This is a genomic window from Magnetospirillum fulvum, assembly GCF_900108475.1.
In the GTDB taxonomy this organism is placed as follows: Bacteria; Pseudomonadota; Alphaproteobacteria; order Rhodospirillales; family Magnetospirillaceae; genus Phaeospirillum; species Phaeospirillum fulvum_A.
This window is the reverse complement of record NZ_FNWO01000007.1, coordinates 171,536-212,295: the sequence shown is the minus strand read 5'-3', so window position 1 is coordinate 212,295 and position 40,760 is coordinate 171,536. Positions and strand designations below refer to the sequence as shown.

36 protein-coding genes and 3 tRNA genes (1 of these 39 cut by a window edge) are annotated in these 40,760 nt (G+C 63.8%); 14 read left to right on the top strand and 25 right to left on the bottom strand.

Going from position 1 to position 40,760, the window contains the following annotated elements:
* The 3 genes from BLW40_RS10490 to BLW40_RS10480 form a co-directional block, all read left to right on the top strand.
* Positions 1 to 630 (top strand): Rossmann-like domain-containing protein (locus BLW40_RS10490; RefSeq protein ID WP_244511132.1); only part of this gene is annotated, 630 nt, incomplete at its 5' end.
* A gap of 210 nt (positions 631 to 840) precedes the next feature.
* The gene (locus BLW40_RS10485) at positions 841 to 1,386 is read left to right on the top strand and encodes a hypothetical protein (RefSeq protein WP_139305561.1); all 546 of its coding nucleotides are present in this window, start codon (positions 841 to 843) and stop codon (positions 1,384 to 1,386) included.
* A gap of 14 nt (positions 1,387 to 1,400) precedes the next feature.
* Complete coding sequence (locus BLW40_RS10480; protein ID WP_074768284.1) at positions 1,401 to 1,976, top strand: hypothetical protein; 576 nt, start codon at positions 1,401 to 1,403, stop codon at positions 1,974 to 1,976.
* 73 nt (positions 1,977 to 2,049) lie between these two features.
* Here the strand turns inward: BLW40_RS10480 and BLW40_RS10475 are convergent, their stop codons facing one another.
* From BLW40_RS10475 to BLW40_RS10445, 7 genes are all read right to left on the bottom strand, one after another.
* Positions 2,050 to 3,165, bottom strand: coding sequence for a tetratricopeptide repeat protein (locus BLW40_RS10475; RefSeq protein ID WP_074768282.1), 1,116 nt, complete (start codon positions 3,163 to 3,165; stop codon positions 2,050 to 2,052).
* Positions 3,166 to 3,258: 93 nt separating this feature from the next.
* Positions 3,259 to 4,665 (bottom strand): sensor domain-containing diguanylate cyclase, encoded by a 1,407-nt coding sequence (locus tag BLW40_RS10470; RefSeq protein WP_074768280.1) that lies wholly within the window; start codon positions 4,663 to 4,665, stop codon positions 3,259 to 3,261.
* Positions 4,666 to 4,705: 40 nt separating this feature from the next.
* Positions 4,706 to 5,719 (bottom strand): sensor histidine kinase, encoded by a 1,014-nt coding sequence (locus tag BLW40_RS10465; protein WP_074768278.1) that lies wholly within the window; start codon positions 5,717 to 5,719, stop codon positions 4,706 to 4,708.
* A 3-nt stretch (positions 5,720 to 5,722) separates the two neighbouring features.
* Positions 5,723 to 6,121, bottom strand: coding sequence for a DUF1987 domain-containing protein (locus BLW40_RS10460; protein ID WP_074768276.1), 399 nt, complete (start codon positions 6,119 to 6,121; stop codon positions 5,723 to 5,725).
* Between the two features lies 1 nt (position 6,122).
* The gene (locus BLW40_RS10455; protein WP_074768274.1) at positions 6,123 to 6,674 is read right to left on the bottom strand and encodes a SiaB family protein kinase; all 552 of its coding nucleotides are present in this window, start codon (positions 6,672 to 6,674) and stop codon (positions 6,123 to 6,125) included.
* A gap of 130 nt (positions 6,675 to 6,804) precedes the next feature.
* Positions 6,805 to 7,644, bottom strand: a complete 840-nt coding sequence (murI, locus tag BLW40_RS10450) for a glutamate racemase (protein WP_074768272.1) — start codon at positions 7,642 to 7,644, stop codon at positions 6,805 to 6,807.
* 94 nt (positions 7,645 to 7,738) lie between these two features.
* Complete coding sequence (locus BLW40_RS10445) at positions 7,739 to 8,470, bottom strand: ribonuclease T2 family protein (RefSeq protein ID WP_074768270.1); 732 nt, start codon at positions 8,468 to 8,470, stop codon at positions 7,739 to 7,741.
* Positions 8,471 to 8,567: 97 nt separating this feature from the next.
* On the opposite strand from BLW40_RS10445, the gene BLW40_RS10440 reads away from it, so the two are divergent.
* The 4 genes from BLW40_RS10440 to gatB are packed head-to-tail and all read left to right on the top strand — an operon-like array spanning position 8,568 to position 12,616.
* Positions 8,568 to 9,362, top strand: a complete 795-nt coding sequence (locus BLW40_RS10440; RefSeq protein ID WP_074768268.1) for a hypothetical protein — start codon at positions 8,568 to 8,570, stop codon at positions 9,360 to 9,362.
* A 40-nt stretch (positions 9,363 to 9,402) separates the two neighbouring features.
* Positions 9,403 to 9,690, top strand: a complete 288-nt coding sequence (gene gatC, locus BLW40_RS10435; RefSeq protein WP_074768266.1) for an Asp-tRNA(Asn)/Glu-tRNA(Gln) amidotransferase subunit GatC — start codon at positions 9,403 to 9,405, stop codon at positions 9,688 to 9,690.
* Positions 9,687 to 11,159 carry an Asp-tRNA(Asn)/Glu-tRNA(Gln) amidotransferase subunit GatA gene (gene gatA, locus BLW40_RS10430; RefSeq protein ID WP_074768264.1) on the top strand — a complete coding sequence of 491 codons (1,473 nt, stop codon included), beginning with the start codon at positions 9,687 to 9,689 and terminating at the stop codon, positions 11,157 to 11,159. The genes gatC and gatA overlap by 4 nt, the downstream gene beginning before the upstream one ends.
* Positions 11,159 to 12,616, top strand: coding sequence for an Asp-tRNA(Asn)/Glu-tRNA(Gln) amidotransferase subunit GatB (gene gatB / locus BLW40_RS10425; protein ID WP_074768262.1), 1,458 nt, complete (start codon positions 11,159 to 11,161; stop codon positions 12,614 to 12,616). Before gatA ends, gatB begins: the two co-directional genes overlap by 1 nt.
* Positions 12,617 to 12,705: 89 nt before the next feature.
* On the opposite strand, the gene BLW40_RS10420 is transcribed toward gatB, so the two are convergent.
* The 7 genes from BLW40_RS10420 to BLW40_RS10390 all read right to left on the bottom strand — a co-directional run bounded on the left by BLW40_RS10420 (position 12,706) and on the right by BLW40_RS10390 (position 22,987).
* Positions 12,706 to 14,388 carry a methyl-accepting chemotaxis protein gene (locus tag BLW40_RS10420; RefSeq protein WP_074768260.1) on the bottom strand — a complete coding sequence of 561 codons (1,683 nt, stop codon included), beginning with the start codon at positions 14,386 to 14,388 and terminating at the stop codon, positions 12,706 to 12,708.
* A gap of 153 nt (positions 14,389 to 14,541) precedes the next feature.
* Entirely contained in the window at positions 14,542 to 15,786 is a 1,245-nt protein-coding gene (locus BLW40_RS10415; protein WP_074768258.1) for a nucleoside recognition domain-containing protein, read from the bottom strand.
* Positions 15,787 to 15,811: 25 nt separating this feature from the next.
* A complete protein-coding gene (gene ettA, locus BLW40_RS10410; protein ID WP_074768256.1) occupies positions 15,812 to 17,491 on the bottom strand; it encodes an energy-dependent translational throttle protein EttA in 1,680 nt (559 codons plus the stop codon).
* 160 nt (positions 17,492 to 17,651) lie between these two features.
* The gene (gene ftsY / locus BLW40_RS18160; protein WP_425283708.1) at positions 17,652 to 19,322 is read right to left on the bottom strand and encodes a signal recognition particle-docking protein FtsY; all 1,671 of its coding nucleotides are present in this window, start codon (positions 19,320 to 19,322) and stop codon (positions 17,652 to 17,654) included.
* Complete coding sequence (gene mtaB, locus BLW40_RS10400; protein ID WP_074768254.1) at positions 19,322 to 20,578, bottom strand: tRNA (N(6)-L-threonylcarbamoyladenosine(37)-C(2))-methylthiotransferase MtaB; 1,257 nt, start codon at positions 20,576 to 20,578, stop codon at positions 19,322 to 19,324. The genes ftsY and mtaB overlap by 1 nt, the downstream gene beginning before the upstream one ends.
* Positions 20,575 to 21,438 carry a diaminopimelate epimerase gene (gene dapF / locus BLW40_RS10395; protein WP_074768252.1) on the bottom strand — a complete coding sequence of 288 codons (864 nt, stop codon included), beginning with the start codon at positions 21,436 to 21,438 and terminating at the stop codon, positions 20,575 to 20,577. The genes mtaB and dapF overlap by 4 nt, the downstream gene beginning before the upstream one ends.
* A gap of 28 nt (positions 21,439 to 21,466) precedes the next feature.
* Positions 21,467 to 22,987, bottom strand: a complete 1,521-nt coding sequence (locus BLW40_RS10390) for a bifunctional metallophosphatase/5'-nucleotidase (RefSeq protein ID WP_074768250.1) — start codon at positions 22,985 to 22,987, stop codon at positions 21,467 to 21,469.
* Positions 22,988 to 23,131: 144 nt separating this feature from the next.
* Between BLW40_RS10390 and BLW40_RS10385 the strand changes: the two genes are divergently transcribed.
* Both BLW40_RS10385 and BLW40_RS10380 read left to right on the top strand, forming a co-directional pair.
* Positions 23,132 to 23,377, top strand: a complete 246-nt coding sequence (locus BLW40_RS10385; protein WP_074768248.1) for a hypothetical protein — start codon at positions 23,132 to 23,134, stop codon at positions 23,375 to 23,377.
* 108 nt (positions 23,378 to 23,485) lie between these two features.
* Positions 23,486 to 23,578, top strand: a tRNA-Ser gene (locus BLW40_RS10380).
* 93 nt (positions 23,579 to 23,671) lie between these two features.
* Here BLW40_RS10380 and BLW40_RS10375 read toward each other — a convergent pair.
* The 10 genes from BLW40_RS10375 to BLW40_RS10325 all read right to left on the bottom strand — a co-directional run bounded on the left by BLW40_RS10375 (position 23,672) and on the right by BLW40_RS10325 (position 32,964).
* Complete coding sequence (locus BLW40_RS10375) at positions 23,672 to 23,896, bottom strand: hypothetical protein (protein ID WP_139305560.1); 225 nt, start codon at positions 23,894 to 23,896, stop codon at positions 23,672 to 23,674.
* A gap of 271 nt (positions 23,897 to 24,167) precedes the next feature.
* Entirely contained in the window at positions 24,168 to 24,896 is a 729-nt protein-coding gene (locus BLW40_RS10370) for a hypothetical protein (RefSeq protein ID WP_139305559.1), read from the bottom strand.
* 71 nt (positions 24,897 to 24,967) lie between these two features.
* On the bottom strand, positions 24,968 to 25,198 hold the full coding sequence (locus tag BLW40_RS10365; protein WP_074768242.1) for a Rha family transcriptional regulator: 231 nt from the start codon (positions 25,196 to 25,198) through the stop codon (positions 24,968 to 24,970).
* A gap of 834 nt (positions 25,199 to 26,032) precedes the next feature.
* A tRNA-Val gene (locus tag BLW40_RS10355) sits at positions 26,033 to 26,108 on the bottom strand.
* Positions 26,109 to 26,149: 41 nt separating this feature from the next.
* Positions 26,150 to 26,437 (bottom strand): HU family DNA-binding protein, encoded by a 288-nt coding sequence (locus BLW40_RS10350; RefSeq protein WP_074768238.1) that lies wholly within the window; start codon positions 26,435 to 26,437, stop codon positions 26,150 to 26,152.
* A gap of 162 nt (positions 26,438 to 26,599) precedes the next feature.
* Positions 26,600 to 29,014 carry an endopeptidase La gene (gene lon, locus BLW40_RS10345; RefSeq protein ID WP_074768236.1) on the bottom strand — a complete coding sequence of 805 codons (2,415 nt, stop codon included), beginning with the start codon at positions 29,012 to 29,014 and terminating at the stop codon, positions 26,600 to 26,602.
* A 177-nt stretch (positions 29,015 to 29,191) separates the two neighbouring features.
* Positions 29,192 to 30,457 (bottom strand): ATP-dependent Clp protease ATP-binding subunit ClpX, encoded by a 1,266-nt coding sequence (clpX, locus tag BLW40_RS10340; RefSeq protein ID WP_074768234.1) that lies wholly within the window; start codon positions 30,455 to 30,457, stop codon positions 29,192 to 29,194.
* A gap of 145 nt (positions 30,458 to 30,602) precedes the next feature.
* On the bottom strand, positions 30,603 to 31,247 hold the full coding sequence (clpP, locus tag BLW40_RS10335) for an ATP-dependent Clp endopeptidase proteolytic subunit ClpP (protein ID WP_074768232.1): 645 nt from the start codon (positions 31,245 to 31,247) through the stop codon (positions 30,603 to 30,605).
* 102 nt (positions 31,248 to 31,349) lie between these two features.
* Positions 31,350 to 32,768, bottom strand: a complete 1,419-nt coding sequence (gene tig, locus BLW40_RS10330; RefSeq protein WP_074768229.1) for a trigger factor — start codon at positions 32,766 to 32,768, stop codon at positions 31,350 to 31,352.
* A gap of 111 nt (positions 32,769 to 32,879) precedes the next feature.
* Positions 32,880 to 32,964 (bottom strand) — tRNA-Leu (locus BLW40_RS10325).
* Positions 32,965 to 33,291: 327 nt separating this feature from the next.
* Here BLW40_RS10325 and BLW40_RS10320 point away from each other — a divergent pair.
* From BLW40_RS10320 to BLW40_RS10310, 3 genes are read left to right on the top strand one after another with little or no spacing between them, the layout of a single operon-like run.
* Positions 33,292 to 35,319, top strand: coding sequence for a ribonucleoside triphosphate reductase (locus tag BLW40_RS10320; protein WP_074768227.1), 2,028 nt, complete (start codon positions 33,292 to 33,294; stop codon positions 35,317 to 35,319).
* A 17-nt stretch (positions 35,320 to 35,336) separates the two neighbouring features.
* Positions 35,337 to 35,525 carry an anaerobic ribonucleoside-triphosphate reductase gene (gene nrdD, locus BLW40_RS10315; protein WP_074768225.1) on the top strand — a complete coding sequence of 63 codons (189 nt, stop codon included), beginning with the start codon at positions 35,337 to 35,339 and terminating at the stop codon, positions 35,523 to 35,525.
* Complete coding sequence (locus tag BLW40_RS10310; RefSeq protein WP_074768223.1) at positions 35,518 to 36,111, top strand: anaerobic ribonucleoside-triphosphate reductase activating protein; 594 nt, start codon at positions 35,518 to 35,520, stop codon at positions 36,109 to 36,111. The genes nrdD and BLW40_RS10310 overlap by 8 nt, the downstream gene beginning before the upstream one ends.
* A gap of 56 nt (positions 36,112 to 36,167) precedes the next feature.
* Here BLW40_RS10310 and BLW40_RS10305 read toward each other — a convergent pair whose 3' ends face one another.
* Positions 36,168 to 38,243, bottom strand: coding sequence for a methyl-accepting chemotaxis protein (locus tag BLW40_RS10305; RefSeq protein ID WP_074768221.1), 2,076 nt, complete (start codon positions 38,241 to 38,243; stop codon positions 36,168 to 36,170).
* 423 nt (positions 38,244 to 38,666) lie between these two features.
* Between BLW40_RS10305 and BLW40_RS10300 the strand changes: the two genes are divergently transcribed.
* Both BLW40_RS10300 and BLW40_RS10295 read left to right on the top strand, forming a co-directional pair.
* On the top strand, positions 38,667 to 39,614 hold the full coding sequence (locus tag BLW40_RS10300; protein WP_074768219.1) for a DUF7354 domain-containing protein: 948 nt from the start codon (positions 38,667 to 38,669) through the stop codon (positions 39,612 to 39,614).
* A gap of 115 nt (positions 39,615 to 39,729) precedes the next feature.
* On the top strand, positions 39,730 to 40,760 hold the 5' portion of the coding sequence (locus BLW40_RS10295) for an adenylate/guanylate cyclase domain-containing protein (RefSeq protein ID WP_074768217.1). It continues 1,030 nt past the right edge of the window; only the first 1,031 of its 2,061 coding nucleotides appear in the window; its start codon is at positions 39,730 to 39,732; its stop codon lies off the right edge, out of view.

Sequence of the window (40,760 nt, the reverse complement as noted above, 5' to 3'; positions counted from 1 at the left end):
CTGGCCTATCTGCCCCGCAATGCCCGCGATCTGATCGGCCGTCTGCCCGAATTTCGCAAGATGAGCCTGAAGCAGCTGGCTGAGTTTTCTGGCTCGTGGGATCCGCTCGAAATGGCGCTGGGGGTCGCCGCGATCAACGCCCATTACAACCGCTTCGATCTGCAAGGCGAGATGGGCAACGGAGCCCAGGCGTTCGGGCGCGAAGCCGGGCGGGTGGTGGTGGTCGGGGCCTTTCCCGGCCTGTCCGAAATGCTGCCCAATCCCCAGGTGATCGAAAACGATCCCCGCCCCGGCGAATATCCCACCATCGCGATGGATACCTTGTTGCCCGGCTGCGCGGCGGCGGTGGTTGCCTCCTCTACCCTGGTCAACCGCAACCTGCCCCGCATCCTGCGGCTGGCTCAAGGCTCGCGGATCGCCTTGGTCGGGCCGGTGACGCCGCTGACCCCCCGGCTGCACGCCTATGGAGTCGAAATCCTGGGCGGTCTGGTGATCCGCGATCCCAAAGGCTTGGGCGAGGCGATCCGCGCCGGGGCTCTTCCGCGCGAATTCGGCCGCTTTGGCCAATATCTCCATCTGCGCCGCGAGGATGCGGCCCCGGCCCGGCCGTGCCGATTGAACGGTCGCTGACGTTTGCCGATCTTTTTCTCGCCATGTCCGGCCTCGCTGACCGATTTGCCGTTGAATCCCGTCGGAGACGCTCTAGATATCTGTCCCGACAGGAGATGAACGGTGAAAGCTTTTCCGCAGACACATTCTGTTACGAAGCCGCGATGGATCGGTTGTCCTGCTGATACCTGCCGGTGCGATACTCGAGAGATAAGCCCGAGGATTCCGGCCATGACACGATCTCTGATGAAACTCCTGCTGTGCGGCGTCTGCGTTGCGGTGGTAACGATCGCGCCGGTTCGCCCCGCTTCGGCGCAAGAGCATTGGCGCCCGCCCTTCCGCGACCATGACGTTCGACGCTTCGACCATCGCCACCACGAGATGTGGCGTGGCGGCGAGTGGCGGCATGGGGCGCATTTCGGCCGTCGCGGTTGGTGGTGGGTCACCGGCGGTGCCTGGTATTATTACGACGCGCCGGTCTATCCCTATCCGATGATCGTTTCGGAATATGCGGTCCCGGCCGCGCCGCCCGGCTATGTTCCGCAGCCGCCGCCGGTCGTTATCCAACAGCCGCCGCCGGTGGTGGTCCAGCAACCGCCCGTGGTGGTCCAGCCGCCGCCCACCGTATTGGTTCAGCCGGCTCCGGTTCCCGCGCCGCCGCCGCCGCCGCAACAGCAGCAGCAGGTCTGGTATTATTGCGATAATCCGGCTGGCTATTACCCCTATGTGCCGAGTTGCGCCTCGCAATTCCGGCCCGTTCCCGCCCAGCAGAAGTGACCAGGAGGCCAAGAATGCGTCCAACGAAGTCGGTGGTTCTTACGATGTCCGCCCTGATTGCCCTGTCGGGATGTTCGTCCACTCCGCTCGGTCCCAAGGTGCAAGTCCTGCCCGCCGCCAACAAGCCGTTCGAGGTGTTCCGGATGGAACAGGCGGAATGCAAGCAATACGCTGCCGATCAAGTCGGCGGTCAGGCTGAAAACGCCAATACCCGCGCGATCGGCGCGGCGCTGATCGGTGGCGCGCTGGGGGCCGGTCTGGGGGCTGCGGTCGGTGGCGGGCAGGGAGCGGCGATCGGCGCGGCCGGTGGCGGCGTCGTCGGTACCGCTGTTGGTGCCAGCAACTCCCAGCGTGGCCAGGGCAGCATTCAGCAGCAATACGACAACGCCTATACCCAGTGCATGTACGCCAAGGGCAATCAGATCGCCCAGCCGGTCCAGACCGTGGTCCAGCCGGTGGTGGTCTATCCGCAGCAGCCCCCGGTGGTCTATGCGCCGCCGCCGACGGTGTATTACGCGGTGCCGCCGACCTACGCGCCGCAGCCGCAGGCCGCGCCGCCGACTTACGCGCCGCCGCCGTCGCAGCCGTAGCGGCAAGGAAAGAAAAAGGACCGGGAGGCTTTGTGGGCCTCCCGGTCCTTTTGTTCCGGCGTCCGGGCTAAATCTAGCGGTATTCGCGCAGGTCTTGAGCCAGTTGACGGGCGCGGGCCAACTGACGTCCGCCCATGCCGCGGCCCAGGCTGTCGCGGGCGACGGCGGCACCGGGCTGGCCGAGTGCTGCGGCAAGGTCGTACAGCGCATAGGCGCGGATCGGATCCTTGGCGGAGAACCCCTGTCCCTTCGCGGTCAGGTCCGCGATCAGCATCGTCGCGGCGGGGTGATTCTGGGCCGAGGCCGCCCGCAGCCAGCCGATCGCGGCGGCCAGATCCATCTTTAACTCGAAGCCCTCGGCCAGGGATTTGCCCAGCAGGTATTGCGCCTCGGCGTGGCCTTCGTTGGCGGCAAGAGTCAGCCAGTAGGCCCCGTCCTCGATGCCGGGACGCAGCAGCACCGCCTTATCCGCATCCTCGGTCGGCTTTGCGCTCATCCACACCGCGCCAAACGGCTTGTTGCCGCGATCCTTGTCCTTGGGCGACCATTCCTCGGTCTCGGGGATGCGCCAAGCGGCGGGTCGGGACAGCAGCATCCGTCCCAGGCGGAAGCGAGCCTCGACATCGGAATGAATCAGCGCGGCGAGGCGATACCATTTCTCCGCCTCGGAGAGCGAGGGGGCGACGCCATGGCCGCGTTCATAGGCTTCGGCCAAGGCGATCGCGGCTTTCTTGTTGCCATGCGATGCCTGTTCGGCAATCCAGCCCGCGCCGTCGATGCCGCCAGCCGAGGCGATCTGGCCCGAGATGAACAGCTCGGTCCAGCGCTTGCGCGCCGCCGCGTCACCCAATTGAGCGGCGCGATACCACCATTGCCCGGCCTGTTCCAGATTCTTGGGGAGGCCCGCACCGGTTTCGAGCGCCTTGGCCGCCTCGATCGCGGCGGGGGCGCTGCCATTGGCGGCGGCGAGGCTGAACCAGGAAAAAGCGGTTTTCTTGGCGTCGGCGGAGCGGCCCTTGCGGGCGGCGAGACCCAACTGATATTGCGCGTCGGCATCACCGCGCGAGGCGGCAACGGCGAGCCCGCCGCGTCCGCTGTCGGCGGCGGCGGGAGTCTTGCCGGTTTCGGCCGACGCCACCGTGGGAAGCGTGAAGGCGATCAACGCGGCGGCGAAGGCGGCGATCCTCATGAAGGGCGACTTTCCATTGTCTTGGAACGGGGGCGCATGATTCCACTTCCCGGGGTGGATGGCAATCGGAGCTTGGCCGCGAAAATCGTATGGCTAGGAGACAACCCGATTGCGTCCTTCGTCCTTGGCCCGGTAAAGCGCGGCGTCGGCGCGCAACAAGATCCGATCCGGCCCGGATTCGTTGCCCTGACGGTCGGCGACGCCCAGGCTGGCGGTTAGTCCGATCGTCGTTGGGGCGGGATCGACCGGGATCGCGATCTGGGCGATCGCCGCGCGCAGCCGCTCGGCCACGTCGAGCGCACCGGCAAGTGGCGTCTGCGGCAGCAGAATGGCGAATTCCTCCCCGCCCAACCGGCCCAACACGTCGATATCGCGCAATCCGGTCCGCATCGCCTGGGCCGCCAGCTTCAGCGCCCGGTCACCGGCGGCATGGCCGAAACGGTCGTTGACCTGCTTGAAATGGTCGAGGTCGATCATCACCAGCGACATCTGGCCGCCATAGCGCCCGGCGCGTTCGGCTTCCTGGGTGATCGCGGCGAAAAAGGCGCGGCGGTTCAGGGCACCGGTCAGGTCGTCGGTCGTCGCCAGCTCGCGCAGGCGGCGTTCCATCTCCTTGCGTTCGGTAATGTCGGTGATGGTGCCGACCCGGCCGCCCTCGGAACTGGGGTGGTCGAGCCGAGAGCGGCCGATGATGACGTCGCGCCGCTGCTCGCCGGTATCGAGCGCGGTTTCGAACGGGATGGAATCCGGCGTTTCCGGCAACAGGTCGGCGGCGTGAAGCCCGCTGCCCGCCGAGGCTCCGATCCCAAACAGGTCGCGGAAGGCCCGGTTGTGATGGGTCAACCGACCCGAGCGATCCTCGACCCAGACCGGGATCGGCAATTGCTCGACTAGGCTTTCCGAAAAGCGCAACGCGGCATTCAGGGCGCTGGTGCGTTCGATCACCCGCTGTTCGAGGGTCTGGTTGAGGGTCTCGATGGTGGAAATGCTGATCCATGAGCGCAGCCCGCCGACCAGGGCGGTGAACAGGCGCTGCGCCGTCAGGTCGGTCTTGTTGCGGTAATCGTTGATGTCATAGGCCAGCATCACGTCGTGCTCGGGGGCCTCGCCCGGCTGGCCGGTCCTCAGCACGATCGCCATGCGGTGGTTGGACAAATCCTCGCGGACATGGCGGACCAGATCGAGACCGGCGTTCGGGGTCTCCATCACCACGTCGAGCAGCATCACCGGGATGTCGGTACGGTCGGCCAGTATTCCCCGCGCCTCGGCGGCGGAAAAAGCGCTGATCACCTCGAAGGCGCGGTCCTGGAAGGTGAAATCGCGCAGCAGCACCCGCGTCATCGTGTGGATGTCGGCTTCGTCATCGACCACCAGCACCGGCCAGGGCGGCAAGGCGCGTTCGGTCTCGGCGGAACGGGCGGGGGTGCGGCGCAGCAGCAGACGCTTTCCCTCGGATTTGCCCTTGCCGTCCCGGTCGTCGGAAGATGGCGGCAGTGTCATCGGCAGGGCGGCTCCAGGTGAATCGGCGGCAGCGGGAGTCTCATGGAACCGATACCGGCAGGGTGAGGACGAAGGCGGTGCCGAGGGTGGAGGATTCGAGGACGATCGTTCCGGCCAACGGCCCGGTCACCAGATTGTAGACGATGTGCAGACCAAGCCCGGTTCCGCCGCTGCCCCGCCTTGTGGTGAAAAACGGATCGAAGATGCGGCCTCGATTCTGCGCCGGGATGCCCTTGCCGGAATCGGCATAGACAATCCGGACCTGATCGGGCTGGGGCTGATCGACCCGAATGGTGATCCGGCCGGGCTGATCCGGTTCGAAGGCGTGAACCAGACTGTTCATCACGAAATTGCCCAGCACCTGCGACAGCGCACCGGGATGGCTGTCCATCACGAGGCCGGAGGGACACTCGATCGTCACCTCGTGTCCGGCCTGCCGCAGATTCGGTCCCAGGCTGGCCATTGTCTCGTTCAAGGTCGCGCCAAGATCGAAGCGCCGCCGCTCGGCCGATGTGCGGTCAACCGCGACCTGCTTGAAGCTGCCGATCAGCGCGGCGGCCCGGCGGCAATTCGACAGAATCAAGTCCGATCCGTCGGTAACCGTCGCCATATAGCGGTCGAACTCGTCGGCCCCGATATCGTCGGCCTCGTACAGACGGCGCATCTGGGCGGTGGAATCGGCCAGATGCGAGGCGCAACTGAGCGCGATTCCGACCGGGGTGTTGATCTCGTGGGCGACACCGCCGACCAGGGCACCGAGCGAGGCCAGCTTTTCCGCCTGGACCAGCGATTCCTGTGCCGCCTTGAGGTCGGACAGCGCCTGTTCCGCCTCGGCGCGGCGGCGGGCCAGTTCGTGATTGAGACTGGATAATTGGGCCTGGAGCCGGTCGCTGACCTTCACCAGCCGCCGTTGCTCGCGCACGCTGCGGCCGAACGCCTCGATCAGGAGATCGACGCCCTTGCGGACCTCTTCCGGGGCGTCGGTCAGCCGTCCGCGCAGGGAATCCGATTGTTCGAGAACTTTTTCTTCAGCGTCGAACAGATCGAACGACATCGGTCAGTCCGTCGGCTCGGCGGCGACCAGGGTGAAGACGACGTGTTCAAGGTCTTCCTGAAAATCCTCGCCGAACTCCCGCATCGTGTCGTCGTCGGGGGCGTGCAGCCAGCGGACCGAAACCGGGGTTCCGGCCGCGGCGGCCCCGTCCAGCCGCTGGAAAATGTTCATCAGCGCCTTGGCGCTCGAGCTGTTGAAATACGCCAGATCGAACTCGGCCAGGACGTTCCGGCCGCCCGCTTCAGCCAGAAAGCGGTCGAGCGCGACGAACACCGGCCCGAACACCGCCGAGGCATCCTCGGGGTAAGATTCGCCGCGGAACCGGAGCGTCCCTTGCCCGAAATCGAACTCGATCTCGGGCGAACGCTCGGTCGCGGCGATCTTGAGGGAGTCAGAAACCATCTCAGATCGATACCTTCATGCAAAAAAAGAACGAGTTCGGATCGATACGGTCGAAATCGAACTCGATCGGATCGGAGGCGCGACGAGCGATCTCGATCAGGCCGATGGTGGCACCCCGGCTGCGCTCGTCCGGAGCCTCGCGCAGTTGCTCCTTGTAATAGGCCTTGATCTGATCCTTATCCATCCCCTGCAACCGCTCCAGCCGCTCGCGCAGCCGGGGTTCGTCGTCGGCCAGGACGATGTTGCCGCAGACGATGAAGAAACGGTTGGCCTCGCTACCGATCGTCACCATCCCCGAGGACAGTTCGATCGGTTGTCCGCTGTCGCTGGCAAGTTTTTCGGCGGAATAGCGGATGATGTTCTGGGATTGCTCGACGAACACCGAAAAGACTTTCTTGACCGTCCCGATGTCGGTCTCCTCCAGAGTCATTTTCTGGCGGAGAGCTTCGCCTAAAGAGTAAAGTATTCCTTCCGACAGGTAGCCCGAGAACGAAAATATGATGCCGCGTTGGTCGAGATCCTCTTTGAATGCGCGGTAATATTTCGCAAGCATGATGATTCTCGCTCGAAGGCTGCGCTGGGCCGGGGTGACGATATTTCCGCCCGGTCTGATATTGGTAGCATTCGCGACCGAACCGCTCAAGGCGTTCGTCAATTTTGTCGGTGGACCGAACCGTGTCCCGTCAGAACAAATCGGCCAATTTAACCGGAGGAATCCCCCCCATCGCCGGAAACAGCACCGCGGCGATCCGGGCGAAGCGGTCGGGGGCGTCGGTGGCGATCAGGCTCAGCCCGCCCTCTGCCCCCGACGGGGCGGCAAGTCCGGACGACAGCGCCTCTTCCAGCAATCCGGCGGTGGCCTCGGCGCAATCGACCAGCCGCACACCCGGCCCGGCCAGCCGTCCCAACGCCCGGCCCAGCAGCGGGAAATGGGTGCAGCCCAGCACCAGACAATCGGTTTGCGCGGCGGGATCGAGCAGAGGGCCGAGATAGTGACGGGCGACCGACTCGACGATCGGACCGTCGGTCAGACCTTCCTCGGCCAGGGCGACGAACAGGGGGCAGGGGGTACAGATCACATGCGCGCCCTTGCGTCGGCGCGCGATCGCCCGTTCATAGGCGCCGGAGCGGCAGGTTCCCTCGGTGGCGGCGACGACGATCCGGCCATGAGCCGACGCCAGCGCGGCCCCGGCGGCTCCGGCCTCGACGACGCCGATCACCGGCAGGCCGGGAAAGCGCGCCGCGATCGGTTCCAGCGCCACCGCCGAGGCGGTGTTGCAGGCGACGACCAGCGCCTTGATCCCGCGACCGACCAGGAACTCAGCCGCCTTCAGGGCATAGCGCACCACCGTCTGCGGCGATTTGGTGCCATAGGGCTGGCGGGCGAGATCGCCGATATAGAGCAGCCGCTCGCCCGGCATCCGCTGGCGGATCGCCGCCGCGACGGTCAGCCCGCCGACGCCGGAATCGAAAATACCAACGGGAAGGGATGCCGGGTCGGCGACCGGGGGCGGGGACATCATCGGCGGGGGGAGTCCTGATTTCTGCGACGGCGTAAGCGGTGCCCACAGCGTTTACTCCGCCGCAGGGCCGCCGCGCTACTGCTTCCTTGGGGCGTCAGGGTTGCGCCTCCGGCCCGACCGGCAGAATGACGGTGCCGGGACAATTGTCCGAGCGGCGGGCCGAATCGGGGCAGGGGATCGGTGCCAGCGAACGGTCGAGGCAGACCCGCACCTCGCTTAAGGTTTTGCCCTTGCAGGTCGGAAAGATCGCTTGGGACGGCACCGGGAAATGCTGCTTGAGCTCGCCGACCCGGATTTTGCTGGGCGCGGTCGGGCGCAGATCGCTCGCGGTGCCGACTGTCCCGACCGCCGCGACGATCTTGGCGAAATACTCGCCGCTGCGAGGCGTGGCGCACGTCCCGTGCTTGCTCCATTCGTGGCGGCGCAGATCGGTTCCGATCATCACCCCATCCAATTGCGGCGGTACCGCGTCGGGGCGGAACGGCTCGGCCCCGCCGCAGCATTGCGGCCACAACGCGCCGCCGCCCTGCGCCGTCGCCGCCGCCGAACCGGGGAGGTATTGCGGCCACAATCCGTGGACGACGAAGCCCCGGGCGGGTGCGGCGGTGCCGCACTGGTCGGGGTGCTTCGCTCCGGCCGGGGTGGCGCAGAAGGCGGGAGACCAGGACAGGCTGAGCAGATAATAATCGAACTGTCCGGTGCTGCCCCGGGCCGGGCGGCAGGATTGACCCTCGGCCCCGGCTCCAGACGGCAGTGCCAGCAGCGCCGCCAGCAGCACCACGGACAGCCCCCGGCGGGATAAGACGAAGTGGATAATCCGATTCATTGCTGTTCCTCCGGCTGCCCTTCATGAAAAGCTTGGCGAGTGGAAATCGATGGGGCGGGATTTTATACTGCATCCGTCAGGTGAGGAGAAAACCCCAATGGGGGACCAAGGCCCGGCCTATCTGCGCAAGATCACCAACGACGTGCTCGATGCCCTGGTCCAGGCGGCGGAGCGCGCCGCTGCCGGTCGCCCCCTGTCGGTCGGTTTGCTGGAGGAAATCGTCGCCGGGCTGAAGGAATCGGCGGCGTTCGACGATTTCTACCGTCGCTCCTTTGCCGAGATCGCCGGGATCGTCGGCGCCGAGGACATCGATCAGCGCCGCACCAACGCCTTTGGCCGTCTGATGATCCATCCGCTCGATCCGCTGTTCGATTCAGGGGCGTTGGACCGCGCCGTGATCGGGAACCTGTTTTCGTTCCTGCTGATGGTGTTGGGGGAGGAGGCCGAGGCCAATGCCGTCCGCTGCCGCGACGTCCTGGCGACGTTGCGCGAGGAATTGGGGACGTCGTTTAACTGGGAGGCGTTCTTCGACGATCCCGAGGTGCGGCTGGTCGAATGGCGGGTGCTGTTGCAGGTGGCCGAATTGTTCAAGCGGTTCGACGTCCGCAAGGATTGGTTCATCAAGCTGATGCTGCACCGTCAGAACACCGTCAGCGTCGCCTCGAACGCCTTTTACACGATTGATCACGACTCGACTGCCGAGCCGATTACCTTTGGCGAGCAGGAATTCGCGTTGATCTTTCACGCCTGGTTCGATCCGCTGGAAACCCTGTCGCCGCGCGACGACCTTGCCTTTCGTCGCGCTTTTGGGGCGCCCCCTCACGCCCGGATCGGCGCTTTCCTGACCCATTTGGCCGGTTGCCCGGTTGCGCCAGTCGGGTGCGGGTGCTAACGTCCCGGCTCCGCCCGCCCTTCCGGAGTCGTCAAGGCCCATGTCCCTGGACATATCCGCCGTTCGTGCCATCGCCACCCTGGCTCGTATCGAGCTTGGCGAGGAGGAGCTTGCTCCTCTCGCCGGTGAGCTTTCCAATATCTTGAATTTCGTCGAGCATCTGTCGGAAGTGAATACCGACGGGATCGAGCCAATGAGTTCGGTTGCCGATCTCAGCCTGCCGATGCGTGCCGATCTGGTCACCGATGGCGATATCGCCGAACAGATTCTGGCCAACGCCCCCGAAGCCGCCGAGGGCTTTTTCACCGTTCCGAAGGTGGTGGAATGAGCGAGCTGACCCATCTGACCCTGGCCCAGGCCCGCGACCGTCTGGTCAAGGGCGAGACCAGCGCCGTCGAACTGACCCGTGCCCATATTGCCCAGGTCGAGGCCAAGCGTCACCTGAACGCCTTCATCACCGAAACGCCCGAGCGGGCGCTGGCCGAGGCCGAGGCGTCCGACGCCCGCCGCCGCCAGGGTACCGCCGGGGCGATGGAGGGGTTGCCGATCGGAATCAAGGATCTGTTCTGCACCGAGGGTGTCCGCACCACCGCCGCCAGCAAGATTCTCGACGGCTTCGTCCCGCCTTATGAATCGACCGTTTCCGGCAATCTGAAGACGGCCGGGGCGATTTCGCTCGGCAAGCTCAATCTCGACGAATTCGCGATGGGCTCGTCGAACAAGACCAGCGCGTTCGGCCCGGCGATCAATCCGTGGACCCGTCGCTCCGATCCTGCCGCCAAGCTGGTTCCCGGCGGTTCGTCGGGCGGCTCGGCTGCCGCCGTCGCGGCGCGGATGGTGCTGGGCGCGACCGGCACCGATACCGGTGGCTCGATCCGTCAGCCCGCCGCCTTCTGCGGCATCACCGGGATCAAGCCGACCTATGGCCGCTGTTCCCGATACGGCATCGTCGCCTTCGCCAGTTCGCTCGATCAGGCTGGGCCGATGGCCCGCACCGTGCGTGATTGCGCGATTATGCTGGGCGCGATGGCCGGGTTCGATCCCAAGGATTCGACTTCGGTCAATCTGAAGGTGCCGGATTTCGAAGCGGCGCTGACCGGCGACATTCGCGGGCTGAAGGTCGGCATTCCGCGCGAATACCGTCCCGACGGTCTGTCCGCCGAGATTTCCGAGGTGTGGGAGAAGGGTATCGCCTGGCTGAAAGAGGCCGGGGCCGAGCCGGTCGAGATCAATCTGCCCCACACCAAATACGCGCTGCCGACCTATTACATCGTCGCTCCGGCCGAGGCCTCGTCGAATCTGGCCCGTTATGACGGTCTGCGCTTTGGCCAGCGGGTGCCGGGCAAGAGCCTGGACGAGATGTATGCGAAGTCGCGTGCCGCCGGGTTCGGTCCCGAGGTGCGCCGCCGCATCCTGATCGGAACCTATGTGCTGTCGGCCGGGTATTACGACGCCTATTACGCCAAGGCGCAGAAGGTCCGTCGTCTGATCGCCGAGGATTTCCGCAAGGCGTTCGAGACCGTCGATGTGATCCTGACTCCGACCGCGCCCAGCCCGGCCTTTGGCCTGGACGAGAATACCGACGATCCGGTGACGATGTGGCTGAACGACGTGTTCACCATCCCGACCTCGCTGGCCGGTCTGCCGGGCCTGTCGCTGCCAGCCGGTCTGTCGTCCGACGGGCTGCCGCTGGGGCTGCAACTGATCGGTCGTCCGTTCGACGAGGAAACCGTGTTCAAGGTCGCCGGGGTGATGGAATCCGCCGCCGGATTCGACGTGTCGCCGGAGGGCGTGTGATGGCTTACCTGATTGAGGGCGAAACCGGCACGTGGGAGATCGTCATCGGGCTGGAAGTCCATGCCCAGGTGATTTCGAACGCCAAACTGTTTTCCGGTGCCGCCACCACCTTTGGCGCCGAACCGAATTCGCAGGTCAGCTTCGTCGATGCCGGCTTTCCCGGCATGTTGCCGGTGATCAATGCAGTCTGTGTCAGCCAAGCGGTCCGCACCGGACTGGGGCTGAAGGCGAAGATCAACCTGACCAGCGTGTTCGCCCGCAAGAACTACTTCTATGCCGATCTGCCTCAGGGCTATCAGATCAGCCAGTACGACAAGCCGATTGTCGGCGAGGGCGAACTGATCCTCGATCTGGCTGACGGCTCGACCCGCACCGTTGGGATCGAACGGCTGCATCTGGAGCAGGACGCGGGCAAGTCGATCCACGACATGCACCCGACCAAGTCGTTCATCGACCTCAACCGCTCCGGCGTCGCGCTGATGGAGATCGTGTCGAAGCCCGATCTGCGCTCGCCGGAAGAGGCGGGTCTGTATCTGACCAAGCTGCGCTCGATCCTGCGCTATCTCGGCACCTGCGACGGCAACATGCAGGAAGGCAGCATGCGCTGCGACGCCAATGTCAGCGTCCGTCCGGTCGGTTCGACCGAATTGCGCACCCGCTGCGAGATCAAAAACGTCAACTCGATCCGCTTCGTCCAGCAGGCGATCGAGTACGAGGCGCGCCGTCACGTCGAGGTCTATGAATCCGGTGGCGAGATTCGTCAGGAAACCCGCCTGTTCGATTCCGGCCGGGTCGAGACCCGCTCGATGCGGTCGAAGGAACATGCCCACGATTACCGCTATTTCCCCGATCCCGACCTGCTGCCGCTGGTGATCGAGCAGGCGTTCGTCGATGAGATCAAGGCGGGGCTGCCCGAACTGCCCGACGAGAAGAAGGCGCGCTTCATGGCCGAATACGGCCTCAACGCCTATGATGCCGGGGTTCTCGTCGCGGAAAAGATTTCGGCCGAGTTCTTCGAGACGGTGGCCAAGGGCCGCGACCCCAAGCTCGCCTGCAACTGGGTGATGGGCGACTTCTTCGCCGCCCTCAATGCCAGTGGCAAGACGATCGAGGAGCCGCCGGTCACCGCCGCCAATCTGGGGGCGATGATCGACCTGATCACCGACGGCACCCTGTCCGGCCGTCTGGCCAAGGACGTCTTCGCCCTGATGGTCGAAACCGGCAAGGCTCCGGGCGTGCTGGTCGAAGAGCGTGGTCTGAAACAGGTCACCGATACCGGCGCGATCGAAGCCGCCATTGATGCCGTGATCGCCGCCAATCCGGACAAGGTGCAGCAGGTCAGAGACGGCAAGACCACGCTGCTCGGCTGGTTCGTCGGTCAGGTGATGAAGGCGACCCAGGGCAAGGCCAACCCGGCCCTGGTCAACGAATTGCTGGCCAAGAAGGTGCAGGGCTAAGGCGTGAAGCCTTTAAGAAGGGGGCGGATAGCCCCGGTCGGGGTGTGGGGCGATGCCCCACACCGCTACGGCCACGTTCGCAGGCCTGCTCAGGCGCGGACGCTGGCGAGGAAGGCTTCGGCTTCGCTGGTCAGGTGCTCGACCGCTTCGGTCAGGCTGTCGGCGCTCCAGATCACCCGGACGGTTCCGGCACAGGCGAGGGCCGAGGATTTCGACAAAGCGCCGACGCTTTTCGAGACGGTTGCGGCCTGACGGGCGACTTCGTCGATATTGCCCGAGATTTCGCGGGTCGAGGCTTCCTGCTGCTGCACCGCGCTGGCAATCGCCGCCGACACTTCGTCCAGGGTGCGGATGACACCCACCACCCCTTCGATACTGTGGCCCATATCGAGGGTCGAAGCCTGGATTTCGGCGACCTGACGCGAGATGTCCTCGGTCGCCTTGGCGGTCTGGTTGGCGAGATGCTTGACCTCGCCCGCGACAACGGCAAAGCCCTTTCCCGCCTCTCCGGCGCGGGCCGCCTCGATGGTGGCGTTCAAGGCGAGCAGATTGGTTTGCGCCGCGATATCGCTGATCAGCTTGACCACCTCGCCAATCGACTGAACCGATTGAGCCAATCCGGTCATCCGTTGCGCGGTGGAATCGACGCTGGCAACCGCCTGGGCCGAGATTTCGCTGGAATGGGCGACCTGGGTGGCGATCTCGTTGACGGCCAGCGCGAGTTGGCGGGTCGCCTCGGCGGCCAGGGCGGCACGTTGGTTGGTGACTCTGGCCGCTTCGCCCACCGCCAGCGAGTTGCTGCCGCTATGTTCCGAGCGGTTGACCATCTTTTCGGCGATGGCGCAAATGGCATCCGAGGCGCCGCTGACCTCGGCGACCTTGGCGTTGACGGTGGCCTCGAACGAAGCGGCCGTCGCGTGCATGTCGGCACTGCGGCGGGCGCTCTGAAGCCGGGCGGTTTCCTTGGCCTCGGCCTCCATCCGGGCGTTGGCGATGATATTGTCCTTGAAGACGACCAGGGCGCGGGCGATGGCGCCGAACTCGTCGGTGCGGTTGGCTCCCGGCACCTCGATGCCGGTATCGCCGTCGGACAGCCGCCTCATCGTCGCGACGGTGCTGGCGATCTGCCCGCTGATCGAGCGCGCCACCAGGGCAATCAGGACCAGCGCCAGCCCGGCCAGAATGACAGTTACGGCGATCACCGCCAGTTTGACCGAGGATTCGGTGGCGGCGGCTTTTTCCTCGGTGGCCTTGCCCATCGCGTTGGCGGCGACGACGACATCGTCGATCGCGGCGCGATGCTCGCGATACAGCGCGGTCAGGTCGGCGAAACTGGCCAGCGCGGCGGCGCGGTCGCCCTGTTCCAGCGCGGGGAAGAACACGGATTCTGCCGTTACGAAGAAGCGTTGGGCGGGGAGATAAGACCGCTTCAGCAGATCGTCGGCGATCTTGCCCTCCAGACCGGCCGCGGCCCAGACGGCGTGGCGGTCGTCGTAATCGCGGCGCAGGCGGGCAAAGCTGTCACGCGCGGCGGCGATGCCGGACGGTGTCTCGTCCAGCGCGGTGGCGGTGGTCAGGTAGGATTCGATGATGTATTCCGGCGGCGGCAGGATGTCGGCGACGAGATCCTTGGCCTGGACGACCTGGGCATAGATCGGCCCGTTGACCTTGAGGGTGTTGAAGGCGAGCCACCATCCGCCGGAGATTCCGGCCAGGGCCACGCTCACCGCCGCACCGAGAACGAACAGCTTGCCTCTGATGGTCAACGACATGTCGGCTCCCCAGGCTGTTGTTTCGTAGGCTCCGCTAAAGATGCATATTTAGCCTGCCGGACCGAAACGGCGAAGAAAAAAACAGGATGGAGTGGGATTTAGTCTGTATTCGTCAATTAATATCAATCATGTTTGATTGAATAGCGGGGGTGGTTATTGCGCTATTGGCGTGGACAACCAACTGCACACTAGAAGGGCAGCAATCAAAGCGGACAAATCGGCCAGGAGGCCGACAACCAGGGCGTGACGAATGCGCCGAATGCCGACCGCGCCGAAATAGACTGCCAACACATAAAATGTGGTTTCAGTCGAGCCATACAAGGTGCCGAGCAGGATCCCGAGATAACCGTCGGGCCCGATCGCCGGGTCTTTCATCTGGGCGGCGAGCAGGCCATAGGAGCCCGATCCCGACAAGGTCCGCATTGCCGCCATCATCAACGCCTCGGCGGGCAGGCCGAGCGGCGCGGTGAGGCGACCCAGCGGCTCCAGGATCGCGGCCAGCACGCCCGAGGCGCGGATCATCCCGACCGCCATCAGGATCGCGACCAGATAGGGGATGATCTTGACCGCGACGCCGAATCCGGCGCGGGCTCCGGCGACGAAGGTTTCATAGACCGCGACCCGCTTCGCCGCGCCATAGAGCAGGATCCCGGCGACCAAACCGGGCAGCAGCCACGGTCCGATCAACGTGCCATAGGCCAGCAACAGCGGCACCAGCGCCAGCAGGACCACGACGGCGACCACGCTCGGCCACGACAGGGGCGGGGCGGGATCGCGCCGGGGCAGCGACGGCAGCGGAACGGGGGCGGGCGAGACGCGTTGCAGCCCGCGCGCGGCCAGCACGGCGACGACGAGGGCGACCAGGGTGGCGGCCAGGGTCGGCCCGACCACTGCCGCCGGATCGGCCGCGCCGGTCGAGGCGCGCAACGCGATCACCTTGGTCGGTAACAAGGTGAGTCCGGCGGTGTTGATGGCGAGGAACAGCACCTGGGCGTTGCTGGCGGTGCCGGGGTGGGGGTTCAGCCGCTCCAGATGCTCCATCGCCCGGATGCCGAACGGCGTCGCGGCATTGCCAAGCCCCAGCAGGTTGGCGGCGATGTTCATCACCATCGCCCCCATCGCTGGGTGATCGGCCGGGATTTCGGGAAACAACCGGGTCAGCAGGGGGCGGAGCAGGCGGGCGACCGAATCGAGCAGGCCAGCGGCCTCGGCCACCTTCATCAGGCCGAGGAACAGCGCCATGATCCCGATCAGCCCGAAGGCGAGCGGGACCGAGGCTGCGGCCTGTTCGACGATCGCGGCCGACAGCGCTTCCATCGCGCCGCCGGGTCCGCTCACTTCGGTCCAGGCGGCGGCAGCGAACGAAGCGGCGACGAGGACGAGGAAGACGGCGTTCATGGCGGTCCGTCTTCCTCGGTTCGGGCTAGCGGGTCAGCGGCTTGTACTTCAGCCGGTGCGGCTGATCGGCCTCGGTGCCAAGGCGGCGATGACGGTCGGCCTCGTAATCCTGGTAATTGCCTTCGAAGAAGACGACCTGGGAATCGCCTTCGAAGGCCAGGATGTGGGTGGCGATGCGGTCGAGGAACCAGCGATCGTGGCTGATCACCACCGCGCAGCCGGGGAATTCGGCCAAGGCGTCTTCGAGGGCCGACAACGTCTCGACGTCGAGATCGTTGGTCGGTTCGTCGAGCAGGATGACGTTGGCCGGACGCGACAGCATCTTGGCGAGGTGAACGCGGTTGCGCTCACCGCCCGACAGCACGCCGACTTTCTTCTGCTGGTCGGGACCACGGAAGTTGAACAGACCGGCATAGGCGCGGGCGTTGATCTTGCGCCGACCGACGTCGATTTCTTCCTGGCCGTCGGAGATTTCCTCGAACACCGTCTTTTCCGGGTCGAGCGAATCGCGGCTCTGATCGACATAGCCCAGCACGACGGTGTCGCCGACGGTGAAGGTGCCGACATCGGGCTGTTCCTGGCCGGTGATCATCCGAAACAGGGTGGTCTTACCGGCACCGTTGGGGCCGATGACGCCGACAATGCCGCCCGGCGGCAGACGGAAGGACAGGTTTTCATAGAGCAGCCGGTCGCCGAAGCCCTTCGAGACGCCCTCGACCTCGATCACCTTGCCGCCCAGACGCGGGCCGGGGGGAATCGAGATCTGCGCTGCGCCGGTGGCCTTTTCCTGCGACTTGGCGACGAGATCCTCGAAGGCGGTGATGCGGGCCTTGCTCTTGGTCTGGCGGGCCTTCGGGCTGGCGCGGACCCATTCCAATTCGTCGCGGATCGAGCGCTGGCGGGCGCTTTCCTCGCGCTCTTCCTGCTGGAGCCGCTTTTCCTTCTGCTCGAGCCAGCCGGTGTAATTGCCCTCGTAGGGAATGCCGTGGCCGCGTTCGAGTTCGAGAATCCAGCCGGTGACGTTGTCGAGGAAGTAACGATCGTGGGTGACGATCACCACGGTTCCGGAATAATCCTCGAGGTAGCGTTCCAGCCACGCCACCGATTCGGCGTCCAAATGGTTGGTCGGTTCGTCGAGCAGCAGCATGTCGGGATGCGACATCAGCAGGCGGCACAACGCGACGCGGCGACGCTCGCCGCCCGACAGGGTGGTGACGTCGGCATCGCCGGGCGGGCAGCGCAGCGCGTCCATCGCAATTTCGATCGTGCGCTGAAGATCCCAGGCGTTGAGATGGTCGATTTTTTCCTGAAGCTCGCCCTGTTCGGCGATCAGGGCGTTCATCTCGTCGTCGGTCAGTTCCTCGGCGAAGCGGGCCGACACCTCGTCGAAGCGGTCGAGCAGCGCCTTGGTTTCCGCGACGGCTTCCATCACGTTGCCCATCACGTCCTTGGCAGGGTCGAGCTGCGGCTCCTGGGCCAGATAGCCGATCTTGACACCGTCGGCGGCCCAGGCTTCGCCGCCATATTCCTTGTCGATCCCGGCCATGATCTTCAGCAGGGTCGACTTACCCGCGCCGTTCGCACCCAGCACGCCGATCTTGGCGCCGGGCAGGAAGCTCAGGTAAAGCCCCTTCATGATCTCCTTGCCGCCCGGATAGGCCTTGGTCAGGTTCTTCATTACATAGACGTACTGATAGGCGGCCATCGGCGCTCTCCGGTCGAGGACAGGGACATCGGGTTTGGGAAACAGTCAGTAGACAAGCCGGACCGCCCCGTCAAGCAGGGCAATCGCCTGTGGCGATTGCCCTGCTTGATTTTAGACGGCCCTCAATCGCCGGTCACGGGCCAGTAGAGATCGGTCGGGATCAGTCCAGTCCGACCAGCGAGTTGGCGAAGGCACGCGCCTCGAACGGCCGCAGATCGGCGGCCTGTTCGCCGACGCCGATGGCGTGGACCGGCAGACCGAACTTCTCGGCCAGGGCGACCAGGACGCCGCCACGGGCGGTGCCATCCAGCTTGGTCAGAACCAGACCGGTGACGTTGACCATCTCGCCGAAGGTCTCGACCTGGGAATGGGCGTTCTGGCCGACGGTCGAATCCAGCACCAGCAGCACCGAATGCGGCGCGGTCTCATCGACTTTCTTGATCGAACGCACCACCTTGCCCAATTCGGCCATCAGGTCGGTTTTGTTCTGAAGGCGTCCGGCGGTGTCGATGAACAGCAGATCGTCGCCCTGCTGGCGCGACTGGGTCACCGCGTCGAAGGCCAGTGCGGCCGGATCGGCCCCGGTGTCGCGGGCGATCACCGGGCAGCCGGTCCGCTCGCCCCACACCTTCAATTGCTCGACGGCGGCGGCGCGGAAGGTGTCGCCAGCGGCCAGCGTCACGGTGCGGCCCGCCTGCTTGTGCTGCATCGCCAGCTTGCCGATCGTGGTGGTCTTGCCCGCGCCGTTGACGCCGACCACCAGCACCACATGCGGCTTGCGCGCCGGGTCGATCTCCAGCGGCTTGGCCACCGGTTCGAGGATGCGGGTGATCTCGTCGGCGAGGATGGTCTTGATCTCGTCGGCGGTGATGTCCTGGCCCAGACGGGTTTTCGACAGCAGGCCGGTGACCTTGGCGGCGGTGTTGACGCCCAGATCGGCGGTGATCAGCAGGTCTTCGAGGTCTTCCAGCGCCTCGTCGTCAAGCTTGCGCTTGGTGAACAGGTCGCCCAAGCCCTGGGTCAGGCGGGACGAGGATTTGGCCAGACCGGCCTTCATCCGGCCGAACCAGCCATCGGCTTCGGCCGGGACGGGCTGAGCGGGAACCGCCAACAACTCGTCGAGCAGTTCGGGACGAAGCACGTCCACCGCCGCTGTTGCCGATGCGGTCGGCGCGGTCTCGGCGGTCAGGTCCGGAGTCAGATCGTTTAGCAGCAGCAGAGCGACCGGCACGCGGGCTTCGCTCCGGCTGGGGCACAGACCGGCAACCCGGATGCGACGCCCGCCGTCGCGCAGGGACAGTTCCATCTCGAACGGCTGACCTTCGCCGCGCAACCGGCGCACCGCGAGATCGAGACGAGCGGAATCCTGCGGCGTCAACCGGGCCAGCACGGCGGCAAAGCCGGGCAGGGCGGCATCGGACAGGTCCAGCAGGGCGGTCAGGCCGCGTGAGCGGACCTCGCGCTCGCCGATCCAGGCCTGGATGCCATCGGGTTCGGCCAAAACGCCCTTTAGCAGGCGTTCGGTGCTGTCGCCGAGCCGGGTCAGTTCGGACAGGGCGCGGCCCAGCATCCGCCGGGTCGCAACCACCTGGAGCACCATCGCCAGCAGTGCCAGCACCACGCCCAAGCCCAGCGACAGCGGGTCAATCCGGCCCGGCTCGGCCAGCGAGGCGAGATCGGTCCACACCTGGGCCAGACGACCCGGCGCGGCGGCAGCCGTCGCGGCCTCCTGCGCCAGCGCGGCTCCCGGCAGCGCCAGCAGCAACAGGGCGGCCACAAATCCACGCCACCGGCCCCCCGCCGGGTGGCTGTCGGTAATCCTCTTGCTCATCACACTTCCTCGGCGTCGAGGACGCCGCCTTCCACTCCGATGATTCGTGTCCGCAGGACGGCTCCCGGTGCGGCGGTCGTCCCCCCCACGCGAACCGGCAGATAATACTCGCAATGACCTTTGCCGTCGCGTTCGATCACGATTGTGGCTTCGGCCCCGACCCGCGAGCGCAACAGTGCCTCCATCGCCGCCTCGCCCTTTTGACGCAAGGCGGCGGCGCGGGCCTTGACCACCGGCCCGGCCACCCGCTTCATCGTTGCCGCCGGGGTGCCGGGGCGGGGCGAGAACGGGAAGACGTGAAGATGGGTCAGCCCGATATCGTCGATCAGCGCCAGCGAGGCCGCCGCCATCGTCTCGTCTTCACCGGGGAAACCGGCGATCAGGTCGGCACCCAGCACGATGCCGGGGCGAACCGCGCGCAGCCGCGCCGCCAGGGCGACAATATCGGCGCGGCGATGACGCCGGGCCATCCGCTTCAACACAATGTCGTCGCCCGCCTGGACCGACAGATGGGCATGAGGCAGCAGCCGGGGCTCGCTCGCGAACGCCTCGATCAGATCGTCATCGACCTCGACCGGGTCGAGCGAGGACAGCCGCAGCCGGGGCAGATCGGGCACCGCCGCCAGCAAGTGCCGCACCAGCGTACCCAGCGGCGGACGTCCGGGCAGATCGGCACCATAGGCGGTGACATCGACCCCGGTCAGCACCAGTTCAGGGGTTCCGGCGGCGACCAGTTCGCGCGCCTGGGCGATCACCCGCTCGACCGGAACCGAGCGGTTGGGGCCGCGTCCGAACGGAATGATGCAGAAGGTGCAGCGATGGTCGCAGCCCTGTTGGACCTCGACAAAGGCCCGCGCCCGTCCCTCGAACCCCGACACCAGATGCGAGGCGACCTCGCGCAGTTTCATGATGTCGCCGACGACGATCCGCTCGGACGGCGGCTCGGCGAAGATTTCCGGCTTCAGCTTCTCGGCATTGCCCAGAATCTGGTCGATCTCGGCCATCTCGCCATAAAGCTCGGGATGAGCCTGGGCGGCGCAACCGGTCACCACGATCCGCGCTTGCGGGTTCTCGCGCCGGGCCTTGCGGATCGCCTGCCGGGCTTGGCGCTCGGCCTCGGCGGTGACGGCGCAGGTGTTGATGATGATCGTCTCGACCCCGCTGTCGATGGCGCGGGCGTGCTCTCGCATCACTTCGGATTCATAGGCGTTCAGCCGACAGCCGAAGGTGAGAATGGTGGGGGGCTTGGCGCTCATGAAAGCAGGGAGACGTCCAGAAGGCCGGTGAAGCTGCTGGCTACCGGGCCGGTCATCAGAACATGGTCGTCGGGTAGCCACTCGATTTCGAGCGAGCCGCCATCCAGGATCAGCTCGGCCCGACGCGGGGTCAGGCCGCGCCGCGCTGCCGCGACCAGGGTGGCGCAAGCGCCGGTGCCGCAGGCGGGGGTGATTCCGGCACCGCGTTCCCACACCCGCATCCGAATCCGGCCGCGACCGGGTTCGGTGGCGGGCAGGATCGTCGCCACCTCGATATTGGACCGCTCGGGGAAGATCGGGTGATGTTCCAGCCCCGGACCGAGCGCTTCCAGATCGACCGAATCGGCATCCTCGACAAAGAACACGGCGTGGGGGTTGCCCATGCTGACCGCGACCGGATCGGCCAGCGGACCGGCGCTGATGCCGAGGTGAAGAGTGTCTTCCGCCTGGGCAAGCGGGATTTCGCGCCAGTCGAGCCGGGCCGGTCCCATATCGACCGCGACCAGGGACGGGCCACGCGATTCGGCGTCGAGCAAACCGGCGCGGGTCTCGATCACCACGCTGTTCTGGCCGCTTTCGGCCATCGCCAGCCAGGCGACGCAGCGGGTGGCGTTGCCGCAGGCGGCGACCTCGGACCCGTCGGCGTTGAAGATCAACATCCGGACGTCGGCGGAGCGGTCGGTGGGCGGCGCGACGACGATCAATTGGTCGCAGCCGATTCCGGCGCGGCGGTCGGCGATGGCCCGAATCCGCGACGGATCGAGGGCAAGGGCGCGAGAATCGGCCCGGCCGTCAAGAACGACGAAATCGTTCCCGAGGCCGTGCATCTTGCGGAAGGGCAGGGCGGCGATGTCTGACATGATGCCCGGTTATATGTGGCCGAAGTGGTTAAAGTCCATCCCCTCGGCGCACCGCGGTCAGGCGTCCCTCGATCCGGGGTGCAACGTGGGGATTGGCGGCGAGATAATCGCCGACGACGTTGGTCAGCAGTGGCCCGCCGCTCGAATCGACGATCACCCGGGCCTGCTTCAATCCGGCATAGCCGTCGCCGCCATGGCCGAGATAGTCCGAGGTGGCAAGGCGGTACGTCTTGTCGTCTTGAAGCGGTGCGCCGCCGATTGTGACCGTGACAATCCGCTGCCCGGCCGGGCTGGTCGGGTCATAGCGGAGCGCCAGCCCCGACACCTGGGGGAACCGCCCGGCCTTGCTGTCGAGTCCGGTCAGACCGTACTCCAGAGCCGCGCGAAGCTGTGCGCCGCTGACCGCCAGCAGCATCACCGCATTGCCGAACGGCATCTCGGTCAGAACGTCACGTTTGCTGAAACGAATCCCGGCCGGATAGAGCCGGTTGCCGCGCAGCCCGCCGCCATTGATCAGGGCGGCATCGGCACCGAAATGAGCCCGCAGCGCGTCGGCGAACAGATTGCCGATCGCCGCCTCGCCGCCACGGACGATTCCGGTTCGGCTGTCGAGCGGTTGCTCCAGCACCGCCAGAGGCTGGTCGAGTGCCTCGCTCAACAACGCGTCGGTCGCGGCGATCACCGGAGACAGCGCCGGATCGGGCGGAACGTCGCGCACCGACTCAAAGCGCCAGCCCAGCGGGGTAACCGTGGTCTTTCCGCTCTGGCCGGAATCGGGGCGATCGACCATCATCTCGACCTCACCCAGCCATTGGGCGTCCTGACCGGCCTTCAGCACCAGCGCGCCGCTTTCCTTGATCGCGATCGGATCGTGATCGTGTCCGCCGAGGATCAGGTCGATCTCGGGTACCGCCAGGGCCAAGGCGCGATCCTGCTCGATATCGAGGTGGGTTAACGCCACCACGATCTCGGCGCCCTTGGCGCGCAAGTGACGGGCGGTGGCCCGCGCCGTTTCGGTCTCGTTGGTAAAGACAACGCCATCGGTCAGCGACAAGTCGCCGGTACGGGCAGTCAGGATGCCAAGAAAGCCGATCTTGACTCCCCCCTTCTCGACGATCGTGCTGGCCACCATGCCGCCAAAGGGCGCCCCGTCGGCCCCCAGCACGTTCGAGCCGATCCAGGGAAAGCGGGATTCGCCGATCCGCTCGGCAAAGACGGCGGGGCCGAAATCGAATTCGTGGTTACCCGGCACCGCCGCGACGGGGGCGAGGATATTGAACAGGGCGATCAGATGCGCGCCCTTGGTCATATTCGAGGCGAGCGAGGGCGAGATCAGATCGCCGCCGAAGGTGAATAGCGGGTTGGGAGTCTCGGTGCTGCGCCGCTTAAGCAGGGTCGATAATTCGGCCAACCCGCCGATGCCGTTGGAGGGATGGTATTCATAGATGTCGTTGACGTGGAGAAAGGTCAGCCGCACCTGCTCGGCGGCGGCACTCCAACTCCACAGCAGACAGGCCAGCCCCAGCCCCAGCCCCACCTTCGCACGCATCGTCACGGCGCTCCATCTCGTTTGCCCAAGTTCGAACGCCAGTGTGACGCGAAGAGGCTGCCAACGGAAGAGGCCGGGTACTTCCCCCGAGACTTCGCTTTCACCACCCGCTATCCTGACCGCCGCAAGCCAAAGGGGGCGGAGATGAACAGCGACGAATGGGCCGAAGGCGGCCCCGGCCTTTACGATGCGCTGGCGGCGGCGCGCCGGATCACCAAGGTCAACGGCCTGACCCGTCTGCTCCGCGGCCTCGATCCGATGACTGCCGCGAAGAAGGGCGTTGCCCCCGGCGAACTCGACGCGATCATGAATATGCGCCTGTCCGAACTCGACCCGGCCCGCCTCGATCATCTGGCCGAGACGCTGTTGAAAGAACCGAAACGCCCTTAAGAACAACTTGTTTCACAAGCTGCGTTAAGGGGGTTGCGCCGCCCCGTCCCCTCGTGTAGCTTCCCCCCCTCGCTGCGGCCCGAGGGGCTTGCCCCCGCCGCAGCATAAGGAGGGGTGGCCGAGCGGTTGAAGGCGCACGCCTGGAAAGTGTGTATACGGTGTTGAGCCGTATCGAGGGTTCGAATCCCTCTCCCTCCGCCACCCACACATCAACCCATAATTTGTTGTTTTTCAACGGATTCAGAGAAGCCGTAAATCGGCTTCACACACACGTTACACACACGCTTTGACCGGCTAGGCGGCGACCTTGGTTCGCTCCCGGTAGCTCTCCAGGGCCTCGACCAGTTCCGCCCAGGGCTCCAACGCCTCAGCCAGGGAACGGACCTTCTGGCTGTGGCCATCGGGGTGTTCGACACCCATGCTCCCATCCTCTTCCCGCCAGACCGAGAAGACATCGCCCCCGGTGGAGGTGATCAGGAACTGATCGAACGGCTTTCCGTCCGCGTTTTCAGCACTCACGGGGCACCTTCTGACGCCATCCCAGACGGTGGGAATGAGAGCCGAAGCGCAGCGGTCAATCATCGAAACATCATCAGCAGTGAACAACGGGTGTCTCCCTCTGTTTGGTTGGGGGGGGGGGGAGTCCTCATACATGGCATATAATAGTGGCGTCAAATTCGCATGATGTATCGGATTTACGATACATGGAATTTTTAATTTCCAATCATAAACAAACGAGAATTATGATTCTTCTATCGAAGGTAGACGGGAGAAGTTCATCAATGATCCTCTACTGGCAGGGTCTATCGTGATCTCGCAGGTCATCGACACAAAACCCTCCAATTATGGGGGGCAGGTCAGATGAAGAGATCGCATTTGTTACAGAGTCCTTGTTAATTATGTCTATCTCTCGGAGGAAATTTGGTAATATATCCCAGTTGATAAACCCTTGTTTATCAATTAGGGCTGTCTTTTGCTGTCCATCCATGATGTATGTAATCGCGAAAATGGCGTTGTCATTGTAGACAACCCCATTGAAGCTGTTCTTAATTGGAGATGCAAAATGGAGCTTCTTCCTCAAGGCAAAGCCGATGGCTGAGGGTAGGCCTCCACGTATGCATTTTATATCTTTTTTGTGAGTGCAAACATATATTTCGACTTCTTCCCTCGATTCGATTGGAGGGCGCAGATTGTATTTTTCCTTGTTCACCCGCCACTCGGAGATCACATCCGCCTCAACCGTAGTCGCCTCAAATGGCTTGAGGATCATTGGTGGGTCAAACTGCCGAAGATCAAAAACGATTCCATTCATGACTGCGTGCATACTGAAGATTGGAACCGCACGATCTTTCATGTTGACTAGCGTGACGCTACCAATTCCTGATGCAGTCAGGCGGTTAAACCTCCATGAATAACTCGCAGCAACCTTATACCCAATTTTAAGCCAAGCAAAATAAATGGTAAATGGAAGACTAACCAGCCCGATGTACTTTAGTAACTCGACGAAAGCAAGCGCCATAGGCCGTGGCCTTTTTGACATTGATACGTAATATTGTCACGCAGTCCGAAATAATGCAATCCACAAGGGAGCTAACCTGCCCGAGAAAACACCCAGGCGGGCTGCATCTCCTCGACCTTCACGGCCAGGAGCTTCTTCTGCTCCTCGGCGGCGACCCGCTGCTCGTATTCCTCGGCCCAGGCACGGGCCGCGACGGCGGGGTTGCTGAAGTCGGGTAGCGCCGGAGCCGGGGCCTGGTTCTTCAGCGCCTCCTCCATCCGGTTGAACTCCTGGATGTAGGCCACCTTGATGCGTCGCAGCATCAGAACCTCCGCCGGACATGATCTGGCGAAGGCGTCCAGGTGAAGGTCAGCGACCCCGCGTCCCCCCCCCCAGACAGAGGCCTTGGCGCGTGAGCGGGATCTCCCCATCGGACCGCAGCACCTCGCGACGAACCCGCCTGTCGTCTTCCCATTCCGCGATTCGCACCAGCCGCTTCGCTTCGATGGCGTCAAGCTGGGTTTGGGCTTCGTCGTCCTTCGCGACCAAGTTCCCTTGACGGTACAGGGTGAAGACCGCGCCGTTCATGCCGCATGGCTGTTGATCGAGCCGACCGCCGGAGAGCGATTCCGCCGCAAGCTGGTGACTGCGAACCCAGTGAGGGTGCGGATTTGTAGGGTGCGCATCGAGGGAGGCCGCCTCGTGGCGGCAGTCATATCGCCTAAGTGACGATGCGTCTCAACGACTGCATAGTAGTTCAAGGTACCCAAGCGGTGATGATCGGCCTGACCTACCGGTTCAAGGACTTTTCGGAATTTCGGTGACAATGGGCTCAATATCCCCATTCAAGGCGACATAACGCTTTGAATTTGAACAAGAGATGGTCGGTCGCCAGCCCATTGAAGAGACCAACGCGATTCTGCCATCATCCGCATCCTGGCCAGATAGTCTGGATAGACGGTGGGGCTGCGGCTCCGTCCTGTCAAGGTTAGCGTGGAGATGGTTGTGGCGCAATACAACCGGACTTGTCCGGGGTGATGGCACGCCGAAACCGATGTGGCGTCCAAAACAAAAAACGCCACTTCACCAGGGACGATCAATACAGCCCTTCGGGGCGCTGATCAATTCGGTCTTGAATCTGACCGGGCTCCTGGGAATGGTGGGCGGTGACGGGTTCGAACCGCCGACCCTCTCGGTGTAAACGAGATGCTCTTCCAGCTGAGCTAACCGCCCGAGAGCCGGTCCCTGGGGACCGGCGAAACGGTAAGAGGGGCTTACTGGATCGCGTCCTTCAGTCCCTTGCCCGCCTTGAACTTCGGCAGCTTCGAGGCCGGGATTGCAATCTTTTCGCCGGTGCGGGGGTTACGCCCCTCCGACGCGGCGCGGTCGGTGACCGCAAAAGTTCCGAAGCCAACCAGCCGGACTTCGTCGCCTTCCTTCAGAGCATTGGAGATCGCCTGAAAAACGGCATCGACGGCGGTGGCCGCTTCGGTCTTGGACAGGCCGGTCGAGTCGGCCACGGCCGCCACCAGATCGTTCTTGTTCGACAAGGTTGCCCCCATGAATTTACAGAAAAAACGGCCATGCCGGCCGCCTTACGGTCAGGATGACGCAGTGTAAGTCACGCTCTTTGAGAGCGTCAACCGGCAATGCAGCAATGATGAGCCCAAGACGACACGATCTGTCTCCCGTCCGTCAGGATTGACGGGAGACAGATCGTTCGTTCAATGGGTCAGCACGCCTCCCACAGCGGCGCTATCAGTATCGGCGGCAACCTTGGCGGGAGTCTCGCCGTCGGTCTCGTCCCACTCGATCGCCGCAGGCATCCGCACCAAGGCGTGCTTCAACACCTCGTCGGCGGTGGCGACGGGCAGAATCGTCATCCCTTTTTTGACGTTGTCGGGAATCTCGGCGAGATCCTTTTCATTGTCCTTGGGGATCAGCACCGTCTTGATGCCGCCGCGCAGCGCCGCCAACAGCTTTTCCTTAAGTCCGCCGATCGGCAGAACCCGCCCGCGCAGGGTGATTTCGCCGGTCATCGCGACGTCACGGCGAACCGCGATACCGGTCAGGACCGAGACGATCGCGGTGCACATCGCGACACCGGCCGAGGGGCCGTCCTTGGGGGTGGCGCCTTCGGGAACGTGGACGTGGATATCGCGCTTCTCGAACGCGGTCGGCTTGATCCCCAGGCTGACCGAGCGCGACCGGACATAGGAACGGGCGGCCTGCACGGATTCCTGCATCACGTCGCCCAGCTTGCCGGTATGGGCGAAGGTGCCCTTGCCCGGCATGCTGACCGCTTCAATCGTCAGCAATTCGCCGCCGACCTCGGTCCAGGCCAGTCCGGTGACGACGCCGACCAGATCGGTGTCCTCGACCTCGCCGAAATGATAGCGGCGGATGCCAGCATATTTTTCGAGGTTGCGGGGCGTGATGGCAACCTTGTCCTTGCCCTTCGAGACGATCTCCTTGACCGCCTTGCGGGCCAGATTGGCCAGTTCGCGCTCCATGTTGCGGACGCCCGCTTCCCGCGTGTAATAACGGACGATGTGGCGCAGCGATTCATCGCTGATCGACCATTCGCCGGGACGCAGCCCCGCCGCCTTGATCACCTTGCCGAGCAGGTGGCGCTTGGCGATCTCGACCTTCTCGTCCTCGGTATAGCCCGAGAGACGGATGATCTCCATCCGGTCAAGCAGCGGCTGCGGCATCCGCATCGTGTTGGCGGTGGTAACGAACATCACATCGGACAGGTCGTAATCGACCTCGAGGTAATGGTCGTTGAAGCTGGAATTCTGTTCGGGGTCGAGTACTTCGAGCAGGGCAGAGGCGGGGTCGCCGCGCCAATCCGCGCCCAGCTTGTCGATTTCATCGAGCAGGAACAGCGGGTTGGACGACTTTGCCTTCTTCATCCCCTGGATGATCTTGCCCGGCATCGAGCCGATATAGGTGCGGCGATGGCCGCGAACCTCGGCTTCGTCCCGTACCCCGCCCAAGCTCATCCGGACGAAATTGCGACCGGTGGCGTGGGCGATCGACTTGCCGAGCGAGGTCTTGCCGACGCCCGGCGGGCCGACCAGGCACAGGATCGGGCCGCGAACCTTGTCGGTGCGAATCTGCACGGCAAGATATTCGAGGATGCGTTCCTTGACCTTTTCGAGGCCGTAATGGTCGGCGTTGAGCACCTTTTCCGCCAGCGCGACGTCCTTCTTGACCTTGCTGCGCTTCTTCCACGGAATCGTCAGCATCCAGTCGAGATAATTGCGCACGACGGTGGCCTCGGCCGACATCGGGCTCATCGACTTCAGTTTCTTGAGTTCGGCCAGCGCCTTCTCGCGCGCCTCGGGGGTCAGCTTGGTCTTGGCGATCCGCTCTTCGATCTCGGCGACTTCGTCCTTGCCGTCCTCGGTCTCGCCCAGTTCCTTCTGGATCGCCTTCAGCTGCTCGTTGAGATAGTACTCGCGCTGAGTCTTCTCCATCTGCCGCTTGACGCGGTTGCGGATTTTCTTTTCCACCTGAAGGACGCCGATTTCGCCCTCCATGTAGGAATAGACCCGCTCCAGCCGTTCGGAGACGACCTCGATCTCAAGCAATTCCTGCTTGTCGGCGATCTTGAGCGCGAGGTGCGAGGCGACGGTGTCGGCCAGCTTGGCCGCGTCCTCGATCTGGTTGATCGAGACCAGCACCTCGGGCGGAATCTTCTTGTTGAGTTTGATGTATTGCTCGAACTGGGCGACCACCGAGCGCGACAGCGCTTCCAGTTCCTGCTGGTTGCCGGTCCGCTCGCCGATCGATTCGGCGCGGGCCTGGAAGAACGATTCGTTCTCGGTAAAGCCGGTGATGCGGGCGCGACGGCCGCCCTCGACCAGAACCTTGACGGTTCCGTCGGGCAGCTTCAGCAATTGCAGCACCGTCGAGACGGTCCCGACGGCATAGATGTCGTCGGTGGTGGGATCGTCCTGGGCGGCGTTCTTTTGCGCCACCAGCAGGATCTGCTTGTCCTCGCGCATCACGTCTTCCAGGGCGCGGACCGATTTATCGCGGCCGACGAACAGGGGGACGATCATGTGCGGGAAGACGACGATGTCCCGGAGCGGAAGGACCGGGAAGATGTCGTCATGGGGGGCTTCGACCATTCTGCCTCGTAAGGTCTGCGGCTCCAGACATCGCGGAGCCGACGGGGGCGATGTGACTACCTATGACGAAAGATTGTAATGAGATCGGCTCTCGTCAAGGGGCGGTGGACACCGGCTGCTGCTCGGACCGCCGCGACGGGAAGGAGCGACCCCGCTCCTTCCGCCACCGGATCGGTCTTAAGCGGAGGTGCCGACATCCTCGCGCCGTTCGGAATAGATGTAGAGAGGCTGGGCGCGGCCTTCGACCACTTCCTTGTTGACCACCACTTCATCGACGGCTTCGAGGCCGGGCAGGTCGAACATGGTGTCGAGCAGGATGCTTTCCATGATCGAGCGCAGGCCGCGCGCGCCGGTCTTGCGCTGGATCGCCTTTTCCGAGATCGAGCGGAGCGCGTCCTCGTTGAAGGAGAGACGAACGTCCTCCATCTCGAACAGGCGCTGGTACTGCTTGACCAGGGCGTTCTTCGGCTTGGACAGGATTTCGATCAGGGCACTGACGTCGAGATCTTCCAGCGTCGCCAGGACCGGCAGACGACCGACGAATTCGGGGATCAGACCGAATTTCAGCAGATCCTCGGGCTCGACCTCGCGCAGGATTTCACCGGTACGGCGCTCGTCCGGGCCACGGACCTCGGCACCGAAGCCGATCGAGGTGCCCTTGCCCCGGCTGCCGATGATCTTTTCCAGACCAGCGAAGGCACCGCCGCAGATGAACAGGATGTTGGTGGTATCGACCTGAAGGAATTCCTGCTGCGGATGCTTGCGCCCGCCCTGGGGCGGCACCGAGGCGACGGTGCCTTCCATGATCTTCAGCAGGGCCTGCTGGACACCTTCGCCCGAAACGTCGCGGGTGATCGACGGGTTGTCGGACTTGCGGCTGATCTTATCGACCTCGTCGATATAGACGATGCCGCGCTGGGCGCGCTCGACATTGTATTCCGCCGCCTGCAACAGCTTGAGGATGATGTTTTCGACATCCTCACCGACATAGCCCGCTTCGGTCAGGGTGGTGGCATCGGCCATCGTGAACGGCACGTCGAGGATGCGGGCCAAGGTCTGCGCCAGCAACGTCTTGCCGCAACCGGTCGGGCCGATCAGCAGGATGTTGGACTTGGCGAGTTCGACCTCGTTGCTCTTGGCGCCGTGCTGCAATCGCTTGTAGTGATTGTGAACGGCGACGGACAACACCTTTTTGGCGTGGTCCTGGCCGATGACATAGTCATCGAGGACGGCACGAATATCCTTCGGCGTCGGCACACCGTCGCTGGAGCGGACCAAATGGGTCTTGTGCTCTTCGCGGATGATGTCCATGCACAGCTCGACGCATTCGTCGCAGATGAACACGGTGGGCCCGGCGATCAGCTTTCTCACTTCGTGCTGGCTCTTGCCACAGAAGGAGCAATACAGAGTGCTTTTTGAATCGCCGCTGGTGGACTTGGTCATCGAAGCTCCATTGGGTCAACCCCCCGCATCCGCGTCAAACGTATGTTAGCCGCAGCCGACCCGACCAGACAATGACAATATCTATCATTTACCCCGATAGATGGGGCTGGCGGGCCGGCACGGCCGCGAGAGGGGAGGGGTGGGATCAGGTGGAGGCGCCGTCTCCCTCGGGTACGGAGCGCTTGTTAACGACATTGTCGATCAAGCCGAATTCGCGGGCTTCATCGGCGGTCATGAACTTGTCGCGCTCCATAATCCGCTCGATCACCTCCAAAGGCTGGCCGGTGTGGTCAACATAGATATTGTTGAGGCGGGCGCGGAGCGCAAGTATCTCACGGGCCTGAATTTCAATGTCGGTCGCCTGACCCTGGGCCCCGCCCGAGGGCTGGTGGACCATGATCCGCGAATTGGGCAGCGAATAGCGCTTGCCCTTGGCACCGGCCGTCAGCAGCAGCGAGCCCATCGAGGCCGCCTGACCGATACACACGGTCGATACCGCCGGGCGGATATATTGCATCGTGTCGTAGATCGCGAGGCCCGAGGTGACGACCCCGCCCGGCGAATTGATGTAGAACGCGATGTCCTTGGTCGGGTTTTCCGATTCGAGGAACAGGAACTGCGCGCAGATCAAGCAAGCGACTTCGTCATGAACCTGACCGGTCAGGAAGACGATCCGTTCCTTCAGCAGGCGCGAGTAGATGTCGTAAGAACGCTCGCCGCGATTGGTCTGTTCGACCACCATGGGCACCAGCGTATTCATGTAGAGGTCGATAGGGTCTCTCTCGCGCATGGTCCATCCTTCTGCGGTTCGCGAACCGGTCGGAGAAGGTCCGACCGGAACTGTCTTGGGCGGGAGGCGGCCGGACCGTTTCCGATCCGACCGCCCGCCTTATTATTCTGCCGACTTCTTGCGCGGCGCACGCTTTTTCGGCTTGGGGCTGTCATCGCCCTCGGCCTCGTCGGCCTCGTCGGCTCCCTCGGTCGCGGTTCCCTCGGCTTCGGCATGCTCGCGGCGGAGATCCTCGGCCGCGACTTCACGGTCGGTGACCGACGCCTTCTCGAGGATGAAATCGACGACCTTTTCCTCGTAGACCGGAGCGCGCAGCGATTCGATCGCGTCCTTGTTCTTCTGGTAGTACTGAAGAACCAGATGCTCCTGGCCCGGATAGGCGCGGGCTTCGTTGAGGATGGCGCGGTTGATGTCGTCTTGGGTCACGGTGACTTCATTGACCCGGCCGACTTCGGCCAGCAGCAGGCCCAGGCGCACGCGGCGCTCGGACAGGGTGCGGTACTCGGTCTTCAACTCGTCGTCGGACTTGCCTTCGTCGGCCGGATCGACCTGACCGGCCTTGCGGCCTTCCTCAAGCTGCTTCCAGATCGCCTCGAACTCGGACTCGACCATCGAGACCGGGACCGGGAAATCGTGGCTGGCGGCCAGGGCGTCGAGCAGGGCGCGCTTGACCTTCAGACGCGAGGCGTTGGTGAGATCGCGGCCGACTTCGGCGCGGATCGCGTCCTTCAGGGCGTCGAGGCTTTCCATCCCGACGGCCTTGGCCAACTCGTCGTTGATCTCGGCCGGCTTGCTCGCCTGGACTTCGTGGAGGGTGATGTCGAAGGTGGCGGGCTGACCCGACAGCGATTCGTTGCCATAGCCTTCGGGGAAGGTGACCTCGATCACCTTGGCGTCGCCCGCCGACAGGCCGATCAACTGGTCTTCGAAGCCGGGGATGAAGGTGTTCGAGCCGAGCTTCAGCGAATAACGCTCGGCGGCACCGCCGGGGAAGGGCTCGCCGTTCAGCTTGCCGAGGAAGTCGATCACCACCACGTCGCCAGAGGCGGCGGCGCGTTCGACCGTTTCGGTGCTGCCGTTGCGTTCGGCGATTCCGGTCAACACGGTATCGATCTCGGCATCGGCGATGATCGCCTTGTCACGCACCAGACTGATGGTGGCGAAATCAACCAGGGTGATTTCCGGCATCACCTCGATGGCGAGGTCGAATTCAAGGTCGGTGCCCTCGGCGAACGAGGTGATTTCGACCTTGGGCTGGGCGGCCGGACGCAGGCCGCTGCTCTCGACCGCCTTGCCGATGGCGTCATTGACGGCGGCTTCCAGAATCTCGCCCAGCACCGCCGAAGAATATTTCTTGCGGACAATCGCCAGCGGCACCTTGCCCGGGCGGAAGCCGGGGAGGCTGATGGTGCCGGCCAACTGGGTCAGCTTGTCCTGCATCCGCTGGTCGAGGTGGGAGGCGGGAACGACGACCTTGAAATCACGTCTTAGGCCGTCGGAATTGATCTCGGTTACCTGCATCAGTCTTTCGCCAATCGAGTCGAGTGGGTTGCATCCGGTGGCCCCGGCGCGGATCACGGGTCGCGACTGCCCGTCCGGCGAGCGCCCGTTGCGGAGCTATCAGGGGCACGCTGGTGCGGGCGAAGGGACTTGAACCCCCATGGCTTGCGCCGCTGGAACCTAAATCCAGTGTGTCTACCAGTTCCACCACGCCCGCATTCGTTAATAATCCACCGCGCACGCACGATTCAGCCGCACGCGCGTGGGGCCGCCCCGTCGGGAAACAGTGTCTATACCATGTTCGTTCACATGGAAACAGGGAAAAGCCCGAGCCCCCCTCCCGCCCATGCGGCCGGGACGTGGGGCTGAATCGAGCTTGACTTTCGGCTGGGCCAGGCTCTACTCTATGTAGCGTTGAAGCCGTGTTGATCATCTACATGTAGGATGACAGCGCGGCTTTCGACTGCGCCCGACCGTTGTGGGTCCGTGATCGCCGGGGTTGTTCGTCCCCCCTTCCGCCCTGTTCTGCCTAAGGAATCCGCTGATGTCCGGGTCAACATTTCCCGTTGTGTCGCCACGTTCGGTCATCAAGCGCAACGGGCTTGAAGTGCCGTTCGATCTCGACAAAATCCGCTCGGCGATCGAGCGGGCTGGTAAGGCGACCGGCGATTTCGACCCCACCGAGGCCTATCTGCTGACGATCCAGGCCGCCAAGGTGATCGAACATCGCTTTGTCGATCAGGCGCCCCAGATCGAGCAGCTTCAAGACGTGGTCGAGCAGGTGCTGATCTCGGCCAACCACTTCGCCACCGCGCGCGCCTATATCGTCTATCGTGAGCAGCGGGCGCGGCTGCGTAAGGATAGAAAGACCGTCGTCGATGTCGAATCCTCGATCAACGAGTATCTCGACCGCGCCGACTGGCGGGTCAACGCCAACGCCAACCAGGGCTATTCCCTGGGTGGTCTGATCCTCAATGTTTCGGGGAAAGTGGTGGCCAATTACTGGCTGTCGCACGTCTATCCGCCCGAGATCGGCACCGCCCACCGCGATGGCGATATCCATATCCACGATCTCGACATGCTGGCGGGCTATTGCGCCGGATGGTCGCTCAGGACCCTGCTGACCGAGGGGCTGAACGGCGTTCCCGGCAAGGTCGAGGCCGGTCCGCCCAAGCATATGTCGAGCGCGGTCGGCCAGATCGTCAACTTCCTTGGCACCCTTCAGAACGAGTGGGCCGGTGCCCAGGCGTTCAGTTCGTTCGACACCTATATGGCCGCGTTCATCCGCGCCGATTCGCTGTCTTACGAAGACGTCCGTCAGTGCATCCAGGAACTGGTCTACAACCTCAACGTCCCGTCGCGCTGGGGCACCCAGACTCCGTTCACCAACCTGACTTTCGACTGGACCTGCCCCGAGGATTTGAAGGAGCAGGCTCCGGTGATCGGCGGCGTCGAGATGCCGTTCACCTACGGCGATCTTCAGGTCGAGATGGACATGATCAACCGCGCCTATATGGAGGTGATGACCAAGGGCGACGCGCTGGGCCGGGTGTTCACCTTCCCGATCCCGACCTACAACATCACCCCCGACTTCCCGTGGGAGTCAGAAAATGCCGGTCGTCTGTTCGAGATGACCGCGAAATACGGGCTGCCGTACTTCCAGAACTTCCTGAATTCCGAACTGAAGCCGCACATGATCCGCTCGATGTGCTGCCGTCTCCAGCTTGACCTGACCGAGTTGCTGAAGCGCGGCAACGGCTTGTTCGGCAGCGCCGAACAGACCGGATCGGTCGGCGTGGTAACGATCAATTGCGCCCGGTTGGGCTTTACCCATCGCGGCGACGAGGAGGGGCTGTTCGCCCGGCTCGACCGGCTGCTGGAGATCGCCCGCAACAGCCTCGAGATCAAGCGCAAGGTGATCCAGCGTCACATGGACGATGGCCTGTTCCCCTATACCAGGCGCTATCTCGGCACGCTGCGGAACCATTTCTCGACGATCGGCGTCAACGGCATCAACGAGTTGATCCGCAACTTTTCCGCCGACCACGAGGATATCTCGACCCCCTGGGGCCATGCCTTCGCGGTGCGCTTCCTCGACCATGTCCGCGCCCGGATCGTCGCGATCCAGGAAGAGACCGGACACCTTTATAATCTGGAGGCGACTCCGGCCGAAGGCACCACCTATCGCTTCGCCCGCGAAGACCGCAAGCGCTATCCCGACATTCTCCAGGCCGGAACGCCGGACCAGCCCTATTACACCAATTCGAGCCAGCTTCCGGTCGGCTTCACCGACGATCCGTTCGAGGCGCTGGAGCGTCAGGACGAGTTGCAGCGCAAATATACCGGCGGCACCGTGTTGCACCTTTATATGGGCGAGCGGATTTCCTCGGCCGACGCCTGCAAGAAGCTGGTGAGGCGTGCGTTGGAGAATTTCCGGCTGCCCTACGTCACCGTCACCCCCACCTTCTCGATCTGCCCCAAGCACGGCTATATCGCCGGCGAACACAAATTCTGCCCGAAATGCGACGAGGAATTGATCGCTCGTAAGCGCTCGTGCACCTCTGCCTCCTGACCCGAAAGGATCGCTTGATGAATCACATTCCGACCACCACCGTCCGCGACGCCGCCCTCGATCTGCGCGACGACGAGCGCCAGCCCTGCGAAATCTGGACCCGGGTGATGGGCTATCACCGCCCGCTCGCCTCGTTCAACAAAGGCAAGAAGGGCGAGTTCGCCGACCGCCTCTATTTCTCGGAAGCACAGTGCGCCCTTGACTGATCTCCGCCTCGGCGGGCTGGCCCGGCTGTCCACTTGCGACTGGCCGGGCGAGCTGGTGGCGACCCTGTTCTGCCAGGGGTGCCCCTGGCGTTGTCCCTATTGCCACAATACCCATCTGCTCTGCGCGACCGCCCCGGCGGCGCTGACCTGGGACGAGGCGGCGGCGTTTCTCGACACGCGGCGCGGCCTGCTCGACGGCGTGGTGTTTTCGGGCGGCGAGCCGACCCTTCAACCGGCTCTGCCCGAGGCAATCGCCGCCGTGCGGGAGTTGGGCTTTAAGATCGGCCTGCATACCGCCGGACCGTTTCCCGACCGGCTGGAACGGGTGTTGCCCCTGGTCGATTGGGTTGGGTTCGACGTCAAGGCCCCGTTCGCCGATTATGACCGTCTGACTGGGATGACCGGCAGCGGCGAGAAGGCGAAAGACAGTCTGATCCGGCTGCTGGCGGCGGGAACGCCCCGCGATATCCGCATCACCGTCGATCCCGCCTGGGCCGACGACGGGGCGCTCATGCGTTTGGGCGCCGATCTGGCCGCTTTGGGAGCCGAACCACCCCGGATTCAGCCCTACCGGCCGGGACGATGACACAGCCGGACCTGGAGCCAGACGGCTTCAGGTCCGGTTGCATCCAGACTCGGGGCTTAGGCCCGGATGCGGCCGAGGAAGGATTCAACCTTGCCGGTCAGCGAGTTGATATCCTCGGCTAGGTGTTCGGCGGCGTTCAGGACCTGAACCGCCTCGCTTCCGTTGCGCCGGGCCCCGTCATTGACGCCTGCGATCGAACTGGAAACCGTGGCGGTGCCGTTGGCGGCCTGCTGCACGCTGCGGGTGATCTCCTGGGTCGCGGCCGATTGTTCCTCGACCGCCGAAGCGATCTGCGACGAAATCGAGTTGATGGTATCGATCGTCTTCGCGACGTTGTTGATCGCTTCGACCGCTTCGCGGGTGGTGTTCTGGACCGCGTTGATCTGGCTGCTGATCTCTTCGGTCGCCCGCGCCGTCTGGTTGGCGAGTTGTTTGACCTCGCCAGCGACGACGGCGAAGCCCTTGCCCGCGTCGCCGGCGCGAGCCGCTTCGATCGTCGCGTTCAAGGCCAGCAAGTTGGTTTGCGAGGCGATATCGTTGATCAGGGTGACGACCTCGCCGATCCGGTTCGCCGCCTCGGTCAGATGGGCGATGGTGTTGCGGTTGTGATCGACCTGATCGACCGCTTCCTGGGAGACGCGCGCGGAATCCGCGACCTGACGGCTGATTTCGCGGATTGAGGCAGCCAGTTCTTCGCTGGCGGCGGCGACCGTCTGGACATTGCTCGACGCTTCGCCCGCCGCCACCGCGACGAGATTGGCGCTCGACGAAACCTGATCCGCCGTCGAAGACATCGACTGCGCCGTTCCCCGCATCGCCCGGGCACCGTCTCCGACCGACCGGACCACACCGGCGACCTCGGTCTCAAACCGCGTGGCGGTGTCGAGCAGCAGACGCCGCTGCTCTGCCGTCGAATGCTGCTCCATTTCGGCATTGCGGCGCTGCATCTCGGCCATCGCGACGGCATTGTCCTTGAAGACCTGGACCGCATGGGCCATTGCCCCGATTTCGTCGCCGCGATCACCTCCGGCGATCTCGATGTTGAGATCGCCCTTGGCCAAACGGGTCATGGATCCTGTCATCGCTTTGATCGGCTTGACGATGCCGTTGCCGATCAGCACCGCGATCGCCGCCGCCAACAACAGAACCAGGGTTCCGACGGCAAGAAGCTTGGTTCGGGTTGCCCGGGCTTCGGCCAGAACCGCGGATTCGGGGACCGCAATCAGGAAGTTCCATACCTCGGGGGCCTGGCCGAAACGGATCGGCACCAGCACCGCCATCATCTCCTCACCCGCCGGGCCGGTCAGCGTGAAGTCGGCGGCCTTGCCGTTGCGCGCGGCGACCAGAGCGGCCTTCACCGCCTCGGTATCGACCGGTTTGCCCAACAGTGAGGGGTCGGGATTGGCCACCCATTGGCCGTCGTGCGAGATCAGCGCGGCATAGCCGCTGCCCATCGGCTTGAGCGCGGCCACGTCGGCCTGAACCTGCTTCAACGCCAGATCGACCGTTGCAACCCCGACCGCCTTGGTCCCGACGAGGATCGGCGACGCGACCGTTATCATCAGAGTCTTCTGCCCGCTGATTTCATAAAAAAAGGGCGGGGTGACGGTGTCGCGCTTCTCGCGCAGCGGCGTATTGTACCAGAATTCCTCGGCCGGATCGCTGGTCAGCGGGGCGATTTCGACGGTTGGCGCACCATCCTTGCGATAGGCGTAAACCAGATAGCGGCCGCTCGCATCGCCCCAGATCCCACCGGCATTTTCGGCGTCACGACCGTCGAAATTCGCCTCGAATCCGACGTAAATGCCGGTAAAGCCCGGATTGTGTTCGATCTGGCGCAACAGATCGCCGCCGATGGTGGCACGATCATAGCTCTTTGGATTTGTCCGGGCCATCCATGAGGCATTGGTGCGGGCCGCGGTCTGGCCCCTCTCCACCATTTGACGGATCAGATTGGATTCGGCCAAGGCGGATTGCTGTATCAGCGTCGTTGCTCCGGTCTTGGCGTCGCCAAAAGACTGGATCGACGAAAACCCGACGATCAGGGAGAAACCGACGGCGATCACCAGAATGATTGGAACGAGAATCCTGATCCGGATCGAAATACCGTGTTGGGTGTCTTGATTATTCACGGTCAGCCTCGCTCTAGATTTTTGTAAATGGAACCGCATCCTGAGTTTGGTTCGGTGCGCGATCCCATTTCCGGATTTTTGCAAACCACACGGATAGTTATTTAGATATGGCCTGCGAACATTTCTTTAGTCATGAAGGTTAAGCCAAAAGAGATAAAAAGTCGATTCCGGAACGGTCCGAATACGGGGGGAGGAGCAACCCTGGCGCAATGATGCCGCGGCGCCATCGTTACGTTCGGTCGAACAAAATGGTTCCATCCGCGCGGTTCTCCCCCCCGCTTTAGAACCACCCGTTTGGCGGGAAGAATGGAGAATTAGGGGTTCTCCCGTGATGGTATTGTTTTGGGGCCTAGTGTTTGCGCCCGATTATACCGCGCTGAGGGGTGTGGTAGTATTGGCGATAAGGGGTTCATGGAGGGTTAGATGAAGACCAGACTATTCGTAACCCTGTGTTTGGCGTTTGGTATTGCTCTGGCTTGTCTGCCGGTGACGCTGTTCGCCGCCGACCCGCCGGTATCGCTGCTGATGCAGGTGGCCGGGACGGTCGAGCACAGCCGAGACGGAGCGACCTGGAAACCGGTGACCCGCAATAAATACCTGTTCGCGGGCGATATCATCCGCACCGGGGCGGACGGGTCGGCCAAGCTGGTCGATCAGGCGACCAATACCGCCCAGACCATTGCCGCCAACAGCCAGATCGAAGTGGCCGGATCGGCGTTGAAGGCGGTGGCGGGCCGATTGTCGGCCCCCGAGGCGGCTTCGGGCGATCTTGTCGCCGGACTTGGCAACCGCTTCGCCGAGGCCCAGCGCTATACCACTGTTCGCCGCAGCGTCCAGAAAGATCCCCAGGCGATCAAATTGCGGGTGGTGCAGCAGGTGACCCTGAGCGCCACCTATCCCGAGCTGGCGTGGCAGAGCTTTGGCCGCCAGTTCAGCTATGTCGCCACCATCGACGGCGTCGCCCATCCCGTCGCCGGGACCGGGGACGAGATGGTCCGCTTCCGCGTTCCCGATCTCGCCCCCGGCCACCATGTCTTCTCGGTGGCGGTGTTGGAGGGGGCGCAAAAGGTCGCCGAATCCGACAAGGATGGCGGGATCGTCTGGCTGTCCTCGGCCGAGGACAAGGTGCTGGCCGACCAGATCGCCCACATCCGCGCCATCAATCCCAAGGACGATTTCTCCGTCGCCAACCAATTGGATGAGAAGGGCGTGATCGTCGCGGCGATGGACCTCTACCGCAAATATTTCGATGAGAACAAGGACGACAACGAGATGCGGCCGTTGTTGATCCGGGCCTATAACGAACTGAAGCTGGTCGATCTGAAGCAGCGCGAGGCTCAGGTTTACAACGACCGTCTCCCGGCCAACTGACCCCGCTAAGGCGTCCGCCGTCGATCCGTCGGCGGGCGCTTTTTCTTCACTGGGGTGAAGAGACCTCTCGGGTTACCATAATCCGGAGTGTCGGTTTCGGGGGCGGAGAACCACGATGGGCGGACTTGCGCGGCGGTACGATATTATCCTGACGGCGCTGTTTTTCCTGCTCGCCATCCCCGCCCAATATCATGAATGGTTTGCCCTGCTCGAAGACCAGACTCTGTCTTTCCGTCACCAGCTAAGGCTGGCCTATGGCGAGGGGCGGGGGCAGGTTCTGTCGCACGATATCGTTCTGGTCAACACCGACGAAGCCTTCTTCAAATCCTATAAAAGCTTTCCGCTCCGCCGCAGCGACATCGCCGCGATCGTCACCAATCTGAAAGCGCTGGGCGCGCGGGTGATCGCGGTCGATATGTTGATGGACTTTCCCAGCTCCTATGGCGAGGATCCAATCCTGGCCAAGGCGCTGGACGAGGCGGGCAACACCTTGTTGGTCGCCCAGGCCGAGTTCCGCGACGGCCGCTTCGTCGGGATCAACCGTCCGACCGCGCTGCTCGACCAGGCTTCGGTCAGCGCCTATACCAACATCCAATCGACCTCTCGGCTGGTCACCACCCTGTCGCGGCTGACCATTCATCCCGAACTGACCGCAGAGCGCGGCGGCTGGCCGTTTGCGGTGGCGGCGGCGGCGATGTATCTGGGGGTCGAGCCCCGGCTGGAGAATGGGGCGCTGACGCTGGGGACGTTGCGGGTACCGCTCGACCATCGCAACAATCTACTGATCGACTTTCCGCCGCTGCCGACCGGAATCCGCTTTCTCAGCCAGTCGGCGGGGATCAGCGCGCTGGAATTCCTTGATATTTCTGGCCTTGACGAGTCCGAGCGGGCCGAGCTCGAAGCCTGGGTCAAGGACCGGATCGTCCTGGTCGGCGACACCTCAGAAGTCTCGCACGACTGGTTCGATACCCCGGTCGGGATGGTCTATGGGGTCGAGATCATCGCCGATACCCTCAGCACCATCCTCAATGGCGGTCAATTGCGGGCGGTGTCGCCCGAAACCGCCGCGATCGTTCCGGTGTCGCTGTTGCTGGCGATGATCTCGCTGTCGCTGCTGTTGACCCGGCCGCTCGGGCGCGGGCTGTG

Coding starts and splice junctions, on each gene's coding strand:
- BLW40_RS10485 (WP_139305561.1), top strand. CDS start 841: ATGACACGATCTCTGATGAAACTCCTGCTGTGCGGCGTCTGCGTTGCG.
- BLW40_RS10480 (WP_074768284.1), top strand. CDS start 1,401: ATGCGTCCAACGAAGTCGGTGGTTCTTACGATGTCCGCCCTGATTGCC.
- BLW40_RS10475 (WP_074768282.1), bottom strand. CDS start 3,165: ATGAGGATCGCCGCCTTCGCCGCCGCGTTGATCGCCTTCACGCTTCCC.
- BLW40_RS10470 (WP_074768280.1), bottom strand. CDS start 4,665: ATGACACTGCCGCCATCTTCCGACGACCGGGACGGCAAGGGCAAATCC.
- BLW40_RS10465 (WP_074768278.1), bottom strand. CDS start 5,719: ATGTCGTTCGATCTGTTCGACGCTGAAGAAAAAGTTCTCGAACAATCG.
- BLW40_RS10460 (WP_074768276.1), bottom strand. CDS start 6,121: ATGGTTTCTGACTCCCTCAAGATCGCCGCGACCGAGCGTTCGCCCGAG.
- BLW40_RS10455 (WP_074768274.1), bottom strand. CDS start 6,674: ATGCTTGCGAAATATTACCGCGCATTCAAAGAGGATCTCGACCAACGC.
- murI (WP_074768272.1), bottom strand. CDS start 7,644: ATGATGTCCCCGCCCCCGGTCGCCGACCCGGCATCCCTTCCCGTTGGT.
- BLW40_RS10445 (WP_074768270.1), bottom strand. CDS start 8,470: ATGAATCGGATTATCCACTTCGTCTTATCCCGCCGGGGGCTGTCCGTG.
- BLW40_RS10440 (WP_074768268.1), top strand. CDS start 8,568: ATGGGGGACCAAGGCCCGGCCTATCTGCGCAAGATCACCAACGACGTG.
- gatC (WP_074768266.1), top strand. CDS start 9,403: ATGTCCCTGGACATATCCGCCGTTCGTGCCATCGCCACCCTGGCTCGT.
- gatA (WP_074768264.1), top strand. CDS start 9,687: ATGAGCGAGCTGACCCATCTGACCCTGGCCCAGGCCCGCGACCGTCTG.
- gatB (WP_074768262.1), top strand. CDS start 11,159: ATGGCTTACCTGATTGAGGGCGAAACCGGCACGTGGGAGATCGTCATC.
- BLW40_RS10420 (WP_074768260.1), bottom strand. CDS start 14,388: ATGTCGTTGACCATCAGAGGCAAGCTGTTCGTTCTCGGTGCGGCGGTG.
- BLW40_RS10415 (WP_074768258.1), bottom strand. CDS start 15,786: ATGAACGCCGTCTTCCTCGTCCTCGTCGCCGCTTCGTTCGCTGCCGCC.
- ettA (WP_074768256.1), bottom strand. CDS start 17,491: ATGGCCGCCTATCAGTACGTCTATGTAATGAAGAACCTGACCAAGGCC.
- ftsY (WP_425283708.1), bottom strand. CDS start 19,322: ATGAGCAAGAGGATTACCGACAGCCACCCGGCGGGGGGCCGGTGGCGT.
- mtaB (WP_074768254.1), bottom strand. CDS start 20,578: ATGAGCGCCAAGCCCCCCACCATTCTCACCTTCGGCTGTCGGCTGAAC.
- dapF (WP_074768252.1), bottom strand. CDS start 21,438: ATGTCAGACATCGCCGCCCTGCCCTTCCGCAAGATGCACGGCCTCGGG.
- BLW40_RS10390 (WP_074768250.1), bottom strand. CDS start 22,987: ATGCGTGCGAAGGTGGGGCTGGGGCTGGGGCTGGCCTGTCTGCTGTGG.
- BLW40_RS10385 (WP_074768248.1), top strand. CDS start 23,132: ATGAACAGCGACGAATGGGCCGAAGGCGGCCCCGGCCTTTACGATGCG.
- BLW40_RS10370 (WP_139305559.1), bottom strand. CDS start 24,896: ATGGCGCTTGCTTTCGTCGAGTTACTAAAGTACATCGGGCTGGTTAGT.
- BLW40_RS10365 (WP_074768242.1), bottom strand. CDS start 25,198: ATGCTGCGACGCATCAAGGTGGCCTACATCCAGGAGTTCAACCGGATG.
- BLW40_RS10350 (WP_074768238.1), bottom strand. CDS start 26,437: ATGGGGGCAACCTTGTCGAACAAGAACGATCTGGTGGCGGCCGTGGCC.
- lon (WP_074768236.1), bottom strand. CDS start 29,014: ATGGTCGAAGCCCCCCATGACGACATCTTCCCGGTCCTTCCGCTCCGG.
- clpX (WP_074768234.1), bottom strand. CDS start 30,457: ATGACCAAGTCCACCAGCGGCGATTCAAAAAGCACTCTGTATTGCTCC.
- clpP (WP_074768232.1), bottom strand. CDS start 31,247: ATGCGCGAGAGAGACCCTATCGACCTCTACATGAATACGCTGGTGCCC.
- tig (WP_074768229.1), bottom strand. CDS start 32,768: ATGCAGGTAACCGAGATCAATTCCGACGGCCTAAGACGTGATTTCAAG.
- BLW40_RS10320 (WP_074768227.1), top strand. CDS start 33,292: ATGTCCGGGTCAACATTTCCCGTTGTGTCGCCACGTTCGGTCATCAAG.
- nrdD (WP_074768225.1), top strand. CDS start 35,337: ATGAATCACATTCCGACCACCACCGTCCGCGACGCCGCCCTCGATCTG.
- BLW40_RS10300 (WP_074768219.1), top strand. CDS start 38,667: ATGAAGACCAGACTATTCGTAACCCTGTGTTTGGCGTTTGGTATTGCT.